Origin of the sequence: Mesorhizobium sp. M1169 (genome assembly GCF_040318345.1) — a bacterium.
In the GTDB taxonomy this organism is placed as follows: domain Bacteria; phylum Pseudomonadota; class Alphaproteobacteria; order Rhizobiales; family Rhizobiaceae; genus Mesorhizobium.
The window spans coordinates 1-54,421 of sequence record NZ_JAMYME010000002.1 but is presented as its reverse complement, the minus strand read 5'-3'; the positions used below and the strand labels follow the sequence as shown (position 1 = coordinate 54,421).

General features: G+C 63.4%; 58 protein-coding genes, 1 tRNA gene and 1 pseudogene (1 of these 60 cut by a window edge). 33 read left to right on the top strand and 27 right to left on the bottom strand.

Annotated elements, in window-relative coordinates; translation table 11 throughout:
• The 3 genes in view from NKH41_RS02160 to NKH41_RS02150 are tightly spaced (at most 8 nt apart) and all read right to left on the bottom strand, a layout consistent with a single transcriptional unit that may run on beyond the window.
• On the bottom strand, positions 1 to 60 hold the start of the coding sequence (locus tag NKH41_RS02160) for an HAD family hydrolase (RefSeq protein WP_352767326.1). 591 nt of this gene lie to the left of the window's left edge; only the first 60 of its 651 coding nucleotides appear in the window; it begins with the start codon at positions 58 to 60; its stop codon lies off the left edge, out of view.
• 8 nt (positions 61 to 68) lie between these two features.
• Complete coding sequence (locus NKH41_RS02155) at positions 69 to 1,364, bottom strand: Tm-1-like ATP-binding domain-containing protein (protein WP_352685375.1); 1,296 nt, start codon at positions 1,362 to 1,364, stop codon at positions 69 to 71.
• On the bottom strand, positions 1,361 to 2,131 hold the full coding sequence (locus tag NKH41_RS02150; protein ID WP_352932001.1) for an IclR family transcriptional regulator: 771 nt from the start codon (positions 2,129 to 2,131) through the stop codon (positions 1,361 to 1,363). The genes NKH41_RS02155 and NKH41_RS02150 overlap by 4 nt, the downstream gene beginning before the upstream one ends.
• Before the next feature lie 177 nt (positions 2,132 to 2,308).
• Between NKH41_RS02150 and NKH41_RS02145 the strand changes: the two genes are divergently transcribed.
• The 3 genes from NKH41_RS02145 to NKH41_RS02135 are packed head-to-tail and all read left to right on the top strand — an operon-like array spanning position 2,309 to position 6,493.
• Complete coding sequence (locus NKH41_RS02145) at positions 2,309 to 3,754, top strand: APC family permease (protein WP_352469646.1); 1,446 nt, start codon at positions 2,309 to 2,311, stop codon at positions 3,752 to 3,754.
• Positions 3,755 to 3,812: 58 nt separating this feature from the next.
• Positions 3,813 to 5,006: a cytochrome P450 gene (locus NKH41_RS02140; RefSeq protein ID WP_352469647.1), complete on the top strand. Its 1,194-nt coding sequence runs from the start codon at positions 3,813 to 3,815 to the stop codon at positions 5,004 to 5,006.
• Positions 5,003 to 6,493, top strand: a complete 1,491-nt coding sequence (locus NKH41_RS02135; protein ID WP_352767253.1) for an aldehyde dehydrogenase — start codon at positions 5,003 to 5,005, stop codon at positions 6,491 to 6,493. Before NKH41_RS02140 ends, NKH41_RS02135 begins: the two co-directional genes overlap by 4 nt.
• Positions 6,494 to 6,503: 10 nt before the next feature.
• On the opposite strand, the gene NKH41_RS02130 is transcribed toward NKH41_RS02135, so the two are convergent.
• Both NKH41_RS02130 and NKH41_RS02125 read right to left on the bottom strand, forming a co-directional pair.
• Positions 6,504 to 8,093 carry a GMC family oxidoreductase gene (locus NKH41_RS02130; protein WP_352469649.1) on the bottom strand — a complete coding sequence of 530 codons (1,590 nt, stop codon included), beginning with the start codon at positions 8,091 to 8,093 and terminating at the stop codon, positions 6,504 to 6,506.
• A gap of 4 nt (positions 8,094 to 8,097) precedes the next feature.
• Positions 8,098 to 9,600 (bottom strand): aldehyde dehydrogenase family protein, encoded by a 1,503-nt coding sequence (locus NKH41_RS02125; protein WP_352767255.1) that lies wholly within the window; start codon positions 9,598 to 9,600, stop codon positions 8,098 to 8,100.
• Between the two features lie 209 nt (positions 9,601 to 9,809).
• Between NKH41_RS02125 and NKH41_RS02120 the strand changes: the two genes are divergently transcribed.
• The 11 genes from NKH41_RS02120 (at position 9,810) to NKH41_RS02070 (ending at position 18,237) form a co-directional block, all read left to right on the top strand.
• Positions 9,810 to 10,703 (top strand): hypothetical protein, encoded by an 894-nt coding sequence (locus tag NKH41_RS02120; RefSeq protein WP_352469651.1) that lies wholly within the window; start codon positions 9,810 to 9,812, stop codon positions 10,701 to 10,703.
• 41 nt (positions 10,704 to 10,744) lie between these two features.
• On the top strand, positions 10,745 to 11,326 hold the full coding sequence (locus NKH41_RS02115) for a YceI family protein (RefSeq protein WP_352767328.1): 582 nt from the start codon (positions 10,745 to 10,747) through the stop codon (positions 11,324 to 11,326).
• A gap of 175 nt (positions 11,327 to 11,501) precedes the next feature.
• On the top strand, positions 11,502 to 12,290 hold the full coding sequence (locus NKH41_RS02110; protein WP_352469653.1) for an SDR family NAD(P)-dependent oxidoreductase: 789 nt from the start codon (positions 11,502 to 11,504) through the stop codon (positions 12,288 to 12,290).
• A 13-nt stretch (positions 12,291 to 12,303) separates the two neighbouring features.
• Entirely contained in the window at positions 12,304 to 13,098 is a 795-nt protein-coding gene (locus NKH41_RS02105) for a MoaF C-terminal domain-containing protein (protein WP_352767257.1), read from the top strand.
• Between the two features lie 17 nt (positions 13,099 to 13,115).
• Positions 13,116 to 13,505: a nuclear transport factor 2 family protein gene (locus tag NKH41_RS02100; RefSeq protein ID WP_352469655.1), complete on the top strand. Its 390-nt coding sequence runs from the start codon at positions 13,116 to 13,118 to the stop codon at positions 13,503 to 13,505.
• A 55-nt stretch (positions 13,506 to 13,560) separates the two neighbouring features.
• Positions 13,561 to 14,769: an amino acid ABC transporter substrate-binding protein gene (locus tag NKH41_RS02095; RefSeq protein WP_352539272.1), complete on the top strand. Its 1,209-nt coding sequence runs from the start codon at positions 13,561 to 13,563 to the stop codon at positions 14,767 to 14,769.
• Between the two features lie 140 nt (positions 14,770 to 14,909).
• Entirely contained in the window at positions 14,910 to 15,647 is a 738-nt protein-coding gene (locus NKH41_RS02090) for an ABC transporter ATP-binding protein (RefSeq protein WP_027027454.1), read from the top strand.
• A complete protein-coding gene (locus tag NKH41_RS02085; RefSeq protein ID WP_502893727.1) occupies positions 15,628 to 16,356 on the top strand; it encodes an ABC transporter ATP-binding protein in 729 nt (242 codons plus the stop codon). Before NKH41_RS02090 ends, NKH41_RS02085 begins: the two co-directional genes overlap by 20 nt.
• Positions 16,353 to 17,249 carry a branched-chain amino acid ABC transporter permease gene (locus NKH41_RS02080; protein ID WP_352469658.1) on the top strand — a complete coding sequence of 299 codons (897 nt, stop codon included), beginning with the start codon at positions 16,353 to 16,355 and terminating at the stop codon, positions 17,247 to 17,249. Before NKH41_RS02085 ends, NKH41_RS02080 begins: the two co-directional genes overlap by 4 nt.
• A gap of 5 nt (positions 17,250 to 17,254) precedes the next feature.
• The gene (locus NKH41_RS02075) at positions 17,255 to 17,830 is read left to right on the top strand and encodes a branched-chain amino acid ABC transporter permease (RefSeq protein ID WP_352931996.1); all 576 of its coding nucleotides are present in this window, start codon (positions 17,255 to 17,257) and stop codon (positions 17,828 to 17,830) included.
• Positions 17,800 to 18,237 (top strand): branched-chain amino acid ABC transporter permease, encoded by a 438-nt coding sequence (locus tag NKH41_RS02070; protein ID WP_352931993.1) that lies wholly within the window; start codon positions 17,800 to 17,802, stop codon positions 18,235 to 18,237. The genes NKH41_RS02075 and NKH41_RS02070 overlap by 31 nt, the downstream gene beginning before the upstream one ends.
• Before the next feature lie 148 nt (positions 18,238 to 18,385).
• Here the strand turns inward: NKH41_RS02070 and NKH41_RS02065 are convergent, their stop codons facing one another.
• Both NKH41_RS02065 and NKH41_RS02060 read right to left on the bottom strand, forming a co-directional pair.
• Positions 18,386 to 19,333, bottom strand: a complete 948-nt coding sequence (locus NKH41_RS02065) for a helix-turn-helix domain-containing protein (RefSeq protein ID WP_352539270.1) — start codon at positions 19,331 to 19,333, stop codon at positions 18,386 to 18,388.
• A 426-nt stretch (positions 19,334 to 19,759) separates the two neighbouring features.
• A complete protein-coding gene (locus NKH41_RS02060) occupies positions 19,760 to 20,659 on the bottom strand; it encodes an MBL fold metallo-hydrolase (RefSeq protein ID WP_352685383.1) in 900 nt (299 codons plus the stop codon).
• A 498-nt stretch (positions 20,660 to 21,157) separates the two neighbouring features.
• Between NKH41_RS02060 and NKH41_RS02055 the strand changes: the two genes are divergently transcribed.
• On the top strand, positions 21,158 to 22,075 hold the full coding sequence (locus tag NKH41_RS02055; RefSeq protein ID WP_352776991.1) for a LysR family transcriptional regulator: 918 nt from the start codon (positions 21,158 to 21,160) through the stop codon (positions 22,073 to 22,075).
• 293 nt (positions 22,076 to 22,368) lie between these two features.
• On the opposite strand, the gene NKH41_RS02050 is transcribed toward NKH41_RS02055, so the two are convergent.
• Entirely contained in the window at positions 22,369 to 23,115 is a 747-nt protein-coding gene (locus NKH41_RS02050) for an IclR family transcriptional regulator (protein ID WP_352767263.1), read from the bottom strand.
• A 158-nt stretch (positions 23,116 to 23,273) separates the two neighbouring features.
• Here NKH41_RS02050 and NKH41_RS02045 point away from each other — a divergent pair, with 158 nt between their 5' ends.
• From NKH41_RS02045 to NKH41_RS02035, 3 genes are read left to right on the top strand one after another with little or no spacing between them, the layout of a single operon-like run.
• The gene (locus tag NKH41_RS02045; protein WP_352767265.1) at positions 23,274 to 24,665 is read left to right on the top strand and encodes a transaminase; all 1,392 of its coding nucleotides are present in this window, start codon (positions 23,274 to 23,276) and stop codon (positions 24,663 to 24,665) included.
• A 3-nt stretch (positions 24,666 to 24,668) separates the two neighbouring features.
• Entirely contained in the window at positions 24,669 to 25,466 is a 798-nt protein-coding gene (locus tag NKH41_RS02040) for an SDR family oxidoreductase (RefSeq protein ID WP_352767266.1), read from the top strand.
• Complete coding sequence (locus NKH41_RS02035) at positions 25,463 to 26,236, top strand: SDR family NAD(P)-dependent oxidoreductase (RefSeq protein WP_352767268.1); 774 nt, start codon at positions 25,463 to 25,465, stop codon at positions 26,234 to 26,236. The genes NKH41_RS02040 and NKH41_RS02035 overlap by 4 nt, the downstream gene beginning before the upstream one ends.
• Before the next feature lie 150 nt (positions 26,237 to 26,386).
• Here NKH41_RS02035 and NKH41_RS02030 read toward each other — a convergent pair whose 3' ends face one another.
• From NKH41_RS02030 to NKH41_RS02020, 3 genes are all read right to left on the bottom strand, one after another.
• Positions 26,387 to 26,629 (bottom strand): hypothetical protein, encoded by a 243-nt coding sequence (locus tag NKH41_RS02030; RefSeq protein WP_352469668.1) that lies wholly within the window; start codon positions 26,627 to 26,629, stop codon positions 26,387 to 26,389.
• Positions 26,630 to 26,729: 100 nt separating this feature from the next.
• A complete protein-coding gene (locus NKH41_RS02025) occupies positions 26,730 to 27,104 on the bottom strand; it encodes a glutathione S-transferase N-terminal domain-containing protein (RefSeq protein WP_352767270.1) in 375 nt (124 codons plus the stop codon).
• Between the two features lie 138 nt (positions 27,105 to 27,242).
• Positions 27,243 to 28,112: an NmrA/HSCARG family protein gene (locus tag NKH41_RS02020; protein WP_352931988.1), complete on the bottom strand. Its 870-nt coding sequence runs from the start codon at positions 28,110 to 28,112 to the stop codon at positions 27,243 to 27,245.
• A 101-nt stretch (positions 28,113 to 28,213) separates the two neighbouring features.
• Here NKH41_RS02020 and NKH41_RS02015 point away from each other — a divergent pair, with 101 nt between their 5' ends.
• On the top strand, positions 28,214 to 29,107 hold the full coding sequence (locus NKH41_RS02015; RefSeq protein WP_352767274.1) for a LysR family transcriptional regulator: 894 nt from the start codon (positions 28,214 to 28,216) through the stop codon (positions 29,105 to 29,107).
• 128 nt (positions 29,108 to 29,235) lie between these two features.
• Here the strand turns inward: NKH41_RS02015 and NKH41_RS02010 are convergent, their stop codons facing one another.
• From NKH41_RS02010 to NKH41_RS02000, 3 genes are all read right to left on the bottom strand, one after another.
• The gene (locus tag NKH41_RS02010) at positions 29,236 to 30,297 is read right to left on the bottom strand and encodes an alkene reductase (RefSeq protein ID WP_352469672.1); all 1,062 of its coding nucleotides are present in this window, start codon (positions 30,295 to 30,297) and stop codon (positions 29,236 to 29,238) included.
• Between the two features lie 32 nt (positions 30,298 to 30,329).
• Entirely contained in the window at positions 30,330 to 31,310 is a 981-nt protein-coding gene (locus NKH41_RS02005) for an NADP-dependent oxidoreductase (RefSeq protein WP_352767276.1), read from the bottom strand.
• A gap of 417 nt (positions 31,311 to 31,727) precedes the next feature.
• Positions 31,728 to 32,594, bottom strand: a complete 867-nt coding sequence (locus NKH41_RS02000; protein ID WP_352539260.1) for a LysR family transcriptional regulator — start codon at positions 32,592 to 32,594, stop codon at positions 31,728 to 31,730.
• 126 nt (positions 32,595 to 32,720) lie between these two features.
• Between NKH41_RS02000 and NKH41_RS01995 the strand changes: the two genes are divergently transcribed.
• The 4 genes from NKH41_RS01995 (at position 32,721) to NKH41_RS01980 (ending at position 35,995) form a co-directional block, all read left to right on the top strand.
• Positions 32,721 to 33,341, top strand: a complete 621-nt coding sequence (locus NKH41_RS01995) for an isochorismatase family protein (RefSeq protein ID WP_352767278.1) — start codon at positions 32,721 to 32,723, stop codon at positions 33,339 to 33,341.
• Between the two features lie 145 nt (positions 33,342 to 33,486).
• Entirely contained in the window at positions 33,487 to 33,912 is a 426-nt protein-coding gene (locus tag NKH41_RS01990; protein ID WP_352767280.1) for a DoxX family protein, read from the top strand.
• Positions 33,913 to 34,010: 98 nt separating this feature from the next.
• A complete protein-coding gene (locus NKH41_RS01985; protein ID WP_352767282.1) occupies positions 34,011 to 35,237 on the top strand; it encodes a CE1758 family FMN-dependent luciferase-like monooxygenase in 1,227 nt (408 codons plus the stop codon).
• Positions 35,238 to 35,272: 35 nt separating this feature from the next.
• Positions 35,273 to 35,995, top strand: a complete 723-nt coding sequence (locus NKH41_RS01980) for a CE1759 family FMN reductase (RefSeq protein WP_352767284.1) — start codon at positions 35,273 to 35,275, stop codon at positions 35,993 to 35,995.
• Positions 35,996 to 36,222: 227 nt separating this feature from the next.
• Here NKH41_RS01980 and nadA read toward each other — a convergent pair.
• Positions 36,223 to 36,365, bottom strand: a pseudogene (gene nadA, locus NKH41_RS01975) (quinolinate synthase NadA); the annotation flags it as partial.
• A 107-nt stretch (positions 36,366 to 36,472) separates the two neighbouring features.
• Positions 36,473 to 36,549 (bottom strand) — tRNA-Met (locus NKH41_RS01970).
• Between the two features lie 236 nt (positions 36,550 to 36,785).
• On the opposite strand from NKH41_RS01970, the gene NKH41_RS01965 reads away from it, so the two are divergent.
• Entirely contained in the window at positions 36,786 to 37,745 is a 960-nt protein-coding gene (locus NKH41_RS01965; protein ID WP_352466761.1) for a Gfo/Idh/MocA family protein, read from the top strand.
• 13 nt (positions 37,746 to 37,758) lie between these two features.
• Here the strand turns inward: NKH41_RS01965 and mnmA are convergent, their stop codons facing one another.
• Entirely contained in the window at positions 37,759 to 38,949 is a 1,191-nt protein-coding gene (gene mnmA, locus NKH41_RS01960; RefSeq protein ID WP_352767286.1) for a tRNA 2-thiouridine(34) synthase MnmA, read from the bottom strand.
• A 261-nt stretch (positions 38,950 to 39,210) separates the two neighbouring features.
• Here mnmA and sciP point away from each other — a divergent pair, with 261 nt between their 5' ends.
• A complete protein-coding gene (gene sciP / locus NKH41_RS01955) occupies positions 39,211 to 39,486 on the top strand; it encodes a CtrA inhibitor SciP (RefSeq protein ID WP_023679563.1) in 276 nt (91 codons plus the stop codon).
• A 57-nt stretch (positions 39,487 to 39,543) separates the two neighbouring features.
• On the opposite strand, the gene NKH41_RS01950 is transcribed toward sciP, so the two are convergent.
• The gene (locus tag NKH41_RS01950; RefSeq protein WP_352767288.1) at positions 39,544 to 40,470 is read right to left on the bottom strand and encodes an NADP-dependent oxidoreductase; all 927 of its coding nucleotides are present in this window, start codon (positions 40,468 to 40,470) and stop codon (positions 39,544 to 39,546) included.
• A 93-nt stretch (positions 40,471 to 40,563) separates the two neighbouring features.
• Here NKH41_RS01950 and NKH41_RS01945 point away from each other — a divergent pair, with 93 nt between their 5' ends.
• Positions 40,564 to 40,959, top strand: a complete 396-nt coding sequence (locus NKH41_RS01945; protein ID WP_352469683.1) for a winged helix-turn-helix transcriptional regulator — start codon at positions 40,564 to 40,566, stop codon at positions 40,957 to 40,959.
• A gap of 62 nt (positions 40,960 to 41,021) precedes the next feature.
• Here NKH41_RS01945 and NKH41_RS01940 read toward each other — a convergent pair whose 3' ends face one another.
• Entirely contained in the window at positions 41,022 to 41,399 is a 378-nt protein-coding gene (locus tag NKH41_RS01940; RefSeq protein WP_023719275.1) for a flagellar export protein FliJ, read from the bottom strand.
• A 450-nt stretch (positions 41,400 to 41,849) separates the two neighbouring features.
• Between NKH41_RS01940 and ctrA the strand changes: the two genes are divergently transcribed.
• The gene (ctrA, locus tag NKH41_RS01935) at positions 41,850 to 42,545 is read left to right on the top strand and encodes a response regulator transcription factor CtrA (protein WP_006203583.1); all 696 of its coding nucleotides are present in this window, start codon (positions 41,850 to 41,852) and stop codon (positions 42,543 to 42,545) included.
• A gap of 105 nt (positions 42,546 to 42,650) precedes the next feature.
• Here ctrA and NKH41_RS01930 read toward each other — a convergent pair whose 3' ends face one another.
• Entirely contained in the window at positions 42,651 to 43,019 is a 369-nt protein-coding gene (locus NKH41_RS01930) for a response regulator (RefSeq protein ID WP_352452918.1), read from the bottom strand.
• A 238-nt stretch (positions 43,020 to 43,257) separates the two neighbouring features.
• Positions 43,258 to 43,887: a histidine phosphotransferase ChpT gene (chpT, locus tag NKH41_RS01925; protein ID WP_352452917.1), complete on the bottom strand. Its 630-nt coding sequence runs from the start codon at positions 43,885 to 43,887 to the stop codon at positions 43,258 to 43,260.
• Between the two features lie 340 nt (positions 43,888 to 44,227).
• On the opposite strand from chpT, the gene NKH41_RS01920 reads away from it, so the two are divergent.
• Positions 44,228 to 44,809, top strand: coding sequence for a DUF1134 domain-containing protein (locus NKH41_RS01920; RefSeq protein ID WP_023679557.1), 582 nt, complete (start codon positions 44,228 to 44,230; stop codon positions 44,807 to 44,809).
• A 149-nt stretch (positions 44,810 to 44,958) separates the two neighbouring features.
• Entirely contained in the window at positions 44,959 to 46,122 is a 1,164-nt protein-coding gene (locus NKH41_RS01915) for a coiled-coil domain-containing protein (RefSeq protein ID WP_352767289.1), read from the top strand.
• Positions 46,123 to 46,159: 37 nt separating this feature from the next.
• On the opposite strand, the gene NKH41_RS01910 is transcribed toward NKH41_RS01915, so the two are convergent.
• A complete protein-coding gene (locus tag NKH41_RS01910) occupies positions 46,160 to 46,957 on the bottom strand; it encodes a TrmH family RNA methyltransferase (RefSeq protein WP_352502237.1) in 798 nt (265 codons plus the stop codon).
• 312 nt (positions 46,958 to 47,269) lie between these two features.
• Here NKH41_RS01910 and NKH41_RS01905 point away from each other — a divergent pair, with 312 nt between their 5' ends.
• On the top strand, positions 47,270 to 48,274 hold the full coding sequence (locus tag NKH41_RS01905; RefSeq protein ID WP_352767291.1) for a L,D-transpeptidase: 1,005 nt from the start codon (positions 47,270 to 47,272) through the stop codon (positions 48,272 to 48,274).
• Positions 48,275 to 48,346: 72 nt separating this feature from the next.
• Here the strand turns inward: NKH41_RS01905 and NKH41_RS01900 are convergent, their stop codons facing one another.
• From NKH41_RS01900 to NKH41_RS01885, 4 genes are all read right to left on the bottom strand, one after another.
• On the bottom strand, positions 48,347 to 48,685 hold the full coding sequence (locus tag NKH41_RS01900) for an ArsR/SmtB family transcription factor (protein WP_023679553.1): 339 nt from the start codon (positions 48,683 to 48,685) through the stop codon (positions 48,347 to 48,349).
• Between the two features lie 173 nt (positions 48,686 to 48,858).
• Positions 48,859 to 49,620 (bottom strand): HugZ family pyridoxamine 5'-phosphate oxidase, encoded by a 762-nt coding sequence (locus tag NKH41_RS01895; RefSeq protein ID WP_352767293.1) that lies wholly within the window; start codon positions 49,618 to 49,620, stop codon positions 48,859 to 48,861.
• Positions 49,621 to 49,636: 16 nt separating this feature from the next.
• Positions 49,637 to 50,398, bottom strand: a complete 762-nt coding sequence (locus NKH41_RS01890) for an SDR family NAD(P)-dependent oxidoreductase (protein ID WP_352767294.1) — start codon at positions 50,396 to 50,398, stop codon at positions 49,637 to 49,639.
• A gap of 63 nt (positions 50,399 to 50,461) precedes the next feature.
• Positions 50,462 to 51,016, bottom strand: a complete 555-nt coding sequence (locus NKH41_RS01885) for a GNAT family N-acetyltransferase (protein WP_352767296.1) — start codon at positions 51,014 to 51,016, stop codon at positions 50,462 to 50,464.
• 280 nt (positions 51,017 to 51,296) lie between these two features.
• Between NKH41_RS01885 and NKH41_RS01880 the strand changes: the two genes are divergently transcribed.
• Complete coding sequence (locus NKH41_RS01880; RefSeq protein ID WP_352767298.1) at positions 51,297 to 52,286, top strand: glutathione S-transferase family protein; 990 nt, start codon at positions 51,297 to 51,299, stop codon at positions 52,284 to 52,286.
• Between the two features lie 119 nt (positions 52,287 to 52,405).
• Complete coding sequence (locus NKH41_RS01875) at positions 52,406 to 52,555, top strand: hypothetical protein (RefSeq protein WP_352469691.1); 150 nt, start codon at positions 52,406 to 52,408, stop codon at positions 52,553 to 52,555.
• Positions 52,556 to 52,861: 306 nt separating this feature from the next.
• Here NKH41_RS01875 and NKH41_RS01870 read toward each other — a convergent pair whose 3' ends face one another.
• The gene (locus NKH41_RS01870; protein ID WP_352767300.1) at positions 52,862 to 53,362 is read right to left on the bottom strand and encodes an NUDIX domain-containing protein; all 501 of its coding nucleotides are present in this window, start codon (positions 53,360 to 53,362) and stop codon (positions 52,862 to 52,864) included.
• 53 nt (positions 53,363 to 53,415) lie between these two features.
• Here NKH41_RS01870 and NKH41_RS01865 point away from each other — a divergent pair, with 53 nt between their 5' ends.
• Positions 53,416 to 54,390: a metallophosphoesterase family protein gene (locus NKH41_RS01865; RefSeq protein WP_352767330.1), complete on the top strand. Its 975-nt coding sequence runs from the start codon at positions 53,416 to 53,418 to the stop codon at positions 54,388 to 54,390.
• Positions 54,391 to 54,421: the final 31 nt, after the last annotated feature.

The following is a 54,421-nucleotide window of genomic DNA, read 5'->3' as shown; positions in this document are numbered from 1 at the left end:
CGTCTCGAACAGCGTGCGGGTGACGACGCCGCCGAAGTCAAGCACCAGCGCCTTTGGCAATGGCCCGCTCATGCAGCTTGTGTTCCTTCCGGCGCGCCCAGCGGCACAATGCCTTCGGCGACCCAGCGGTCGAAGATCTCCAGCGCCTTGGCGCTGAAGGCGGCGTCGTTGATGTGCCCTGATATCTCGTGCAACTCGGCATTGCCGGGCACGCTCGAGCGCATCTCCTCGACAAAGGCCGACAGCGCCTCCGGTTCGTGCAGCGGCTCGCCCTCCTGGTCCCATTGCTGGATGCCGCCTGCCGGCAGGATGAAGGCGGTCGGCCCGGTTGCGGCGGCGAGCTTCTCGCCGATGGCGCGCGCGATCTCCTTGCGGGTTTCGCCGTCTGATGTCACCGAGGCGAGCAGGCGGTTGTGCGCATGGTACGGCCGTTCGAAGAAACGGGCAGGCACTGCTTGCCAGGTCGGAAAATCCACCATGTCGACGGCGCCAGGTGCCACGATCTGAGGGATGCCTTGCCGACCGGCATTTTCCAGCCGGTCGGAGCCCGAATTCACCACCGAGCCGGTCAGCTGGTTGGCGAGTTCCTGCAGGCTGAAATCCATCACCGCGACGAAGCCGCGCTGCGCGGCGATCGCCTCCAGCGCCCGGCCGCCCATGCCGGTGGTGTGGAAGACGATGACTTCATAGCCGCGCTTCTCCAGCTCCGGCTTCAGCGTCACCATATAGTGCAGGCAGCTTTTTCCCAGCGAACTCATGCCTATCCTGGGCCGCGTCGCGTCCGGCTTAACGACGGCGCGCGCGGCACCCACCACCGCTCCGCAGGCCTGCGACAGCACCGCCTTGCAGGCACTGTTGAGGCCATAGAGACCGCCCGCCCACAGGATCATCATCAGGTCTGTGGCGATCCGTTCTGGTGGCAGCAGATGTGAATAGGCAATGGTCGAGATGACGAATTTCGGCACGCCGAGCGGCAGCGCCAGCGCGACGTCAAGCGCAAGGTCGGTGCCCATCGAGCCACCGAGCGCGATGAAACCGTGGATTTCGCCCTTGTCGCAGAGTGCGCGGGCAAGCCGCGAGGCGCCGAGCGCCATCAGCGTCATCGCCGAATTCTCGTCGCCGCTGGCGATGATCGCCTCGATGGTCGTGTCGGCAGCTTGAGCCACCGCATGCTTGTCATGCGCCGGCTGGTAGGGCGGATCGCCGAGCACGCTCACATCCATCATCACGGCGACACCGCCGACCGCCTCGATGCGCTCGCGCATGAAGAGCAATTCGTCGGCCTTGGTGTCACCGGTGCCTATAACCAGGATTCGGCGTGTCTCCTCCACAGTCAATCTCCTTGCAGGGGTATTTGTTGTCATGCTCGCTTGCGGCCCGGCTGGCCCTGCCGTCCGAAAAGCCGCTCGCTGATAACGCGCGCAGCCGCCGCCACACTGGCGCCATAGCGCTCGATCTCGCCCTTCTGGACCCGCACCTTGGGCGCCGCGACGGCGATGATGCCAATGGCAAAACCGTCGGCGCCGAGGATCGGCGCCGCGACGCTGAGCACGCCCTCCTCGAAGCCTTGCGAGCCGGTCGAGTGCCCGCGCGCGCGGGCGGCGGCGACATGCTCGGCAAGTGTTTTCGCGTGGCCTATTGTGTGGGGCGTGAAGGCCGGCAACGGTCCGGCCAGAACAGCGTCTCGGATACGCTCTTCCGTGAACGCCAGGAACGCAATGCCAGAAGCCGTCGCATGCATCGGCAGCACCTCGCCGAGTTGCACGCTGACGCGATTGGCCCTGGTCGATTCGACGACATGGACTGTGATCAGGCCGCGCTTCGAATATTCCGACAGGTGCACTGTCTCATCGGTTTCCGCCGCCAGCGCCTCGACCACCGGCACCGCCATGCGCAGGAAGGGGAACTGGGCTTCGCGCATCAGCGCCAGCCGCGCGACACCGGCGCCCAGCCGGTAAAGACGCGTGGCTTCATCCTGCTCGACCAGCCCATGCGCGATCAGGGAGACCAGCAGCCGGCGCGTTGTTGCCTTGTCATAGCCGGCGCGCCGGGCGAGGTCAGCCAACGCCGTCTCGGGCTCGCCGCGACCGAGCATTTCCAGCAGCGTGATGGCCTTGCTCACCGTACCCATGCGTATCTGATCCTCCATCTGATACTTAACGTGCGAATTAACTTGACAGGAAGCCGGTTCCTTTGCAAGTCTATATTCGAAATGTCGTTGCAAATAATGAAACGACAAGGCGGCCCGAAACAGGGCCTCGACATTTCAGGGACACTTGGCTTCCGCAGCGCGGAATTGGAGGGAAAGATGACGACAATTGAAGCCGGCGAAGCGAACCGGCTGAGGAAGAACAGCCTTGGCGTTGGCGCCATCACCTTCATGGTGATCTCGGCAGCGGCGCCTCTGACGGCCGTGGCTGGCGGCACGCCGCTCGGCATGCTGATGGGCAATGGCGCGGGCTTTGCCGGCACCTATCTGATCGTGACGCTGCTGCTGCTGTTGTTCGCGGTCGGCTATGTCGCCATGTCGCGCCATGTCGGCAATGCAGGCGCCTTCTATGCGTATGCGGCGCGCGGGCTCGGCGGTCTCGCCGGCGGCGCCACGGCGCTGATCGCAATCCTGTCCTACAATGCCATGCAGATCGGCGTCATGGGCCTTCTCGGTGCCGCGACCGCCGGGCTGTTCGCCGGCTGGGGCATCAACTTGCCCTGGTGGGCGTGGAGTTTCGTCGCCATCGCCATCGTCGCCGTGCTCGGCTACAGGCAGGTCGACCTGTCGGCCAAGATCCTGACCGTTCTGGTGCTTGCCGAATACGTCGTGGTGCTGATCCTCGACATGGCGATCGTCAAGACCGGAGGCGATAGTGGACTGTCAGCGGCGCCGTTCAGTTGGAGCCAGATCACCAGCGGCGCGCCGGCGATCGCCATCCTGTTCTGCTTTGCCGCGTTCATCGGCTTCGAGGCAACGACGATCTATGCCGAGGAGGCGCGCGACCCCAAGGTCACCATTCCGCGGGCGACATATTTCTCCGTCATCCTGATCGGCGTCTTCTACATGGTCACCGCATGGCTGATGGCGGTCGGTGCCGGCGTTGACAAGCTGCTGCCGGCGCTGCAGGGGCTTCAGGATCCGACCACGTTCTTGTTCGGCCTGTCCGACCGCTACGCCGGAACGATGCTCTCGCACGCCATGAGCATCCTGTTCGTGTCGAGCCTGTTTGCCGGCGTACTGGCGTTCCACAATGCGGTCGCCCGCTACATCTATGTTTCCGGCCGCGAGAAGCTCCTGCCGCGGACCATCGGCGTGACCCATTCGACGCACCAGAGCCCGCATGTCGCCTCGGTCATCCAGAGCGTGCTTGCCGCTGTCGTCGTCGGGCTCTTCGCCGTGCTTGGCCTTGACCCGGTGCTGGCGCTGTTTTCGTGGCTGACCAACGTTGCCACTCTCGGCGTCATCGTGATGATGGCGGTGGCCTCGCTCGCCGTCGTGATGTTCTTCCGTGCCAACCCGTCCAGTCAGGAGAACGCGGTGAAGACCACAATCCTGCCGGGGCTGACCTTCATCGCCTTCGTCATCATCATCTACCTGATCGTCATCAATTTCGGCGGCCTGTCCGGTGCTGGCGGGTTCCTCGGCGTGTTCCTGCCGGCGCTGGTGCTGATCGCGGCCGTGGTTGGCCTTGTGCTGGCGAGCGCGTTGAAGAGCCGGGATCCGGTGGCCTTCGCCGAGCTTGGACAGCCTTTGAAGGACTGAGATAAAGAGGGGCGGCGCATGACGCCGCCCCCTTCTTCACCCTAGGGGAGTAGCGGCGTTGAGCTTTGCCGAGAGCATCACCGTTGAGGCGCTGGAAGCCGATCCGTATCCGATCTATGCTGAACTGAGGCGCAACGCGCCGGTCGCTTTCGTGCCGGCGGTCAACCTCTGGTTCGTCACCCGCTGGAAGGATGTCGAAACGGTCGCGAAGTCGCCCGACATCTTCTCCGCGGTTGTCGGGACATCCCCGGTCGAACGCTCCTTCGGCAAGCCGACCATCCTGACCACCGACGGAGACGTCCACAAGGATCTGCGCCAGGGCGTCGACCCGAAATACCGGCCGCGCACCGTCGCTTCCTATGCCGGGGATCTCGTGCGCTCGATCGCCGGACCCTATCTCGACCGGATCGCCGAGCAGGGTGCGGCGGAACTGATGGCCGAGTATTTCGAGCCGGTGTCGACGCTCAGCCTGGCGCGCTCGCTCGGGCTGGCCGACATCGACATGCCGACCTTGCGGCGCTGGTTCTATGGCCTTGCCCAGGGCGCCATCAATTTCGAGAACGATCCGAAGCGCCAGGAAATCGCCGATGCGATCAGCGCCGAGGTTGGCGCCGCCATCCTGCCGACGCTGGAGAGGCTTGTCCACGCGCCTGACGACTCCGCCCTGTCGCACATACTGCATGACGGCATGCCGCAGGGTGCGACCCGCGCCATCGACTTCGTGATGCCGAGCATCAAGGTCATCCTGCTCGGTGGCATGCAGGAGCCCGGCCATGGCGCCGGCTCCATACTTGCCGGCCTGCTTTCGCATCCCGAGCAGATGCGGCAGGTGCTGGACGATCTGGAAACCTTGGTGCCGAAGGCGGTCGACGAGGGTCTGCGATGGGTCGCGCCGATCGGCACGCAGACGCGCCAGACGACGCGCGCGGTCGAGCTCGGCGGCGTGACCATCCCGGCGGGCGCGCCAGTCGCCGCGCTCGTCTCCTCGGCCAGCCGCGACGAAATCCGGTTCTCCGATCCCGACCGTTTCGACATCCTTCGTGATGAAGGCAACCACGCTGCCTTCGGCTTTGGCCATCACTTCTGTTCGGGTCGGTTTTTTGCGCGCGAGCAGATGTGCCTCGCGGTAAGGCTTCTGCTGGAACGGTTTCCGGATCTGCGGCTGGTGCCAGGCAAGGAACCGGTGTTCCGGGGCTGGGAATTTCGCGCGCCAACCACCCTGCATGTCGCCTTCGGAGCCGGTACCCAATGATCAACCAGAACACCATCGATATGCTGCGCAAGGCCGAGGTCGGCGTGCGAAACCTCTTCATCGATGGTGCGCAGACCGCAGGTGCAAGTGGCGCCACGCTGCCCGTGATCTCGCCGATCGATGGCCGCCCGTTCGCCAGCATCGCCGACGGCAACGCCGTCGATGTCGATCGCGCCGTGGCGTCTACGCGCAAGGCGTTTGAGAAGGGCTCGTGGTCGCGCGCCGCCCCCGCCTTCCGCAAGAAGATTCTGACGAAGTTAGCCGAGCTGGTCGAAAAGCATGTCGATGAACTGGCGGTGCTTGGCGTCCGCGACAACGGCACCGAGATCGGCATGGCCTACAAGGCCGAGCCGTTATCGGCCGCGGGCACCATCCGCTACTACGCGGAGGCTATCGACAAGGTCTATGGCGAGATCGCGCCGACGGCCGAGAATGTGCTCGGGCTGATCCACAAGGAGCCGCTCGGCGTTGTCGGCGTCATCGTACCCTGGAATTTCCCATTGATGATCGGCGCCTGGAAGATCGCGCCGGCGCTGGCTGCCGGCAATTCCATCGTCGTCAAGCCGCCCGAGGTCGCTTCGCTGACGCTTCTGCGGCTGGCTGAGCTCGCTGCCGAAGCCGGGCTTCCCGCCGGTGTGTTTAACGTCGTTACCGGCCGTGGCGCGGTTGCCGGCGAGGCGCTCGGCCTGCACATGGATGTCGACGCCATAGCCTTCACCGGCTCGGGGCCGGTCGGCCGGCATCTGCTTGAGTATGCGGCGCGTTCCAATCTGAAGCGCGTCTTCCTCGAACTCGGCGGCAAGTCGCCCAACATCGTCTTTGCCGACGCCCCGGACCTGAAACAGGCCGCAATCGTCTCGGCCAACGGCATTTTTCGCAATTCCGGCCAGGTCTGCGTTGCCGGCTCGCGCCTGCTCGTCCAGGCGTCGGTCTACGACCGCTTCATGGACGAGCTCCTCGCAGCGACCACGCGGCTGAAGGTCGGCGATCCGCTCAATCTGACGAGCGACGTCGGTGCGGTATCAAGCGCCGAGCAGCTGGACAAGAATCTCGGCTTCGTCGAACGGGCGACAGCTGAAGGCGCCCATCTGGTCACCGGCGGCGGACGGATCCTGGCCGAAACCGGCGGCAGCTACATGGCGCCGACGATCTTCGAGAACGTGACGCAAGAGATGCAACTCGCCCGCGAGGAGGTGTTTGGGCCGGTGCTCGGCGTGATGCGCTTCGAGACCGAGGAAGAGGCGGTGCGGCTTGCCAATTCGACGGTCTATGGCCTTGCCTCGGCGGTGTGGACCGCCAACCTCTCCACGGCGCATCGTATGGTGCGCAACATCAATGCCGGCGTCGTCCACGTCAACACCTATGGCGGCGCCGACATCACCGTGCCGCTCGGCGGCGTCAAGCAGTCCGGCTTCGGTCGCGACAAGTCGATGCATGCGCTGGACAAATACACCGATCTCAAAACAGCCTGGATTTCTCTCGGCTGACCGTTTCTCGCTAAGCGCTGCCGAGGATGAAATCGGCACAGCGGTCGGCGATCATGATCACCGGCGCGTTGGTGTTGCCACTGATGAGCCTGGGCATGACCGAGGCATCGCAAATCCGCAGGCGCGGCACGCCGCGGACGCGCAACCGCGGATCGACCACGGCACTGTCGTCATTGCCCATCCGGCAGGTTCCTGATGGGTGGTAGACCGTCTTGGCGTGTTCGAGGATGTGGCCGACGATCGCCTGGTCAGGAAGATCCGCGGCCGCGCCCGGCGAAAGCTCCTCCGCCACCATGGCCTGCAGCGCCGGCTGGCGCAGGATGGTGCGGGCGATCTTCATGCCGGCCAGCAGCAAGGCGAGATCGTCCGGATCGGACAGGAAGCCGGTGGTGAAGCGGATCGGATCGGCAGCATCGCGCGAGCGCAGCCTGACCGTGCCGCGCGACTTCGGCCTGAGCACACAAGGATTGATCTCCATGCCGTGCCGCTCGATCGAGCCGTGTTCGGCGCTCTCGATCATCACCGGCAGGACGTGGAACTGGATATCGGGACGGCCATCGCCATCGGCGTCGAAGAAGCCGCCGCTCTCGACCACATTCGAGGTGAGCAGGCCGGTGCGGAACATGAGGTACTGCAGGCCGTGGCGCAGCGCCCGCAGGCCACGGTCCTCACCAAGCAGCGAGATCGGCTGGCGCGTCAGCGCATAGACGGGAGCCGCGACGTGATCCTGCAGGTCGCGGCCGACCGCGGGCATGTCGCGGATGACGGGAATGCCCAGCGCGGTCAGATGTTCGGCTGGCCCCAGTCCCGACAGCATCATCAGCTTCGGCGTCGCCAGCGCGCCTGATGTGAGGATCACTTCGGCTTCCGCCGTCGCTGTATGGGTCTGTCCGTCCGATGTGGTGTAGGCGAGGCCGCTTGCCGCACCGTTTTCCAATGTCACGCCGGTGACAAGCGCATCGGTGACGACGGTGAGGTTGGCATTGCCTGCCAACGGCTTCAGGAACACCTTTGCCGCCGATTGTCTTTCGCCATTCGCGGTCGTCGTCTGGTAAAAGCCGACGCCTTCCTGCCTGTCCCCGTTGAAGTCGTCATTGAAGGGATAGCCGGCCTGTTGCGCGGCCCTGACATAGGCCAGAGACAGCGGATGGCGATGGCGGGGATCGGAGACGGGCAGCGGTCCGGTGGTGCCGTGGCGATCGCCGGCCAGCCGCTCGTTGCGCTCCAGCCGCCTGAACACCGGCAGCACCTCGTCCCAGCCCCAGCCGGGACAGCCAAGGTCGCGCCAGTCATCATAGTCCTGCGGCTGGCCCCTGACATAGAGCATGGCATTGATCGACGACCCGCCGCCCAGCGTGCGGCCCTGCGGCACCGGTAGCCGGCGGCCGCCGACGCTGGGTTCGGGATCGGATTCGTAGATCCAGCTGCGCGCCGTGCCGATCACCTTGGCGAAGGTGGCGGGCATGTCGATGAAGCGCGAATTGTCGGCCGGCCCGGCTTCGACGATCAACACGCGCTGGCCGGTATTGACCAAGCGGTTGGCCAGCGTGCAGCCGGCCGAGCCGGCGCCGGCGATGATGTAGTCGTACGCAGCGTTCATGGCGTCAGGCGTAGCGCATGATGACGGTCTTGGTCTCGAGATAGCCGTCGATCGCCGCGCGGCCGTGTTCGCGGCCGATGCCGGACTGCTTGAAGCCGCCGAAGGGTGCCGCAGGGTCCAGCGTGTTATGCGAATTGACCCACACCGTGCCGGCCTTGAGGCCGTGGACGGCGGTCATCGCCTTGCCCATGTCGCGGGTCCAGATCGAGGCCGACAGGCCATAGCGCGTGTCGTTGGCGATATGGATCGCCTCGTCGAGATCGGCGACCGGCATCGCCGCTACCACCGGACCGAACACCTCCTCACGCGCGATCTCCATATCGGGCCTGATATTGTGCAGGATGGTCGGCACGACATAATGGCCCCTGGCCGGTACCGACCGCGCGCCGCTGACGCGTTCGCCGCCGGCCGCCAGGCTGCGCTCGACAAAGCCCTCGACGCTCCTTCGATGCTTGGCCGAGACCAGTGGGTTGATCTGGGCTTCGGCATCGCGGCCGGCGCCCAGTGTCATGCCATCGGCGATCTCGGCCAGCCGCGCCAGCGTGCGGTCATAGATAGACTTTTCGATCAGCAGCCGCGAGGCCGAGGTGCAGACCTGGCCCTGGTTGAAAAACATGCCGAGCCCGGCGACCAGGGGCTCAATGCCCTCTTCCATGTCGGCAAGCAGGATCATCGGCGATTTCGACCCGAGCTCCAGCGTGAAGCGGGCGACATGGTCGACGGCCGCGTGGCCGACGCGTTTTCCCACTTCCGTCGAACCGGTGAAGGTCAATTTGTCGATGCCGGGATGACGGATCAGCGCCTCGCCGGTGACGCTGCCGCTGCCGGTCACGATGTTGATGACGCCGGGCGGGAAGCCTGACGCCTTGATCAGTTCTGCGAGCCTGAGCAGGCCGAGCGGCGTCTCCTGCGGCGGCTTCAACACCACGGTGCAGCCGCAGGCGAGCGCCGGCGCGATCTTCCACATGCCGATCAGCAACGGGAAATTCCACGGCACGATGGCGCCGACGACGCCGACCGGTTCCATTATGGTCATCGCTTGATGCCTGGCGCCAGGCGGCACCGGAATGGACACCTGGAAGGTCGAGCCCTCGATCTTGGTCGCCCACCCGGCATAATAGCGCAGCCAGTCGACGCTGCCGCCGGCGCTAAGCATGCGGGCGACACCTAGCGACTTGCCGTTCTCGATGCTTTCGATCTCGGCCAAGAGATCGGCATCGGCCTCGATGGCGTCGGCGAGCTTCAGCATCAGGTTCTGGCGGTCGACCGGCCGCATTGAGGCCCACGGGCCTTCAAGGGCTGCACGCGCAGCACGCACCGCCTGGTCGACCAGTTCGGGACCGCTCTCGGGCACATGCGCGACGATCTCGCCGGAGGCGGAATCATCGACAGCGAGGCCATTTCCCGCCAAGCCGTCAACAAAGCGTCCATTGATGAAGGGCCGGTGCGGACGCGCCAGGAAAGCGGCGGCAGCAGTGCTGATCGGCGGCACGGTTCTCTCGTTCACGCCATCCTCCTCGATTGCTGGTGAACACGTTGCATCAGGGTTATGGAGCGTGTCGGCTGGCTTCAAGCGGCTGATGGTGCCAGTGCACGCTCAGTCAAAACAAAGTTCCCGCTTGGACAAGACGCCCCGCAGTCGACTGGCCTAGACCAAAGTCGCATCGAGCAGCGTGTTTTGCGCAGGCTTCCCGGTTGTCAAAGAGGTGTCGACGATTGAGTGCGTTGCTGGGCAATCCGATGGTCACCACTGCTGCGCTGCCACTCGCGCTCGGCACGGTGATGGCGCTGTTGGCAAGGGTCGCACTGCCGGGATCAGTGCTTTCTCTGCTGTGGGCCGCTTTGATTTTGTTCTTCTATTGGGACACGCTCGGGCCGCCTGTGGTGCCGCCGGTCGCCGCCAGCCAGAAGCTGATCTATCTCGCCTCTGGCGGCATCGTCGTGGGCCTGTTGCCCGAACGCCTGTTGAGCGCTGCCGTTGCGGGCAAGCTTGTCGCCGCCGCGCTTGCGGTAGCCTTGCTGTGGCTTGGCTGGCGCCGCCTGGCCGGCGGTTCACTCGACCTGCAGATGGTCGCCGCCCTCATCGCCGGCCTGTTGGCGATCGTCGGCGCCGCGATGCTGCTGTCGGCGCGGTCCTCGCCATCGTCGTCCGCCGAAGCGCCGTTCCTGGTGCCGGCGGCGATGCTCGCTTTTTGCCTGGCCGGCGCCATCATCTCGGTGCTTGGCGCCTCGATCGTCACCGGGCAATTGCTGGGATCGCTTGCCGCGCTCGCCGGCGGCTGGTGTCTTGTCCAGTACATCACAGTGCTGCGCGGAGGCTCCGCCGTTGCCTGGAGCAAGGGCACTGAACTGCTGCTTATCTACGCCGCAGCCACCGTGCAGATCCAGGTCGCGCTGCTGGCGCCGAAGGCTAATCCGGTCGCGCTGGTGCTTTCATCCTTGCCGCTGATCGTGGCCATGCTGATGCCCGGTCCGCTGCGGGGCCTTGTTCCCGGCGTCCGGCCGTTGCGGCCGCCGATTGCCGGTCTGCTGATCGCCACACCGGCGATATTGGCCATCCTGACGGCGATCCTATGGGCGCCGCATGGAGCCGCCCTCGGCTTTTCCTGAGCCAAAGAACGACAACCAACAATGGGGAGAGTTACGTGACGATGAGAAAACTGACGGCCGCGTTGGCCTTTGCCTCGGTGTGCGCATTCGCATCGGCAGCACATGCCGACACTTACGAGATCGACGGCCAGCACGCCTGGATCACCTTCACCATTAAGCACGGCATCTACGGCATCGTGCATGGCCAGTTCGATGCGGTGAAGGGCGCCATCGTGATGGACAAGGCCGATCCATCGAAAAGCAGCGTCAAGGCCGAGATCGATGTCGGCTCGGTGCACACCGCCTATGACCAGCGCGACAGCGATTTGAAAGGCCCCGACTTCTTCAACGCCGCCGAATTCCCGGCGATCTCCTTCGAAAGCACCAAGGTAGAGAAGGTCAGCGACAAGACCGGCAAGGTCACCGGCAATCTCACCATCAGCGGTGTGTCCAAAGAGATCACCCTCGACGTGACGCTGATCAACGAGGCGCCGGCGCCGTGGGATGCGACGCTGACCAAGGCGGCGTTCAGCGCCACAGGCAAGGTCAGTACGGCCGACTTCCCGATGGCCAAGGCCGCGGCCGGCTTCGGCCTTGGACCGGATGTCGACGTCGTCATGGATTTGGAAGCGGTGAAAAAGTAATCCGGCGAGCGAGTGCCGCGCGCAAGGTCGCGCGGCACTTCATCGGACAGGGCGCAAAGTGCGCACTCAGTCAAAACAAAGTTCTCGCTCGGACAAGACGCAGATTGGCCGGTGCCGCATTATTCCCAGCGAAGATCGGCACATAGCCGGCGCGCTTACCAATCGGGATGGAACAATGCGATTTTCGGGAAAGACGGCTTTCATTACCGGCGGCGGCACCGGGATCGGCGCGGCGGTGGCCAGGCGCATGGCGGCCGACGGCGCCAAGGTGGTCCTGATGGGCCGGCGGCGCGAGCCGCTGGAAGCTGTGACCAAGGATATTGGCGGTCTGGTGGTGCAGGGCGATGCCGCTGATCCGAAGGCGGTGCGTGCGGCGCTTGCCGAAGTGCATGAAAAAATCGGACCTGTCGACATCCTCGTCGCCAATGCCGGCGGCCATGGTGTCGGCCCGACGATTTCGATGAGCGACGAAACCTGGAGCCTGGCGACGCGCACCAATCTCGACACCGCTTTCGTCTGCGCCCGCGAATGCCTGCCGGACCTGATCGCGCGGAAGGGCAACATCGTCGTCGTTGCCTCGATCGCCGGCCTGTTTGCCGGCCCGGACGCCGCCGGCTACGTCACCATGAAGCATGCCTGTATCGGCTTCGGCAAATCGCTGGCGCGCGACTATGGCCGCAAGGGCGTGCGCACCAACATCATCTGCCCGGGTTGGGTCTCGACCGACATGGCCGACGAACAGATGGCGGTGATCGTCGAGAAGCACGGACTTGGCTCGATCGACGATGCCTACCGGCTGGTGACCAGGGACGTGCCGCTCGGCCGGCCGGCGACACCGGAAGAGGTTTCCAACGTCGTCTGCTTCGTCGCTTCGAGCGAGGCGGCCATGATGAACGGTTCGATCCTGACCGTCGATGGCGGCGCCACCGTCGTCGACCTGCCGACATTAGCTTTTGTCGATTGATTGGGAGAGTGCGATGAACGACCAGAACAGGCCGGCGGACTGGAAGCATTTCGACGATTTCGCCGCCGGCATCGCCACCAACCGGCTGGCGACGACATCAGCGTTGCGCGGCCAGACCTTCAAGATCACGCTCGACACGGGGCGCACAATCGACCTTGCCTTCACGTCGCCCGACACGGTGGCGTGGAGCGAGGGCAGCGAGGCCGGCGCGGACTGGTACGAGGCGCTCGAAGTCGCCGCCAACGTGTTCTTCATCAACATGACTTTCGCCGCCCGGCCGACCGAGGATGAGGCCTACATCGTCAACACCAGCACGCGCCGCGTGCTGTCGGTGCGCGAACGGGTGCGTGAAGCAGGCGAAGCGCCCGGCGAGCCGCGCGTCGCGCAGACCTGGTCGGCCGGCGTGCTCGGCGACCTCAGCGTGGCGCCGACCGGCATCAAGCCGGCGCCGACCCGGGACCTGATCGGGCTCACCGCGCACTACACATACAGCCCCAACCACGTCTACGAGCACATCTATCTGAGCTCCGAGCGCTATGCCTGGCAGAACCTCGTCGGCATCCAGCGTGGCCATGGCGACGTCGACCTGGCGACCACCTGGAAGTTTGCCGACAACCAATATGTGTTCGGCTTCCGCGAGTTCATCATCCCGGTCGCCTCGCTGTTCTTCTACAATTGGGACGTCATGCGCTCGACCGGGAAATTCCTCGGCGTGACCAGCCTGGGCAAGGTCGAGAACAAGCCGGCCGGCGCTCACATCGAGAAGAAATCCAGAACCGTCTACGACGAAGGCAAGGCGCCGGTCTGACCGCGCGGGAGAACGCGATGAACAAGAACTACGAAGCGATCAAGGCCCATTACGCCGGTTCCGATGCCAAGGACCTATCTGCGATGATGGCGCCAATCACCAGCCGCACCGCCTGGACCGAAATGGCGGGCTTCCCCTATGCCGGCACCTATGTCGGCCCCGACGCCATCATAGCGGGGGTCTTCAAGCGCATCGGCGAGGAGTGGGACGGCTACACGCTGAAGCTCGAAAGACTGGTCGACGGCGGCGCCACCATCGTCGGCATCGGCACCTATTCGGGCACCTACAGGAAGACCGGCAAGCAAATGTCGGCGCGCGTCGTCCATGTCTGGGAGATGGACGACGGTAAAGCCGTGAGTTTCGAGCAGTTCACCGATACCAGGCTGGTCGCGGCAGCGACGGTCTGAGGCATGCGGGCGGGCGCCGATGCGTCCGGCCGATGAAACAACCTGGGAGGATGCAATGGGAAACAATCTGAAGGCAATGCTGGCGGGCCTGGTGCTGTCGACCGCACTTGCGGCCGGCGGCACAGGGGTCGCGAATGCCGCCGGCGACGAGATCGTCATCGGCGCTCCGATCTCCTTGACCGGGCCGCTGGCCGGCGACGGCAAGGAGCAGAAATGGGCCTATGAGCAAGCGGTGGCCGACATCAACAAGGCCGGCGGCATCATGCTCAAGTCGGCCGGCAAGAAGCTGCCGGTGCGCCTCGTCGTCGCCGACGACGAAAGCTCGGAAGGCAAGGTCGCCTCGGCGCTGGAAAACCTCATCAAGGTGCAGAAGGTCGACGCGCTGCTATCGACCCATTCCGGGCCGATGAACATCGCCGGTGCCATCGTCGCCGAGAAATACAAGAAGTTCTACATGATCACGACGGCGTTCCCGTTCGAGTGGCAGCCGTTGAAGCTCAAATACTCGGCCCTCTTCTTCTTCCACCCGGGGCCGGGCGCCGAGGTGCCATTCGAGATCTGGAACAAGCTGCCGGCCAATGAGAAGCCGAAGAACCCGGCACTTGTCACCGAGGATTCGCCCGACGGCAAGGGCTTTGGCGGCGCCTTCGAGGCGGCGGCCAAGAAATATGGCTACACTTTCGCGGTCGACGATCCCTGGGCGATCGGGGCCACCGACTATTCGGCGCTGATCACCAAGCTCAAGGCCGCCAATGTCGACGCCATGCTGGTGTTCGGCTCGCCGGCCGACACGGTGACGCTGCTGCGCCAGATGAAGGAGCTCGGCTTCTCCGTGCCTTATCTGCATGGCTGGAAGGGCACCTGGACGGGCGAGTTCCACGAAGCGCTCGGAGCGGATTCGGACTACATCATGACCGACGGTTTCTGGTCGTCGAGCTATCCCTATCGCGGCGCCAAGGAACTCGGCGATCGCTACGAGGCCGAATTCAAGAAGGACTCCGTCACAGTCGGCGCCTTCTACGCTAATGCGCAGGTGCTGGCGCAGGCGATCGAAAAGGCGGGAACCACCGATGCCGCCGCGCTGCATGACGCGGTCTTCAACCAGGAATTCAAGGACACCGTCGTCGGCGATCTCAAATTCGACCAGACCGGCTTTGCGCTGATCCCCAGCGTTGCCACGCAATGGTGGCAAGGCAAGCACCAGCTGATCTTCCCGAATGGCAACTGGACCTACAAGCCGGCGCCGGCCTGGGACAAGCGCTGAGCGGCGAGGGCACGGGCTCCGACGTTGCCGCCTGCCCTTCTCCCCGTCCTACTCGGGGAGAAGGCCGGCAGCGCGATGAGGGCGGCGCTGACCTCGATAGATTGCGCGGATAGCTTCCCCTCGAGAAACGGAAACACACGATGCAGCCTGACGAAACCTTGCTTCGCCTCGAGGCGATCCAGAAGCGGTTCGGCGGGCTTGTCGTGCTCAACAACATCGACATCGCCGTCGGAGCCAATGAGCTGATCGGGCTGATCGGTCCCAACGGCGCCGGCAAGTCGACACTGTTCAACGTAATTACCGCGCTCTACACCCCAACCCAGGGCCGTATCCGCTTCCGTGGCGAGGACATCACCGGCACGGCCCCGCATCGCATCTGCCGGCTCGGCATTGCCCGCACCTTCCAGCTGGTGCGCACGTTCCTGACCATGACGGCCTTCGAGAACATCATGGTAGGTGCCGTCTATGGCTCGGGCGGCCGCGTCAAGCATGCGACGGCAGCCGCCGAGGAGGCACTTGAACTGGTCGGGTTGACCGCCAAGCGCGATGTCCGCACCGCGCATATGACGTTGTCCGACCGGCGGCTGCTGGAGATCGCGCGAGCCGTTGCCTCCAGCCCGGGGCTGCTGTTGCTGGACGAACCGATGGCGGGGCTGAACCCGACCGAGATCCAGCGCACGGTCGATGTCATCCGCCGCGTGCGCACAGACAAGGGGGTCTCGATCCTGTGGGTAGAGCACAAGGTCGATGCCATCATGAAGGTATGCAGCCGGGTGATCGTGCTGGACCATGGCGAGAAGATCGCCGACGGCACGCCGCGCGAGATCGTCGCCAACCGCAAAGTGATAGAGGCCTATCTTGGCGAACCGGCTGCTTGACGTCACCAATCTGGAAGTCGCCTATGGCGACGTCGGAGCGCTGTGGGGCGTGTCGATCCACGTCGACGCCGGCAGCATCGTCGCCATTGTCGGCGCCAACGGCGCGGGCAAGACGACGCTGCTGAAGACCATCTCCGGTCTGCTGAAGCCGAAGCGCGGCGAGATCTTCCTCTCCGGCGCGCCGCTGGCCGGCAAGGCGCCGGAGGAGATCGCGGCGATGGGCATCGCGCATGTACCGGAAGGGCGCGGCCTGTTCCGGCAGATGACCGTGCTGGAAAACCTCGAGCTCGGCGCCTTCCAACCCAAGGTGCGGAAGCGCTTCAAGCAGTCGCTGGAGAAAGCCTACACGCTGTTTCCGCGGCTAAAGGAGCGGGCAGGGCAGAAGGCCGGTTCGCTCTCCGGCGGCGAGCAGCAGATGCTGGCGATCGCGCGCGCCACCATGTCGGACCCGTCGCTGCTCATCCTCGATGAGCCGTCGCTGGGGCTCAGCCCGATCGTGGTGCAGCAGATGTTCGCGCTGATCGAGACCTTGCACAAGCAGGGCGTCACCATCCTCCTGGTCGAGCAGAACATCCATCAGGCACTGAAGGTCGCCGACTATGCCTTCGTGCTGAAAACCGGCGAGCTTGCCATGCAAGGCACTGGTGCCGAGCTCATCGCCGATCCCGAAATCCAGAAGGCCTATATGGGCGTCTTGGAGGTGCAATGATGCAGAACATTCCGCCTCCCGAAATCCTGCTGCAGCTGTCGCTCAACGGCGCGCTGGGCGGCGCCATGTACGGCGTTGCGGCGGTGGGCCTCAGCCTCATCTTCGGCACCATGCGGCTGATCTTTCTGGCGCAGGGCGCGATGATCATCCTGTCCGCCTATTTCGTACGGGCGCTGTTCTACGGCGTCGGCATCGACCCTTTCGCGTCGCTGCTGATCGTCGTGCCCGTCGGGCTCGTCGTCGGCTGGCTGGTCTACCAAGGCCTGTTTCGCCGCGCGGCGGCAGCGGAGGACCGCAACATCTCACTCTTGATCGCGGTCGGTCTGATGTTCCTGATCCAGAACCTGATGACGGTTATCTGGGGCGGCAACACCGCGGCCATCGTCACCTCCTACACGGCGAGCGGCATCGAGATTTTGGGCGTGCGCACCTCCTTCACCCGCTCGATGGGCTTCGTGATTGCGCTCGCCGGTACCGGCCTGGTGGTGCTATTCCTGCGCAAGACATTGGTTGGTAAGGCGGTGCGCGCGGCCTCCGAGGACATGGAGGCGGCGACGCTGATGGGCATCAGCCCGCACCGCGTCAACGCCGTCGCCTTCGCGATCGGCATCGGACTCGCCGGAGCGGCCGGCGTCGCGGTGGCGACGACTTTCCCGTTCAACCCGTTCGCCGGCTTCATCTTCAGCCTCAAGGCGCTGGTGGCGCTGGCGCTGGGCGGGATCGGCAATGTCGCGGGCGCACTTGCCGGCGGCATCATCCTCGGCCTGATCGAAGCCTATGTGCAGTATTTCATCTCGGGCGGCTGGACCAACGCCATCGCCTACGGCGTGTTCCTGGCGGTGCTGATGTTCAAGCCGGAAGGCCTGTTCAGCCGGCCCTACAAGAAGGCTTGAGCGTCATGATGAAGAAAGCCTTGCCGGAACAATTCTGGATTGGGATCGCAATTGCCCTGGTCGCTGCCCTCGCGCTGGCGCCGCTCCTGCCCGGCGCGATCGATTCTTATGCCTTCTCGTTCCTGTTCTTCGTTTTCATCTACGCCACTATGGCGCAAGGCTGGAACCTCGTTGCCGGCTTCGGCGGCCAGATCAGCCTCGGCAACCATGCCTTCTTCGGGCTCGGCGCCTACACCACCGCCATTCTGTGGAGCGGCAATTATCTCTGGGGCACGTTCTATGACGCCTATCCGCGGATCTACTATTTCGACCCGGTGACGATGATGCTGGGTGGGCTGGTCGCGGCCGTCGCCGCCATCATCATCGGCCTGCCGCTGCTGTCAAAGCTGCGCGGCGACTATTTCGCGCTCGGCACGCTCGGCTTCGGCGAGATCATCAAGGTGATGTTCATCAATGGCGGTGATTTCACCGGCGGCGCCTTCGGCGTCGTGGCGCCCGCCGGCACCTTCGATACGCTCTTGCCGCACTATCTGGTCGGGCTCGGCCTGATGTGGGCACGGCGCTTGCCATCCGCTTGCTGATGCGCTCGCGCTACGGCCTGGCGCTGATCGCCGTGCGCGACGACGAGATGGCGGCTTCGGCCAACGGCATCGACACGCTGAGGGTCAAGGTCGCCGCCTTTGCTGGCAGCGCCTTCATCGCCGGCGTCGCCGGCAGCCTCTACACCTACTACATCTTCCATGTCGGCCCTGACTCCGTCTTCGACCTCGACTGGATGCTTTTGCCGCTGATGATGACGGTGGTCGGCGGCACCGGCACCCTGCTCGGCCCGATCCTCGGCGCCTTCGTCATGTACGCGGTGTTCGACCTGGCGCGCATCGTGGTGCCGGATTACCACCCGGTGATTTCGGGGCTGACCATCATCTTGGCGATGCTGTTCTTGCCGAAGGGGCTGATGCGGAGTTTGCGGGCAGGGCGGACGGCTTGAGGTCTGGGTACAGCCCTGTTGAAGCGTCAGCGCTGCAAGTCGGGAGTGAGAGCCCTCGAAAAATTATGGAAGGTGAGGATACAATGTGCCTCATATGGGCGCAAAACAATTTGCTGTATCTGATAAAGGTACGGCTAACAGCACCTTCCTAATGCACCACCATACGCACTCGCTCCCGCAAATCTCTCGGCGCCACGTCATACTTGCTTCTGAACGCCCGCGAAAAATGTGCGCTCGAATTGAACCCGCAGGCAAACGCGATTTCCGAGATGGAGGCTGAGGCGCGGGCGGGCGACAGCAGCTCCTGCTTGCTGCGCTCCAGCCGCCTATCCCACACGAACCGCTCCAGTGTGGTGCCTTCGCCTTCGAAGGCGCGGTGCAGATAGCGGCGGGAGCAGCCCATGTGGCGGGCTATGTCCTCGGCCGACAGGTTTGAGCGCGCCAGGTTGGCGTCGATATAGGCGACGATGCGTTCGCGCAGCGCTTCCAGCGGCGAGCGGCGGAAGTCCGGCGCCGTCGGCTTTGCCTGGATCAGTCCGTTGACGAGTTGTATCAAGCTTTCTCCGACACGGCGGCAGCCGGCCTCGTCGAGCTTGTGAGCGGTGCCGATCGCCATCTGCATCAGACCGGAAACGATATGGGTGAGGCTGTCGTCGTTGCCGGGCAACGGCACCGGCGCCGAGAGCCGCGCCAGCGTCCCGTCGCCGAAGGTCGAGCGCGGCACCTGCAGGATGAGCTGGTCAACATCCGACAGGTTTTGCAGCGAATAGCTGCGCATTGGATCATAGATGATCGCAGCGCGTGGGCCGAGATCGACCGCGACCTCCTGCTGCTCGAAGCGGCTGTGACCGCTGAGCTGCATCAGGATCTTGATCGCGTCGGGATCGAAGCTGCGCCAGAAGGTACGGTCGCTGACGACCAGATGCGACTTGGCCTTGATCTCGGAGAGCCGGCAGGAGCCGAGATGCACGGAAACGAGCTTCGGCAGCGACGGCGCCTCGCCGCGTGAGAAACGCTGGGTGATCGGGCCGAACAGCATCCGCGACGCAGATAGGAAAGCCTCGCCGTCGGCGACGCTCACGTGGTGGGCGATCATAGTCTCCTCCACATTCTCGTTGTTCCCGTCTTGTCGCGGGATTGTGACGCAGCGGCAGCGCCACGTCATCCTTAACATGATAAGCATCTTTGCCGCAACGACGGAGGTGCTTCACGCCGCGCCGGCCGAAGTCGGCCGGCATCCTGGTGTCCGCGTTACTGAAGGGCCCCATGCCGCTGCCGGAAAGGCCCGATCTTGCGGTCGAGCCGTTTCAAAGGCCGGTACCCGGTCGCCGTCGGGGTGATAGCCGTGCACGCCAGCGCGGTAGCCGGTCCATTCGGCGGCCAAGCGCTGGAAGACGTCTTTCATAGGCGTTCCGCCTCGGTCTATTCGACTTCGGACGCGCGAGCACGGCGAGCAGATCGCCGCCGTTCTCCTCGGAGGACCTTCATAGGTCCTCCGGATCAGATCGAATTGGCGCTCATCTCAGCCCCACTTCATCTCGCCCTTCGCGACCTTCGAGCCGATGTCGAGGGCGACGCCCATGCCGAGGCCTGGGAAGCGGGCCTCCATCGCGCTCTTCAGCGCCGCGGCGTCCGCGGCCTTGGCGAGTTCCTGCTCGAAGGCCAGAAGATAGGTCTTGGTGTATTCGACAGCGGAGATGTCGACCGGCGACTCAGGCGTCATGTGCCCCGGCACGACGACGGTCGGCTTGCGCGCTGCGATCTTGTCGAGATTGGCAATCCAGGCCGCGCGTGATTCCCTGGTCGGGGTGTCGGCGGTCCAAACATGAACGCCGGCGAAGACCAGGACGCCGCCAAACACCGCGTTCAGCGAGGGCGCCCAGAGATAGCGGCGATTAGCGAGGCCCTCGGCGGCGACGAACTCCACCGTCTCACCATCCACAGTCAGTGACGGACCGTCAAACGCATCGGGCAGGACGATGTCGGCCAGCGTCTGCGGACCGTTCTCCTTCAGTTGGGGTCCCCATACATCGAGCTTCTTCTTGACCGACGCCTTGATCGCGGCAACCGTGTCCGAGGCGGCGACGACCTTGGCCTCGGGGAATGCCTCACGCACCGGCTTCAGGCCGAAATAGTAGTCCGGGTCCGACTGGCTGACATAGATCGTGGTCAGTTTCTTGCCGCTGGCCTTGATCTCTTCGGCCAGCGCGCGGCCGTCCGGATAGGTGAAGCCGCCGTCGATCAGCAGCGCCTCGGTGGCGCCGGAAAGCAGGACGGGGGCGCGGAAAAAACCGTTTGGGCCGGCCGGGAAATGCTTCCAGGCAAGTCCGGTTCCAGCCGCACGGCCGATATCGGCAGGGGCGAAGACGGCAGCGGCGCTGATGGCAAATGTGGTTTTCATGACTTGTCTCCTCGTAAGCATGTGGGTGTCCTCTCGGATTGGATGGCGCTGAAGCCGGGCTGCGCGCGAAATTGAGATTAGGTCGGCCGGGTCCAGCCGCCGGATAAATTCAGGAAGCTCAGATCGGGCCGAGTGATCGTGGTGTGGACGATACCGTTCTCGCAGTCCCCGACATAGGCCCACGGTCGTCCCTGCAGCCTCGGTCCAGACCATGAACACCCCCGGCCGAACTCCCAGCGCCCGGTTGCGGGCGGCCTCCGCCTTGGCGAACTTGGCCGCCTCCGGAGGCAAGCGCATGAAGGTGCCTCGGCATCGAACTGCAGCTGGAAGGCGAGGTCGTCGAAGTGAGCCTCGTAGACGTGGCCCATTGCGGGAAAGGCCTCGATCGTCACTCTGCTTTTCCTCCTGCGCGGACCCGGTTGCCCGACGCACAGAAGGATGGACCGTTTCGATTGGACGATAAATATCGATGAATTTGATTCAATGTGAGGTATAAGCGCACAATCGGAGCAGGCGAGCATGGAAGCGATCAACCTCAACAGACTGGCGTACTTCGCGGCCGTGGTGGACATGGGCTCGTTCACTCGCGCGGCCGATCGGCTAGGCGTCAACAAGACAGTCGTCAGCCAACAGGTTGCGCGGCTTGAAGCGGAATTGAAGACAAGCCTGCTGCTGCGCACGACGCGCAGGGTCGAGCCGACCGAGGCAGGCCGGCAGCTTCACGCGCGATGCGTGATGATCCTGAGCGAGGCAGAAGAGGCCTTCGCCGAACTTGCCCAGACCAATGCTCAGCCGTTGGGCGTACTGCGGATCACCGCGTCCAACGATTACGGCGCGATCACCGTCGCGCCACTGGCAGCCGAGTTCTGTCGAATCTATCCGGCATGCCGGGTCGATCTCATCCTCTCGGACGCCAGGATGGATCTGGTCGCCAACCAGATCGACCTTTCGATTCGCGTAGGTTGGCTCACCGACTCCAGCCTGCAGGCGCGCCGGATCAGCTCATTCCGGCAATTTCTGGTCGCCGCGCCCGACATAGCCGGAGACTTGTCCCCGAGCCAGCCCGAGGAACTGTCCGGCCTCCCCTTTGTCGCGAATGTCGCGCTGAAGGAGCCGCTGGTGTGGCGGTTTACCCGGGGGGATCATGAACTGCGGACAGTCCGCATGAAGCCCGGCATGACGATCAACAGCACCCCGGCCGTGCTGGAGGCAACCCTAGCGGGCGCCGGTATGTCGATCCTTCCCGATTTTCTTGTCGGCGATCATGTGGCGGCTGGCCGGCTGGTGCCGATTCTACCTGCCTGGACGCTGCCTACCGGCGGCATCCACGCCGTGTATCCGGCCGGCCGGTTCCGCCCGCCCAAGGTTGCACGGTTCGTCGAGATGCTTTCTCAGAACGGCGGGCAGCGGCCTCGAAACCTCTTCCGCAACGGCTGATGTCTGCTCGCGGGCGTCGTCTCGCCACCGTGTACAGCGAAGTCGCCCCGAGTTCCTCTTTCGAGAAAGTCCGTCCAACGCCCTGAGCGTGTTCCGACCAGCCGGTCGAACCGATCGGAAACTGATCTTTGGGCAGCAGAAATCTGACCGCCGGCTATATCAGCCGCTCGCGGCATTGCCCGAGCGTCTTCGCTCTGCGGATATCCGGGCGGAGGGCAGCCGCTCGTTCCGCCCGATTTTGCGAGATTATGGCGCAAGGGCATGCCCGATGCATCCGTCGCGGAGATGCAAGGCTAAGGTTCGCCGGTGAGACGCGCCGTGATCAACCGTGCTGCCTTGATTGCTGCCCTGCCCTGTGTGGCTGCGGTCGCGTCGTCGACGCGTGAGACGGGCGAAGCCACCGCCAAGGTGCCGATCGGCTGGCCGTCAGCGCCGAGGATCGCCGCGGCGATGCTGTGCACGCCTTCCTCATAGCCCTGTGCGCTGCGAGAGTAACCGCGCGTGGCGGCAAGCCGTATCGCCTCCACAACCTTGTCCGGCCGCGTCACCGTATGCCGGGTGAACACCTGCAGCGGCTTTTTGAAATAGGCGCCGACCACATCCGGGCTTGAAGCGGCCAGGAAGGCGACGCCGGACGCTGTGCCGTGCAGCGGCAGCACCTGGCCAACATCGACATTGACGCGGTTGGCCTTGGTGGAAAGCTCAACATGGACGGTCAGCAGCGCCCCGGCGCTGAATTCCGACAGATGCACGGTCTCGCCGGTTTCGAGCGAAAGCTCTCGCGCCACAGGCGCCGCGACGCGGACGAAGGGGAAATGTGCGTCGCGAATGCGGGCCAGCCGCGACAGGCCGGCGCCCAGCCGGTAGCGGCGACTCTTCGGCTCCTGCTCGATCAGCCGGTGGTTGGAAAGCGCTAGCAGCAGGCGCCTTGCGGTGGCTTTGTCGAGACCGGCCTTGCGGGCGAGGTCGGAGAGGCCGATCTCCGGTTCGCCGAGCGTGAACAGCTCCAGCAACGAAACCGCCTTGCCGACTGTGCTCATTATCGATTCTCCGAGATACTTCGCATGTGAATTAACTTGACAGCAGCCGACCCGCCTTGCAGTCTATAACATACAAAATGCTGGTTCAAATAGTGAACCAGATTGGAACGCGCGCGCGCCCCAAAATAATCGCGCGGCAGGGAGAGTTAAGCGCTGTGATGGCTGCCAGCAGAAGCGATTCGCATTCAACGACCATTGGTGAGCTGCTCGACCGCGAGCAGGCGCGCTTCAGTGACACGCATCCGCGCTCAGCGGCGGCCTGGGAAGAGGGCAAGCAGCGTTTCCTCTATGGCGGACCCTCGCACTGGATGCGGCGCTGGGCCGGCGGCTTCCCGGTTTATGCCGCGTCGGCCAGCGGCGCCCATATAAGAGACATCGACGGTCACGACTATGTCGACTTCGCCCTTGGCGACACTGGCGGCATGTGCGGCCACGCGCTGGAGGCGGTGACTTGCGCCGCACTGCGCCAGTTGCAGAACGGCACAACGATGATGCTGCCCACGGAGGACAGCCTGTGGGTTGGCACTGAGCTGCATCGTCGCTTCGGACTGCCCTACTGGACGCTGACCACCTCGGCCACCGACGCCAATCGCGGCGCCATCCGCATCGCCCGCATGATCACCGGCCGCGACAAGGTGCTGGTTTTTTCCGGCTGCTATCACGGCAGCGTCGAGGAAGCGCATGTCGAGATCCGCGACGGCCGTGTCGGCCTGCGCAACATGATCCATCCCAACGGTGTCGACCATTCGGCCGTATCGAGGGTGGTCGAGTTCAACGATGTCGCTGCGCTCGAAACGGCACTCTCGGCTGGCGACGTCGCCTGCGTGCTGACCGAGCCGCTGATGACCAATTTCGGCATGATCCCGGTCGCCGACGGCTTTCATGACGCCCTGCGCGAGATCACCCGCCGCACCGGCACGGTCTTGATCATTGACGAGACGCATACGATCTCCAGCGGACCCGGCGGTTATTCGTCCGAGCATGGGCTGGAGCCGGACATTCTGGTCGCCGGGAAGGCCATCGCCGGCGGCATTCCGGCCGGCATCTTCGGCGTCTCGCAGGCGATCGCCGAGCGGTTGTGGGCCATCGTGCCGATGGTCAATCCGCGCGTGCGCCAGTCGGCGCATCTCGGCATCGGCGGCACGCTGGCCGGCAACGCACTCACCGTAGCCACGATGCGCGCTGTGCTGGAAGAGGTGCTCACGCCCGCCAACTTCGAAATCATGATCGGCAGAGCCTCGCGGCTGGCGGAGATGGCACGTGGCATCATAAACGCCAATAAGCTGCCGTGGCATGTGACGCAGATCGGCGCCCGCGCCGAGATCATGTTCATGCCCGATCCGCCGCGGAACGGCGCCGACGTCATCGCCGGCCGGCGCGGCGATCTCGAGACGCTGCTGCACGCCTTCTACATGAACGAGGGCATATTGGTGACGCCCTTCCACACCATGTTCCTGATGTGTCCGGCGACGACCGAGGCCGATGTCGACCGCCACGCCGAGGTCTTCACCCGTTTCATTGATCTCGTGCGTGGCGCCGGAGTCGTCTGAGCGATGGCGAAACCATTCGATCTCAGCGGCAAGGTGGCGCTGGTGACCGGCGGCGGACGCGGCATCGGTGCTGCGATCGTCACCCGCTTCGCCGAGGCCGGTGCTAGTGTCGTCATCGCCAATCGAACGTTCGATATGGCAAAAGCGCTGGCCGCCGAATTGTCCGCCCGCAAGCTTGATGTGCGTGCGGTTCCGCTTGCTGGGCTCGACCGCGCCAGGCTGCACGCACTGGTCGGCGACATTGTACGTCAGGCGAGCCGGCTCGACATCGTCGTCCACAATGCCGGCGGCTGTCCCTGGGCCTCGATTGAGGATCTTGACGAGGACAAGCTCGATGAAGCGCTGGCGCTTAACCTCAAGCCTTGCTTCTGGCTGGCGCAGGCAGCAGTTCCGGTGATGCGCAAGAACGGCTTCGGCCGCATCCTTGTCACCTCTTCAGTGTCGGCGCGCTTGGCGATGGCCGGCGGCGCGCATTACTCGGCCGCCAAGGCCGGCGTCAACGCCTTCATTCGGGGTGCCGCCTTCGAATTCGCGCGCGACGGCATTACCGTCAACGGTGTCGAGCCGGGCTTCATAGCCAAGCCGGGTAGGGGCACGATGAGCGCGCCGGAAGTCGCCGGGCGCCTCGGCCAACACATACCCATTGGCCATCTCGGCGAGGCGGACGACATTGCCTATGCCATGCTCTACCTCGCCTCGGAGCAGGCCAAATACACCACCGGCCAGACGATCGTCGTCGACGGCGGCTCAACGCTGCCGGAAACCGGCTTCGCCGTCGAGCGCCATTGGGGGCTGACATGAGCCGATGCCTCGAAGGCCGCAAGGCGCTGATCACCGGTGCTGCCACCGGAATGGGCCGCGCCACTGCCGAATTGTTCGGCCGGCACGGCGCCGAAGTCATCGCCTTCGGCCTCGGCGGTGAGGGACTGGACGGCGCCGTCAAGGCGAGCGGCGGTGCCGCCGTGCTCGGCGACATCACCAGCGCAGACGATGTCGCACGTGCTATCGACGCCTGCGGCGGGTGTCTTGATATCGTCGTTAACGCTGCCGGAGTGATGATCCTCGACGAGCCGGAGAGCCTGAGCGATGAGACCTGGGCGCGCAGCTTTGCGGTCAATGTGACGGGCGCCATGATGGTCTGCCGCGCCGCACTGCCGCTCATGAAAAAGCGCGGCGGCGCGATCGTCAACATCGCCTCCGTCGGCGCCTTCAACGCCAGCGGCCAAAATGCCGCCTATTCGGCCAGCAAGGCGGCACTCGTCTCCTACACCCGCTCGCTCGCCTTTGCACATGGCCCCGACGGCATCCGCGCCAACGCGTTGGCGCCTGGCTGGGTGCGCACGCCGATGAGCGTCTACGAAATGGAAGTGGCGGCAGCGGCCAACGGCTCGACGCCCGACGAGGAGTTCACCGCGCTCACCGGCCGTATTGCGCTCAGGCGTGTCGCCGAACCGTCTGAGATCGCCAACTGCTGTCTGTTCCTGGCTTCCGATGCCGCCTCCTTCGTCACCGGTGCTGTGCTCGTCGCCGACGGCGGCGGCCGTGCACCAACGCAAAACAGGGCAGTGTGATGCGACCTGACCAGTGAGGCTTGTCACAGGCGAATGGCCAGGATACCGGCGCTCTGATAAGCGGCGCCACTTGTCTCACGCTGCTGCCTCTACCGACATTCAGATAGGGAAGACCGCGTTGATTTGCCCCGCCGCGCTTTTGGCTGCAATTCAGGCAGCCACGATGGCGCCAACGGTCGAACAGGCCAGGACTTGCTTTACACCCGCGTTCATAAACACCCAGAACGCGCGGCGATGGCAGGAATGGTCGATATGGTCGCGCGGATTGCCGTGCGAATACATGCACAACGCGCGTTTCGCTTTGCCTTCCGCGGTAATCGAGGCATCTGAACAGAAAGCATATCCGACAATATTGCCGCGGACTGCCTTCCGGACGCCCACATAGGTGAACAAGTACGCTCCCGTGGTGAACCCGACCCAAAGCGCTTCTCCCACTGGCGAAGAGACTGCACCATCAAGGTCCGGTGTCAAACACCCAGTTTCGAACCGGCTCTCAGACCGCCTGCTGCTGGAGCCGCATGTTCTCGCGGTACAGGCTGATGTGGTCCTTGAAAATACCGCCGACACAATCCTGGAAGGTCGGCAGCGTCGCGATGTCGATGGCGACGCCCTTGGCAAACCAGGCGATGATCTCGTCGGATTCCGTCATATACTGTCCCGGCGTTAGCTCGACAGTTGGAAAGCCGACCTTGGGCAGGTGCGCGGCGAGCTTCTCTGTGATCTGGCACTTCTCTTTGCTGCCCTGTTCGACCAGCCGGATGTCGACCTGGTCGAGCAGTCTCGCCTCAAGCAGGAACACGCGAACCTTCATGCAGAACGGGCAGCCATGGAGCAGGTAGACGATGGGCTTGAACACGGTATTGGTCATGGCAAATGCCTTTTGCCGGATGCACTGCGGGTTGGCCGTGGGGCGGCTATGCGCGCTCGAATATGCCGCCGCATGACCCCGTTCGGCCGCCGGCGTTGCAAGCGCACCGGCAGGCCGATATTCAGACATGCGGAATGATCAAGCCAAAACAGCGATTTCCGCTGCGAAGTCGCGATAGGAGCGCAGCGGGCGACCCAGCATGCCGGTCAATCGATCAACATCCCCTGCCTCAGGGACCATGCCAACCACAAGGAAGCGCTCGGCCATGAGACGCATGTCGAACGCCATCCAGCTCGGTGCGTAATTTCGGAGGTTTTGCTCGAACCCAGCGGTATCGTCGCCGCCATAGTGGATCGTCCGGCCAAGAACATTCGACCAGATGGCGGCGACATCGGCACCGGTCAGCGTGTCGGGACCAACGACATTGATCCGCTTGAGAGGAAGCGGCTCGCTTGCCTGCTCACGGCGAACCAGCTCGATGGCTGCGATCTCACCGAGATCGCGCGCGTCGACCATCGCGATGCCTTTGTCACCGATCGGCATCGGATAGACACCGTGACCGAGCACCACGTTCTTCACCGAATAGTCGTTGTTGATGAAGTATGCAGGCCGCAGGATGGTGGCGTTGAAGCCCAGCTGCTCCAGCATGCGTTCGACACTGAACTTACCGGCGAAATGCGGCACGTTCACGTAGATGTCGCTGTGAAGCACGGACAGATAGACGATCCGCTTGATCCCGGCCTCATGGGCCAGATTGAGGGCGATCAGCGCCTGGGTAAACTCGTCGGGCACCACGGCGTTGAGCAAGAACAGGGTGGACACGCCCGAGAAGGCCGTGCGCAGCGCATCGACGTCAAGCAGATCGCCTTCGGCGAGGGCAACGGCGGCTGGTAAATTGGCCTTCGAGGGATCGCGGACGAGCGCGCGCACATTAGCGCCGCGCTTGATGAGCTGATCGACGACATTGCGGCCGACGGTTCCGGTTGCACCGGTGACGAGGATAGTCATGTGGTCACTCCTGCTTTTATCAGATCGTTAGCGCTATTTAGGAGTCCACAAACGCACCGGAAGCTGCCATTTGTAGACACCCTGTCTCACTGGTGGAACACATGGACCTGCTCGCCCTAGCCGACTTCAATCTGGTTGCACGTCATGGTGGATTCGGGCGAGCCGCGCGCGCCACAGGGCGCCCCAAGGCGACGCTCTCGCGGCGCGCCGCAGAACTGGAGAATAGCTTGGGCCTACGCTTGTTCGAGCGCGGGGCGCGTGCCCTGAAGCTCACGCAGGAGGGAAAGGACCTGCATGAGCGAACCAGTCGCTTGCTGACGGAAGTGGAGGAGACGGCCGCAGCGATTGCGTCGGGAGACCGGGAACCGCGTGGAAATTTGCGGATCAGTGCACCGTTGCTCTTCTCTCAACTTGCGATGGGTAAGCTGGCGGCAGGCTTCTCGCTCAAATATCCCGACGTTATCCTTGAAGTCACGACCGAAGACCGTGCAGTCGACATGGTCGAAGAAGGGTATGACCTGGCCATTCGCGTCAATCCGCGTTCCGATGAAAGCCTGGTGGGACGGGTCTTCATGCGTGATCGGCTTGTGATCGTGGCGAGCCCGCAAGTGGCGAGACCGCGAGACGGAGACGCCGCTCCCGCTGTCGTGCGGAGCTCGGACAGAGGACTCTCGTTGTGGAATATCAAACCGGACACGGGGCCGACGACGATCGCGTTCACCCCGGTGCTCAGCCTGTCGTCGCTCATCATGGTTCGCGATGCGGTCGTCATGGGCGTGGGTGCGGCACGGTTGCCGGTATCGCTCGTGAGTCATGATCTGGCCGCCGGCACGTTGGTGCATTGGGGGGACGTGGATGGTCCGGATACGGCCCTGTGGACGCTCTACCCGTCGCGGCGCCTGTTGAATGCCCGCGTCTCCGCCTTTCTCGACCATCTGAGAGGAGCGTTCCCAAAAGGAACTCCCGACGAATTGGCAGCGTTCATTCGGATTTGAAGCCGCCACGGTTACCTTCTGTCGGCCAACGCCATCACCCACGTCGCGGGCCAGCTTGATCCAATAACGCAAGCGACGACCGCCAGAAGGTGGCTGCTGCAGTCCGATGAACTACAGCAGCCGACGCATCAGCCCGCAAGCCGCGGATAGTCCGTGTAGCCGGCCGCGCCACCGCCATAGAAGGTGGATGGATCGGGCTCGTTGACGGGCGCGCCCAATCGTAGACGCTCGACGAAGTCGGGATTGGCCAAAGCCCAACGGCCGATCGAGGTCATGTCTGCCTGGCCCGAGACGATGTCCTGGTCCAGGGCTTCGCGTGTGCGGCCAAGCCGCAGCACCATCAGGGTCGTGGGCCACGCACGGCGGATGTCGGCGAGGAACTCGTCGCCCCCGCCATACATCAGATGGAGATAGGCCAGTTTCAGTGGTGCCAGCGCGGCGACCAGTTCGCGATAGAGCGCAGGACTCTCCGGACCTTCATCAAGCCCGCCCAAAGGCAGGCCTGGCGAAAGGCGGATAGCGGTGCGATCGGCGCCGATCTCATCGGCGACAGCCTGCGCCACTTCGACAGCGAACCGAATGCGGTTAGCGATCGGCCCGCCATAGGCGTCGGTCCGGTGATTGGCGTTCGGCGCAAAGAACTGATGGACGATATAGCCGTTGGCGCCGTGAATCTCGACGCCGTCGGCGCCGGCATCGATAGCCAGCCGCGCGGCCCGCCGGAAGTCCTGCACCGTGGCGGCGACTTCCTCGGTCGTCAGCGCGCGCGGCTCGGGGATGGGCTGCATGCCGCTCGCAGTGAACATCTGCTCACCGGGCGCGACGGCCGATGGGGCGACGGGCTGACGGTGATGCGGCGTGTTGTCCGGGTGCGACATGCGGCCGACATGCATGAGCTGCAGGAAGATCTTCGCGCCTTTTGCGTGAACCGCATCGGTGACCTTGCGCCAGCCAGCGACATGTTCGGGTGCGTGGATCCCCGGCGTCGCGAAATAGCCCTGGCCATCGGCCGAGGGTTGCACACCCTCGGTTATCAGCAGGCCAAGGGAGGCGCGCTGGGCGTAGTATTCAGCGGCGTGCTCGCCCGGTACGCCGTTGAACTCGGCACGGCTGCGAGTCATCGGGGCCAAGGCCAGGCGGTGGGGCAGGTCCATTTGGCCCACGCGGACCGGACTCCAGATAGTCGTCATGATAAACTCCTTGAAAGTTGAAAAATTGGTGATCAGCGGGTGAAATCAGCGACGATCTTGCCGGGTGCGTGGCCGGTGCGATTGCGCTCGATTGCGGAAGCCAAATCATCGAAGCCCACCACGTCGGCGATCGTCGATCGCAGGGCGCCGACGGCGACCTGCTGGGCGATCGCGATCAGGCGCGCGGTATCAGGTTTGTTCGACAAAAAGACGCCGCGGCGGCCTGGCGGCGTACGTGATGCGAGGTCCGTGGCGGCGATGCTTACGAGAAGGCCATCGGGCGACAGGACTGCCCAGGAGCGGTTCACGACCTCACCGCCGACGAGGTCGACGACGAAATCGATGTCGCGCGCAAGCAGCTCGAAGTTCTGCTGCCGATAGTCGATCACCTCGTCCGCGCCGAGCGCCCGGACATGTGGCAGGCTATTGGTCGAGGCCGTGGCAAAGACCGTCGCTCCGGCCGCCTTGGCGAACTGGACGGCAAAGCCGCCCACGCCGCCGGCTGCGCCATGGATCAGCACCCGCCGTTCGGAGAGGTCGAAATCCGCCGCCTGAATGACATGCCAGGCTGTCATCGCCGCGACCGGAATGGCCGCCGCCTCAACGTCCGACAGGGCTGACGGAGTCAGGACGAGCTTCTCGGCGTTGATGACCAGATGGTCGGCGTAGGCTCCGACGCCACCGAGGGCGGCCATAACCCGATCCCCGGGCTTCACGCCTGTGACGCCGGGGCCGGTCCGAAGCACGACGCCGGCCATTTCGATGCCAAGCGTCGCGGGCAGGGTCAGCTTGAAGCGCTCGCGGAGGTAGCCTTCACGGATTTTCCAGTCGATACCGTTTACCGCGGCGGCCTTGACCGACACCAAGACCTCGCCCGGACCCGGCTCGGGCGCGGATACGCTATCGACTGTCAGGGATTCGGGGCCGCCATAGGCTTGAAGACGTAAGGCTCGGCCGGGGGCAAGCGGTTCGGATGTGGAGGCCCCGCGCTTGAGATCAGCGGATTGGATCATGTAGGTTCTCCTTCTTGGCAGAAGGTATGCGTCCGAAATCCGCGCCATAAGTCATCGAAATAAGACAGTCTGTCTCGCTGGAGAGACACCTAATGGGCTTCCGGCGTCTCCAATTTCGTATTTGTGGCCTTATCCGTACGGTGCTTTTCGGCCGGGCGAAAAAGCGGTCGGCCGACGGCGACCTTGTAGCGGCGCGTGATCGGGCTCGTCGATCATCAGCGCCAGGATCAGATGGGCCATGAGCCAGCTTCGGACGAGCCGCTCATCGCGTGCAGGAAGCTTATGGGTGCCCATGCCGCTCTTGAGCCGCTTGAAGGCGAGTTCTGCCAGTGTCTCGATCGAATACTAACCATAGCCTTCGGCCGGGTCCGCAGAGTGCACAGCCGCCGATCTCCATTGGCCGTCGGGCGCCCGTCCTCAGCCGGCGTGATATTCGAGCATGATGTCGATCAGCGCTCTGACTTTGCGTGGCGGGAAGTCGCCGGGAGGACGCACCACATAAAGCCCTGCCGCGACCACCGTGTGGTCGGCAAGCAGGGGGATGAGCGCACCGGAGGCGATGTGGGGCTCGATCAGGAAATCCGGCAGGGCCGCCACGCCGAGTCCGGCCAGCGCCGCCGAAAGCAGCGCTTCGCCGTTATCCGCCTTGAAACGACCGTGAGGATGGACCGCGATCGTTTTGCCTCCCTCGACGAACCGCCATGCTTCGGTCCCCTGCAACAGGCACTCGTGATCCGCGAGTTGGCCAAGCGTTTGCGGTGCCCCATGCCCGGCGACATAGGCGGGGCTGGCGACAAGCATGCCGGATATGGGCCGAATGCGTCTGGCGATCAGGCTCGAGTCAGGCAGAAATCCCGCCCTGATTCCCGCGTCGAAGCCCTCGGAAATCAGATCCACGAAACGATCGCTGTAGGCTGCATGAACATGCAGCAAGGGATGGCGTCGAGCGAGTTCGGCAAGAACCGGGGCGACAAGCCTCGGCCCGCCAGACAGGGGCGCGGCGATACGCAGCAGCCCGCGCACCGCGCCATCGGGTGCTATTGCATCCTGTGCCGCCTCGAACTCGCCGAGGATGCGAGTGGCGTGGTCGCGGAACGTCGCGCCGGCCTCCGTCAAGGCGGCGCCGCGAGTCGTGCGAGAGAGCAACTGGCTTCCGAGCGTTTCCTCCAGCCGAGCCAGTCGGCGGCTGACGACGGATTTTGCGACGCCCAGCCGCCGCGCGGCAGGCGATATGCCTCGCCCCTCCGCGATCTCCACGAAAGTCCTGACGTCCTCAATCTCCATAGCGTTCCGCTTTCAGCAACAATCAATCGCAAAACCGGAGGCTATCTTAAGCCGACAAGGAACGCCATCCTTTGTGGGTCAGTTCATCCGGCATAGCCGCGCCGGACCAACCCCATGGAGAAATAGATGAGCGTGCAAGACGTGTGGAAATACGAAGAATCTGCGCTGGTGCTGATCGACTACCAGCCGGAAATGTTCAGCCAGATCCGATCCGAAACGCCGGCCAACCTGGTCGAGCTCAACGTGCGGCTACTGATCAGGGCTGCACGGGCTTTCGACATGCCCATTATTCTCTCGACGGTCGGTGCAAACATGGGTGTCAACGGCCCCACGGTTCCGGCGATCCTCGCCGAACTGCCCGGCATCGAGGTGATCGATCGCTCGACAATGAACTCGTGGGAAGATCCGGCCTTTCGCGCCGCGGTCGAGAAGACCGGCCGCAAACGGCTGATCATCGGCGCCCTCTGGACCGAGATCTGCCTTGCCTTCCCGGTCATCGATGCGCTCAAGGACGGCCATGACGTGGCTTTCCCGGTCGACGCCGTCGGCGGTCGGTCGCAGCTTGCCCACAGCACGGCGATCCAGCGGCTCACTCATGCCGGGGCGGTCCCCAGTACGGCCTTGGCTGTCGTTACCGAACTCTTCCGCGACTGGGCGGGGCCGGTGGCCGACAAGGCCCGCACGCTGGTGTACTGGTATTACGAGGAGCTTGCGAAGCTGCAGGGTCCGGCCGCAAAGGCCGCCTGAAGCGCCAGGCCGAGCACGGTTGGAGCGGCGGGGAAGCCTCTGACAGGGCCGATTTTTCCCGCCTGTTCTACCGGCAGCACCGGCGAGCCCCGCATAGTCGGCTCTCCCGCCGCCAATTTCCCTATTTTCGAAAAGGACGATCAAAATGAAAACTCAAACCGGCGCCGTTCGCGGCCCCATCAATCGTTGGAGCCTGGCGCTGTGGATCGCACAGGCGCTCCTGGCTCTCCTCTATCTGGCAGCCGGTGGCGCGAAACTGACACAGCCCATCGACGCGCTCGCCGCGAGCATGAGCTTCGTCACCCATGTACCGGAAGCCGTCACACGGCTGATCGGCACTCTCGAAGTGCTGGGCGCTGTCGGTCTCATCCTGCCGGCCGCGACGCGGATCAAGCCCTGGCTGACGCCGCTGGCGGCTGTCGGGCTTTCACTCATACAGGTGGGGGCGATCATCACGCATGCGCTGCTCGGCGAGACGGCCAAGATGCTGCCCATCAACCTGACGCTGCTCGCCTTGTCCTTGTTCATTGCCTGGGCCCGGCTGCGGAAAGCCAAGATCCCGGCTCGCTGAGCATGGCGAGTCACGAAGAGGGTAGGCCGGCCCGCCACTCGCGGATCACGACCCGTTGACGCAGACATCTACCGACATCGAGCCCCTGGAGCTTCAAAATGCAATTCGGAATCTTCTCTGTCAGCGACGTAACGCGCAACCCGATCACAGGCGTCACGCCGAGCGAGGCGCAGCGGATCGATGCGATCGTCAAGATCGCGAAGCGGGCGGACGAGGTCGGGCTCGATGTCTTCGCCATCGGCGAGCACCACAACCCACCCTTTTTCTCGTCCTCGCCGACGACTCTGCTCGCCCATATCGCCGCGCAGACGCAGCGCATCATCCTCAGCACCGCCGTGACGCTCATCACGACCAATGACCCGGTGAAGATCGCGGAAGACTACGCGATGCTGCAGCATCTCTCGAAGGGGCGGACGGACCTGATGCTCGGCCGCGGGAATACAGTGCCGGTCTATCCCTGGTTTGGGAAGGATATGCGTGACGGCGTCGCACTGGCGCTCGAGAACTACAATCTGCTCCACAAGCTGTGGCGCGAGGACGTTGTCGATTGGCAAGGCAAATTCCGGACCCCGCTGCAAGGCTTCACGTCGATCCCGCGTCCGCTCGACGACGTTCCTCCCTTTGTCTGGCACGGCTCGATCCGCACTCCGGAGATCGCCGAGCAGGCGGCTTTTTACGGGAACGGCTATTTCGCCAACAACATCCTTGCGCCCAACCTGCACTTCCTGCCGCTGGTGAACTTCTACCGCGAGCGGTTCGAGCATTACGGACATGGCACCAAGGAGCAGGCCGTCGTCGGGCTTGGTGGCTATGCCTTCATCGCGAAGCGCTCGCAGGACGCATACGACCGATTCCGGCCCTATTTCGAAGGCAGCCCCATCTACGGAAAGACCTATCGGCTGGAAGAATATTCGCGCGATACGCCGCTCAGTGTTGGTAGCCCGCAGGAGGTCATCGACAGGACGCTGAGCTTCCGGGAAGCCTTCGGCGACTACCAGCGGCAGCTGTGGGTTCTCGACGCCATGGGGCTGCCGCTGGAGATGGCTCTCGAGCAGGTCGAGCTGCTGGGCACTGAGGTGGTGCCCGTGCTCCGCAAGGAGATGGCGGCGCGACGCTCGCCGGGCGCCGCCCTAGCCCCGACGCACCGGAGCCTGGTGGAGGTCAAGTATGGAGACCAGCCGCCGCGCCAGCCGCGCCCAAATGCCAATCGCGGAGACAACCTGACGGACGTCCAGCCGTATCGCGATACTGACGAAAACGTTACAGCGCGCGCCCCGCTGGTCGCGGGGCAGGCTGCGCGGTCCGGCAATGTCGCGAAGCGATAGGCCCCGGTGGTGTCTTCAGGGAAAGGATTAGAGAGATGACGAAGACCATCGAGAACAGGGGGAAGCCCATGCGGCTCGTCGTCGTGAACGCAGGCGTAAACGATCCCTCGACAACGCGGATGCTGGCCGACCGCATCGCACAGAAGAGTATCGAACGCATCACAGATACGGGAAAGACCGCCGTCCTTAGCGTCATCGACCTGGCTCCGCTTGCAGTCGATATTGCGCGTGCCGTGGTGGCCGGATTTCCCGAGGCCAAGGTGCAGTCCGTAATCGAAACGCTTGCCGGCGCGGATGCCGTCGTTGCCGCCACGCCAGTCTACAAGGCCGGTGTCAGCGGGCTGTTCAAGTCGTTCATCGATATCCTCGACAACGACTTGCTCATTGCCAAACCGGTGATCCTCGCCGCGACGGCCGGCACCGCCCGCCATGCGATGGTCGCGGACGCGCAGATGCGCCCGCTTTTCGCGTTTCTGCGCACTTTTCCCGTGCCAACATCGATCTTTGCTGCCCCGGAAGATTGGGGGTCGCCGGAGCTCGGCGGTCGCATCGATCGAGCTGCTACCGAGCTCACCCAGTTCCTGTTGAGTGGCACCAGCCGATCCATCGCGGACGCGGCATGGAAAGGCTATCAACACCAGTTCGCAGGCAATGCGGCGCGCGCGGAGCGCAGCGCTGCCGATGTCAATTTCGACACCGATCTGATGAAGCTGGCCGCAGGAGGGACGGCTGTAGAGCGGATGATCGTCAGAGGCTGAGGGAGCTGAATTTCCTTGCCCAATCCTTTGGCCTGGCAATCCACCACCATATGGAAATGCTGTTCATGCAGCCGTGCTCTATTGGTTCCTCTCGATTGGGCTAGAGCTCATCCAGCATCGGCTTGAAGTGAAACTCGGCCGTGGTTACCGGGCCGCCTAACGTCTCGATCACAGATGCTCAACGGACCTTGAACCATGACTGACGGCGGGATGGGCCGTCTCCTCGATCGGGGAACACTGAGAGTCTCGACGACGGCTTTGGCATTGCCCGAGGTGCAGCAGATGTCGGACTCAGCCGTCACGGCGGCGGAAATGTTGACGTAGGTGACAATTGGAATGCCGGATACCGCTGTCGCAGCAGGCGGATGTTGGCACCACCAGATAGCAGGCTCGGCCCCTGAAATCATTGAAGCTTTTTGGACAGGGCGCTACCAAAGTTTCAGTTTTTGTTGTTATTTCAACAGCTTATCCGTAGGGTGGTAGCGGGAGAGGGACTTGAACCCCCGACCCCAGGATTATGATTCCCGTGCTCTAACCAACTGAGCTACCCCGCCAGGGCGGCGAAGGCCCGAAATCCAGCTTAAATCGGCAGGCATATCGGCGCGTTCGCCAAGGTCGCGCGGATATAAGGTTGCGAGGCCAAGCCTGTCAAGCATCGAAGTGGCTGCCGCGCCGGCATATTGCTGGCGCCGAAAGCTTTGCCGGGCAGACATTTGAGCGCACAGGCCGGGGTTGAGTTCAGCGAGGCACGTCGCTATGTCTCGGCCACGAAAGTCATGGTCATGAATTGATGAAACCGCGCATTGCAGTCCTCGGTTGCGGATACTGGGGCAGCAACCATATCCGCACCCTAAAGGCGCTCGGCGCGCTGCATGCGGTTTCGGACGTCAACCCCGCGCGCGCGGAGGGTTTTGCCAGCGAGCAGGATTGCCTGGCGATAGAGCCGGAGGCGCTGTTTGCCCGCGACGATGTCGACGCCATCGTCATGGCGCTGCCGCCGCAGTTCCATGCCGACATGGCGGTGCGCGCCGTGCTCGGCGGCAAGGACGTGCTGGTGGAGAAGCCGATCGCGCTGACGGTGGCCGATGCCGAACGCTCGGTGCAGGCGGCCGCCGATAATGGCCGTGTCTTCATGGTCGGCCACGTGCTGCGCTTTCATCCCGCCTTCGAGACGCTGAAGGCGCTGATCGACAATGGCGAACTCGGCGAAGTCCGCTACATCCATTCGCATCGGCTCGGCCTCGGCAAGTTCCACACCGAAAACGACGCGCTATGGGATCTGGCGCCGCACGATCTGTCGATGATCCTGGCCATCACCGGCACCGAACCGGTCGAAGTGCGCGGCGAAGGCGCTGCTCTTCTCGACAATCTCAGCGACTTTGCGCATCTGCACATGCGCTTTCCCAACGGCCTGCGCGGCCATCTGTTCGCCTCGCGGCTCAACCCTTACCGCGAACGGCGGCTGACCGTTGTCGGCACCAAGGCGATGGCGGTGTTCGACGATGTCGAGCCGTGGGAGCGCAAGCTTGCCGTCTATCGCCACGCGGTGTGGCAGGACAGCGGCCAATGGGCGTTCACCGCCAACGAGCCGTCCTATGTCGCGGTCGGTGAGGGCATGCCGCTGACGCGCGAGTTGGAGCATTTCATCCACTGCATCGAGACGCGGGCCGAACCGCGCACCAGCGGCGAGGAGGCCATCCGCGTGCTGCGCATCCTGACCGCCGGCACCGTCGCCCATACAAGGCCCTAAGAGAAAACGCCGTCTATTCGGCGGGAACCCGCGCCGGCTGGACGGCAAGCCGCGTCAGCATCGCCTCGGCCTCGGCGCCGCGCTCGGAGCGCTCGATGAAGCCGCCGCCGAACACGCGCGCCTCGTTGCCATCGTCGGAATAGAGCACGCAAGCCTGACCGGGCGCGATGCCGGATTCGCCGTCGACCAGTTCCACCGAAGTGACACCGACGCGGTGATGCAGCACGGCCGGGCGCGGCGGCCGCGTCGAGCGCACCTTGGCGAAAAGCTCAAGCCCGGCCGCCGGGATAGCGGTCAGCGGGCCATCGCCCAGCCAGTTCATGTTGCGCAAGAAGATCTTGTGGGTCTCCAGCGCCTCGCGCGGGCCGACGACGACGCGGGCCCGGTCGGCGTCGAGATGAACGACGTAGAGCGGCTCGCCCGAGGCGATGCCGATGCCGCGGCGCTGACCGACGGTGTAGCGCAAAATGCCCTCGTGGCGGCCAAGCACGCGCCCGTCTATATGGACGATGTCGCCCGGATTGGCGGCAGCCGGCTTCAGCTTGGCGATGATGTCGGAATACTTGCCCTGCGGCACGAAGCAGATGTCCTGGCTGTCCTGCTTGGCCGCAACCGTCAGTCCCATCTCCTCGGCGATGGCGCGAACCTCAGGCTTCGACAGGCCGCCGAGCGGAAAACGCAGATAGTCGATCTGCGCCTGGGTGGTGGCGAACAGGAAGTAGCTCTGGTCGCGGTCGGCGTCGACCGGCCGGTAAAGCGCGCGGTGGGCGCCATTGGCGCCGGAACGGATGTAGTGGCCGGTCGCCAGCGCGTCGGCGCCGAGTTCCTTGGCGGTCGCAAGAAGGTCGGCGAATTTCACCGTCTGATTGCAGGAAACGCAAGGGATCGGCGTTTCGCCGGCGACATAGCTCTCGGCGAACGGGTCGATCACCGCCTTGCGGAAGCGCTCCTCGTAATCGAGGACGTAATGCGGGATGCCGAGCGTCTCGGAGACGCGGCGGGCATCGTCGATGTCCTGGCCGGCGCAGCATGAGCCGGCCCGGTGCGTTGCCGCGCCGTGGTCATAAAGCTGCAGCGTGACACCGACGACGTCGTAGCCCTCGCGCTTCAGGAGGCCGGCAACGACCGACGAATCGACACCGCCCGACATGGCGACGACGACGCGGGTGTTTTCGGGGCGTCCGGGAAGATCGAGGCTGTTCATGGTTCTTTCGTTCTGCGCGGCGCTTCAATGCCAATGGCCGGAATATAGGTCAAGCGTCTCGGCTGCGCCAGCTTTGCCGGGCCGGCTCATTTTTCCTGCCGGGTTCAATGCGCTTGCCGGCAGATGTTTCAAATGCCGATGAAAAGGCTAACGCCGCGTTCATGATCCTTACCTAACCATTAGGGTCTGCTTAGGCAAATTTTAAAGCTGTGGCGGTAATGTGGTGGGGATTGGGTCTTTGAGTTTTTTGTAGAGAGTACGATGACCGATCTAATTAGACCGCGAGTCAAATATGTTATCGGGCCGGACGGCAGCCCACTTACCATCGCCGATCTGCCGCCGACGAACACACGTCGCTGGGTTATCCGGCGCAAGGCGGAAGTGGTGGCGGCGGTGCGTGGCGGGCTTTTGAGCCTCGAAGAGGCATGCCAGCGCTACAAGCTCACCACCGAGGAATTCCTGTCCTGGCAAGCGTCGATCGACGAATACGGCCTTGCCGGCCTGCGCACCACGCGCATCCAGCAATACCGGCATTAGGCCGATAAGGGCGCTGATCAGCGCCCTTACGTCTGCGAGGGTCGACGATCTGCAATTTCAGACCGTCAGCACCACCTTGCCGATCGGCCTGGTTGCGAGAAAGGCATGGGCGGCACCGGCCTGTTCGAGGGGAAACGCCTTTGCCACGTGGACGGCCAGCTTTTTCGCGTCGATCAATTTGCCGAGCTCCACCAGAGCGGCACGGTCGGGCACTACGGACATGCGCTCGACGTGGATGCCTCGCGTCCTGGCCTTTGCCTTGGTGGCATCGCTGACATCGAGCAGCGACACCAGAACGCCGCCGGCAGTGAGCACTTTCAGTGATTGCTCCGCATGCACGCCGCCGAACGGGTCCAGAACCAGATCGATGTCGCGGGCCTTCGCGGCGAAATCGTCCCTTGTGTAGTCGATCACCTCGTCGGCGCCGAGCGAGCGGACGAAATCGAGCTTTTCCGGGCTGGCGGTCGCGACGACGTAAGCGCCGTGCGCCTTGGCGATCTGCACCGCCAGGTGGCCGACGCCGCCGGCTCCGGCGTGGATCAGCACGCGCTTGGCAGAATCGAGCCGGCCATGGCGGACAAGGCCTTGCCAGGCCGTCAGGCCGGCCAGCGGCAGCGCGGCGGCTTGCGCGTGATCTATGCCTTCAGGTTTCGGCGCAAGCTCATCAGCCGGGACAGCGGCGAGTTCGGCGTAGGCTGCCGCCTGTTTGGGAAAGCGCGGCATGCCGAACACGGCATCGCCGACCTTGAGGCCGGAGACGCCGGAGCCCAGCGCCTCGACAGTCCCCGAAACGTCCCAGCCAAGGACAAAAGGCGGCTCGCCAAGCAGCGGATAGTGGCCGCCGCGCACTGCGCCATCGACCGGATTGATGCCGGCCGCTTCGATGCGGACGAGCACTTCGCCGGCTTCGGGTGATGGCGCGGGGCGATCGGCAATGACGAGGACATCGGGTCCGCCGAAGGAATTCTGGATAATGGCACGCATGGAAGGCTCTCCTGCTGGTTTTGATGTGCCACTATCATTTGGATAGTTATTTTCTCTTGTCTAGTATGTACCTTTTTGATATATATGCACCCCATGGATAGTGAAGATGTTTCCCCTTTTGGCTATGACGCCTTTCGGCGGTCGTGCCCGTCACACGCCGTGCTCGAGACGCTCGCCAGCAAATGGGTCTACCTGGTGATCTGTGCGCTGCGCCGGGGCCGGCTCCGCAACGGCGAATTGGCGCGCAAGCTCGAAGGCATCACGCCGAAAATGCTGACGCAGACGCTGCGTATCCTGGAACGCGACGGGCTTGTGCGGCGCGAGGTTTTCCCGGTCATTCCGCCGCGGGTCGAATATGAGTTGACCGAACTTGGCCAGAACCTGGCAGGGCTGCTCAATCAGATCAGAGCCTGGTCGGAGCAGCATGTGCCCGACATCAAAAATGCGCGCGCACGGGCGGCGGAACAGCAAGAAGATCTGGATGCCTGAGGCGGGCACAGTTCGGTGCGCAGCAATAGCGCGCAAGCGCGACGCGCGTTAAAGTCTTGTTTTCACCCGATCATGGCGCTGCGGCCGCCGGCTTCTGTGTCGCGCGCCTTGGTGTCGCGCGATTCCAGCATCTCGGCCTTGGAAAGCTCCGCTTCGGCTTCGCTCAGCAATGATTCGGCGACATTTCGCTGCTGGGCGAGGTCGCTTTGCGAATTTCTAAGGTTGTCGCGGCGCAGACGTGCCGCCTTGGCGAAGGTCGGATAAGCAAAGTGATTGATGTCGGTGATGCCGGCCTTCTTCTCTTCGGCAGCAATCTGAAGTTCCAGCTCGACGGCCATGCGCTCGAATTCGGCGATCATCATGTCGAGCTGCAGCAGCTGCCGCCGCTTCTCGCTCACCTGAAATTGCTTCAGCCGAACGAGGTTTTCACGTGACTTCATGATTCGGTACTCCCGGAAACGCACACCTGCACATATCGTCCAATTCACCCGGCAAGGCCCAGGCTTGACCCGTTTCCACCGGCTTTCCCCGAACTATGGGAAACAAACTCCTAAAGTTTTTTGCCGGCGGTAACCATTCGTTTACGGGCATTGTTAATCATACGGCTCAGGACTTAAGGGCGGGTAAAAATTCTGCTTCTCGTCGGGAAACCCGGCCAACGAGTCCGAAGAGTCACTTAGTCTGGCTTATTAATGTGCTGCGTTAACGGTTTGGGTCTGTGATTCGTTATTGGATTCAACAAGGTGTAGAAAGGGGTTAAAAAATCTGATACCGTCATGGACGGGGAATTAGGTTTTATTAACCATTCGATGGCAGCCTCTGCTCAGGCAATCACTGCTCCGGTCCTGGACGGGTCGTGAAATGGTCCGGCAGCAGAAAAGGGGAATGAAATGCGCGTTCTGCTGATAGAAGACGACAGTGCAACCGCACAAAGCATCGAGCTGATGCTGAAATCGGAAAGTTTCAATGTCTATACGACTGACCTTGGTGAAGAGGGCGTCGATCTAGGCAAGCTTTACGATTACGACATCATTCTCCTCGACCTCAATCTCCCCGACATGTCGGGCTATGAAGTTTTGAGAACACTTCGCCTGTCCAAGGTGAAGACGCCGATCCTCATCCTCTCCGGCATGGCCGGCATCGAGGACAAGGTGCGCGGCCTCGGCTTCGGCGCCGACGATTACATGACCAAGCCCTTTCACAAGGACGAACTGGTCGCCCGCATCCATGCCATCGTGCGGCGTTCCAAGGGCCACGCCCAGTCGGTCATCACCACCGGCGACCTAGTGGTCAATCTCGATGCCAAGACCGTTGAGGTCGGTGGCCAGCGCGTGCATCTGACCGGCAAGGAATATCAGATGCTGGAACTGCTCTCGCTGCGCAAGGGCACCACGCTGACCAAGGAAATGTTCCTTAACCATCTCTATGGCGGCATGGATGAGCCAGAACTGAAGATCATCGACGTCTTCATCTGCAAGCTGCGCAAGAAGCTTGACGCCGCGTCTGGCGGGCAGAATTACATCGAGACCGTCTGGGGCCGCGGCTATGTGCTGCGTGAGCCCGAAGATATCCGCGTCAGCGCCTGAACTAGGGGCGTGATCCCAAGGTGGGCGCCGATTTTTTCGGAAAAGAACCCGGCAAAACAACAAGATAGAGCCGATCCGATTTTCGTCGGAATGGAACAGCTCTGATCAGGCGGCAATCTTCAAGGCGCGGAAGCACTCGAGCAGTTGCGGCCGGTTGAACGGCTTCAGCAGGTAGCCCTGGGCGCCGGCTCGTTTTGCCCGCATGATCGCCCCGACATCGACCTCGACCAGCGAAATCAAAACCTGCGGCAATACCGGGCTTTCCATGGCGCGCAGGCGGCGGATGAGGTCCTGCGCCTGCATGTCCGGCAAGGCGCCGTCGACGACGATGATATCAGGCATGTCGGCCGCGCACATCTCGATCGCCTCGTGGCCGCTGGCGGCTTCGATCACCATCATGCCGGAACCGCCCAGGATACGCCTTGCGACCTTCCTGATGACGCTCGAATTGTCGACGAACATGCAGCGTTTCATTCCGGGACCCTCTTTGCCATGCGGCGAACCGGCAGCGTCGTGGCATCTGCCGGGGAACATAGGCCGATCTGGTAAAGAAGCCGAAAAGCCGTTAGGTAAAATTTTCCTGAAGGTGTTTTAAGTGAAATCTTCTTTCGCAATGCTTCACGCAATCAATCCGCAAGCCCGCCCACAGATGTTAGGACAACGCCGCAAATATGACTTGAGAAAAATACTTTCCCCGCTCTTTAGGAGAACTTCAGGCTGCGGAAAGGACGATCTCGTCGGCGGTCGCATGGATCGAAATCGTCATGTTGGCTTCGCGGGCTAGGAGCAGCGTGTAATAGGGCTGCACCGAATGCGCGTCGATCGGCTCTTCCGGCCTGTGGCCGGAATGCAATTCCAGGAATTTGGGCGGCACGCGCAGCATCGGGCCGCTCGCCGCGAGCGCAAAGCGCGGCTCGGTCTCGAGGTTCTCCAGCGTGACCACCAGCCTGCCGCCGCGCGGAATGGCGGCGTTAGCGACGAGGATGAGATTGAGCAGCAGCTTGACCTTGTTCTTGGGCAACAGTGCGCGGGTTCCGTTCCAGATCAGTTCCGGCTTCTCGTTCTTCAGGAAGGCGATGGCCACGGCCTCGGCGTCCCCGGTGTCGATCAGCATGCCGGCGGAACCGGCGGCACCGAAGGCGATGCGGGCGAATTGCAGGCGGGCGGAGGCGTTTTTGGCGCTTTGGCGGATCAGCTTCATGGCGTCTTCGTCGGCGCCGCCTTCGTCGAGCAGCTCAAGCCCGTTGTTTATGGCACCGACCGGCGAAATGATGTCGTGGCAGACCCGGCTGCACAGCAGCGCTGCCAGATCGGGTGCGGAAAGGGTGAAAAGCTCGGCCATCGGCAAAAATCCCTGCAAATTTCACAACACAATGACCGGGCGATCATGATCACGCCTGTCCACACGAATCACGCTCTCTCCCAAGCATTCTGAATACACAGCGCTTGTGCGTGCAGCAACAAATCCGAAATCATGATTGTCGAAAATGGCGTGTTCACGCAGCAGGGTGCTGCGCGGGCGATGTGAAAACAGCCTTCGAACCGCCATCTTCATGTGGGAGTTTAATGGTTGAAAAAGGATTACGGCATAGTTTGCCCCTAACAGTCATCCTTAACGGCCGCCAAAGAGCCGTACGGGTGCGAGGCGTCGGCGAAAGTGCTCCCTGACGGAGATTGGAAGCATGGTTTCCCGATTCTACGACCGGACTTTTTTCCGTGTCATCTCAATGACGATCGCGCTCATCGGCCTTGTCGCCTTTTCGGCATCGGCCGCGCGGGCGCAGGAATACACCGCGCAGGAGATCGTCGATTCCGGTCATAAATTCTTCGGCGCGACGTCGGGCGGGCTCGCCACCGTCGTCGAGAAGATTTTCGCCACCTATGGCCTGCCGAACGGCTATCTGCTCGGCGAAGAGGGGTCCGGGGCGCTGATCGGTGGCCTGACCTATGGCGAAGGCACGCTCTACACCAAGAATGCCGGCGACCACAAAGTGTTCTGGCAAGGCCCTTCGCTCGGCTGGGATTTCGGCGGCGAGGGCTCGCGCGTCATGATGCTGGTCTACAATCTCGACGATGTGAGCAGCCTCTATAATCGTTTTGGCGGCGTCGCCGGCTCCGCCTATGTCGTCGCCGGCGTCGGCTTCAACGTGCTGAAGAACAACAATGTGCTGCTCGTGCCGATCCGTACCGGCGTCGGCGCCCGTCTCGGCGTCAATCTCGGCTACCTCAAGCTCACCCAGCGCGCGACCTGGAATCCGTTCTGACACCTGCATGATGGCGCCACTGCGATTGGAGCTGTGATCCCACGGTCTGAGCTTTGCCGCGGCATACTCTTGCCGTGGCGCCGGATTTCCGTCATGCGAAGATGGCAAAGTCGACCTTTGGCGGTTGCCATGCACAACGGATAGTCATCTTGGTCCAGTCGATCCTGTTCTTTGTTCTCGGCTTTCTCTGCGCCGGCTTCCTGGCGCTGATGATTGCTCCGGCCGTGTGGCGGCGGGCGGTGGCGCTGACGCGCAAGCGCGTCGAGGGCTCGATGCCGTTGACGCTGGCCGAGATCCAGGCGGACAAGGATCGCATTCGCGCCGAGTTCGCGGTTTCGGTGCGCCGGCTTGAAATGACCGTCAAGTCATTGCGCGAGAAAGCCGCCGAACAGCTGGTCGAGATCGGCCGCGACCGCGAAGCCCTGAAGGAATTGGCGGCCGAGCGACAGGACAAGAACCGGGTCGTCGCCGATCTTACAGCCAGCGGCGAGGAGCTTCGCAAGCGCGATGAGCAACTGCAGCAGCTGTCGGAACGGCTTGCGGAGACCGAGCGCGCCCTCGAAAAGCGCGGGCTCGAACTGCGGAAACTGGAGCACATGTATGACGACGCCAGTTTTTCATCCAGCAGCAGGCAGATCGAGCTGGTGGCGCGCGAATCCGAGCTGCAGAAGTTGGCAAGCGACATTTCGCTGCTGCGCGGCCAGCGCAAGGAGGCGGACAGGCGCAGCCAGGAATTGGCAGCCGAAAGCAAGGTTTTGCGGGACGCGCTGAAGGCCGAGAAGAAAAGAACCGGCGACCTGGAAAAGAAGGTCGAACGCCTGCTCGCCTCGCTGGCCGATCGCGAGGACAGGCTCGAGCGCCGCGAGAAGGAACTGGTGCGCCTTCGCGAAAAGCCGAAAGGCGCTGAAAGGGCGCCTGCGGTGGGTCTTGCCGGCGTGCCAGGCACCCAGGTCAATGTGGCCGCCAACGGCGACATCGAACAGACAACCGCCAAGCTCGACGCCGACCGCGAGCGGCTGGAGGCCAGGCTGACGTCGCTGGCACGCGAGAACAGGCGGCTGAAGACAGATCTTGCTGCCGTCGAAACGTCGAAATCGCGGACCGGAGACGATACCGGCAGCGCCAGCGCGGCATTGCGCGAAGAGATGAACGATCTGGCGGCGCAAGTCGTGGCCTTGACGGCAAAGCTCGACGGGCCGGATTCGCCGATCGCCCGGGCGCTTGCAGCGCCTGAGGATACGCGGCCGGGGAGCGGCGGACGCAGCCTTGCCGATCGGGTGCGGGCGCTGCAGAAGGCCGCTTCGACCGACTAAGATTCCACAAGCGCGAGCGGGACGCCCCGGCTCTAAATTAGGCTCCGGAAAAATGATGCAGCGCGATGGCTGATGCGGCGGCGACGTTCAGGCTGTCGAAGCCCTGCGCCATACCGATCCGCAGAGTCTGCAGGCGGGCAAGCAGGCTTTCCGGCAGGCCTTCGCCCTCGGTGCCGAGATAGAGCGCCAGCCGCTCGTTTCTCTTGGCATCGCGAATGTCGATCTGCCCGCGCGGCGACAAGGCGAATTGGCTGAAGCCTTGCCGGTCGAGCATTGCGGTGCAGCCGGCGGTATCGGCAAAGCAGGCGAAGGGGACTTTCAAGGCCGCGCCCACCGAGACGCGGATTGCCTTGCGGTACAACGGATCGCAGCAGGTCGGATCGAGAAGCGCGGCATCCGCGCCAAAGGCGGCGGCATTGCGGAAGATCGATCCCATATTGTCATGATTGGCGATGCCGACCAGCACCACGATCAGCGCGCGGGCGGGCAGTGCGCCGAGCAAAGCTTCAGCGGAGACGGCCGCGCCCTTGCGGCCGATCGCCAATATGCCGCGATGCATGTGGAATCCGGCAATCCTGTCCATGACTTCGCCGGATGCGACATAGATCGGAAGCCCGGCAGGCGCCTTGCGCAGGACGTCATCGAGGCCGGCCAGCCGGTTCTCGAGCACCAGCACCGATTCTGCCTCGAAGCGACGGGCGGCAAGCAGCGTGTCGAGCACCACCTTGCCTTCGGCGACGAAACGGCCCTGCCGGCCGGCAAGATCGCGTTCCCGGATGTCGAGATAGGCGGCGACGCGAGGATCCTGCGGGTCGTCTATGCGGATCGGATTCATGGCTTCCTCGGCGGATCTTGGCGTCGGCCGCGAATCGGGATTCGGCTTCGGAAGGCATGATGCCGGATCCGAAGCTCTGACCGTATCTCAGCGTCCAAATGGATGCACGCCGTTCTAACGGTCAAATCCAATCACAAGGCGCCGGGCCGAGACGCCTTGCCTGGCCTCCTGGCGGCATGGAGATATTGATTCCCGCGGCACGGCACTTCGGCCAAGCCGCTTCAATGCAGAATTTCGATGGGGCGAAGGAACCCCACGGGGCCATGCCGCGTCATAGAGGCGGGCTCCTGCTGCGGTCCTGGGACGACATCGATGATCAGGCTCCTCCTCGTCTTTGCCGCCACACTTGCCCTCGCATGCGGCGTGGCCCGCGCGGCCAAGCTCGATCCAGCCACCGTCAATCAGTCCCAATTCACTATCGGCGAACCGAAGGGTGTCGATCCGATGCTGCTGAAGGCGCAGATCCTTCTGGATCGCGCCCGCTTCTCGCCGGGCCTCATCGACGGTCGCCTTTCCCGGAACTTCGCCAAAGCCGTCGCCGCGTTTCAGGCGGCAAACGGACTTCCGCCCGATGGCAAGCTCAGTCCACAAACCTGGAGCAAACTCATCGCAACCTCCGCCAAGCCGGTGCTGGTGACCTATGAGGTGATGCGCAAGGATGTGCGCGGACCGTTCACCAGGCGTATTCCGGCTCGCTTGGAGAGGATGGCCCGCTTGCGGCGGCTCGGCTACCGCAATGCGGTGGAGAGGTTGGCCGAGCGCTTCCACGTCAGCGACCAATTGCTGCGAATGCTCAATCCGGGCACCAGCCTCAGGAAACCAGGCAGGACCTTGGTGGTGCCTGATGTCGGCAGAGGCGACCCTCCCGCCGGCGTCGCCACCGTCGAGGTCGACAAGGGCGCTCGCCTGGTGCGTGTGCTCGACCGTGCCGGCAAATGGCTGGCGGTCTACCCGGCCTCGATTGGGAGCGAGGAGAAGCCGGCGCCAAGCGGCATGGCGGAGGTCAGGCGCGTGGTGCACAACCCTACCTATCATTACGATCCGGACTTCGCTTTCAAGGGGGTCAAGACCAAGCGGCCCTTCACCATCGCTGCCGGGCCGAACAATCCCGTGGGATCGGTCTGGATCGACCTCTCCATCGAAAGCTACGGCATCCACGGCACGCCCGAACCAGGCAAGATCGGCACGACCTTTTCGCATGGCTGCATCCGGTTGACCAATTGGGATGCCGAAGACCTTGCCTCCATGGTGCAGCCGGGCACGAATGTCGAGTTCAAGGACGAGATTGCGCAGGCCGCCGACGAGCGTGTTCAGTAGCAAGGCTGACTTGGCAGGAGGGCGGACTTGGCAGCAAGGCGGATTTGGCGGGGCATTCTCCGCCTCGGCCGCTCAGGTCCCGGCGCGACGCAGCCGGTGAGCCATCTGCGACAGTTCACCTTCGCCGAAAATGCCGTCCAGCATGTGCAGCAATTCGCGCACCGCCGCGGACTTGCAGGAATAATAGATCATTTGCCGGTCGCGGCGGGTCTCGACAAGGTCGGAAGCCCTGAGCTTGGCCAGATGCTGTGACAGGGCGGATTGGCTGAGCGATACCTTCTCGGCTATGGCGCCGACCGACATCTCGCCCTCGGCCAGATAGCTCATGATCAACAAACGTTTTTCGTTGCCCATCAGCGTCAGAAACGCAGCCGCGGTTCCGGCGTTGGCGACTAGTTTGTTCGAGACCATAGATCCCCCATGCCTTCTTGCTCATCCGCCGCTATGGGGGCAATAGCGTCGGATTCCATAGACTTTCCCTATAGATGCACGCCAGCGATTCAGCGTCACTCGCAAAGGTAGAACATTTCGCTCAAATCTCAAGGCTTGCTTTCCACGCAAGCCGATTAACTGTGCGGCTGTGATTAATTTGCCGATCGGGCAGCCTTGGCCATGTCAACCAGGACAGGCCTGAGGTCGCGCGCCGCCCTCAGCGGCTCGGGGAAGAAAACCCGACAGACATTGTCGCCCGATATGAGATCCATGCCGTCGGCGTCGAACCCGGTGACGATCCAGCCGTCACTCTCGGCCCCGCCGAAATGACTTGCGTAGAGGGCAATCGCATCGAGATGGTCGGCGTTCATGTGGTCGAGCGCCGATTGCTCGCCGGCGGCAAGCTCTTCGACGATCGTTCCCGTCGCGACCAGATCGGTGCGGTCGAGCAGATAGGCCTTGCCGAAGCCGCCGTTCAGGCTGGCGCGCTCCGGTTCGAGCCGGAAGATCGAGAAGTCGCCGAGCCCGGCATACAGTTTTGCCTTGGGGTTGCGGTTGAGGTAGCGCCGCTCGGCGCGGGCGTGTTCGTTCGAGCCGCGCTCCAGCCGCACGGCGCGGCAGACGAGCGTCAATCGCGGATGCGCCAGCGGATCGCCCTTGCCGGGTTCGCCGACCAGCAACGAGCAGCGCGGGTCGGCAAGGATGGCGCCGGTATGAGCGGACAGCATCGACACCAGGATCAATGGCGTGCCGTCGATGTCTGTGGCGACGCCGACCCGGCTGGCCAGCGGCGAACCGGTTCCTGGTTCGAGGACTGCCAACGCGCCGAAACGGGCGCTGCGGATCAGCGTCTTTGCCAGCCTGATCGCCTCGGTATCGGTCGCGCGGATCACGTCTTTCCTGGGTTCGTCCAAGGCATCACCGTCGCATTTATTTCGGCGCCATGCGGATGGCGCCGTCGAGGCGAATTGTCTCGCCGTTGAGCATCTGGTTCTCGATGATGTGCAAGGCAAGTGCCGCGTATTCCGAAGGCTCGCCCAAACGGGAAGGGAAGGGCACAGCGGCGCCGAGCGAATCCTGCACCTCCTGCGGCATGCCGGCCATCATCGGCGTCCTGAAGATGCCGGGTGCGATGGTGCAGACGCGAATGCCGGAGCGGGCGAGATCGCGCGCCACCGGCAGCGTCATGCCGACGACGCCGGCCTTGGACGCGGAATAGGCGGCCTGGCCGATCTGGCCGTCATAGGCCGCGACCGACGCGGTGTTGACGATGACACCGCGCTCGCCGCCCTGCAGCGGCTCGAGCCTGGCGGTCCGGTCGGCGACCAGGCGGATCATGTTGAAGGTGCCGATCAGATTGACCTCGATCAACTTGCGGTATTGATCGAGCGGATGCGGTCCGTCCTTGCCGATCGTCTTCATGCCGACAATGATGCCGGCGCAATTGACCAGGATGCGCGGTGCGCCGAGCGTCTCTGCCGCTTCCGCGACTGCGGCGGCACCGCTCTCGGCGTCGCTCACATCACATCGGACGGCGATGCCGCCGATGTCGGCCGCCACCTTGGCCGCACGCTCGATACCGAGATCGAGGACGGCAACCCTGGCGCCGCCGGCGGCAAGAGCGCGCGCCGTCGCCTCGCCAAGGCCGGAGCCGCCACCGGTGACGATCGCAATCTGGCCGTTCGGGTTCATCTCGACGTCCTCCTCCGTGTCCAGACTATGCCGCCAAGCCACCGTGCGACAGCACCGGCACGGTCATGCCATCGCGGCGATGTGCGCGGCAATCCTTGCCTGGTCGGCGTGGCAAACCTCGCCCGCCAGCCTCGCCAACGCGCCCGGCACGATCTCGTGCGCCAAAAGCCGGTCGGGGTCGACCGGACGCGGCATCGAGATCTGCCCGCGCGGCAGCCTCCTGAAGCCGAGCGGGCCGTAGTAGGGTTCGTCGCCGACCAGCATCACCGCCGGCGCGCCGGCGTTGGCGGCGGCTTCCAGCGCGATTGTCACCAGCTTGCGGCCGATGCCGAGATTTTTGAAGGCCGGCCGCACAGCGAGCGGCCCGAGCATCAGCGCGCGGCCAGCGCCGGCGGCGATGCGCGTCATCCGTACCGAGGCGACGACGATTGTGCCATCGACGGCCACGAAGGACAAAGCCCGTTCATGCGGGCCACCTTGGCGGATCTTGTAGGCGGCGAGCACGAAGCGACCTGGCCCGAAGGCCTCGTCATTGATGGCTTCGATTTCAGGATCGTGCGCCGGAGTTTCCGGCAGGTATTTCACGTCGGCCAGGTATTTCAAGTCGGCAAGGCTCATGGTCTTTGCGTTCCGGTATGCGAGGAAAGGTTTGCTGCAAGCGGCAGCGTTCGCCAGTCAGCGCTTCATCAAGCGCGGGCGCTCTTTCGTCGTCGGTCGAACCGGATCACGGCAAAGTCGAACATGCGGATGTCCGCTAGCACCAATTTTCAGCCGCCGCAATTGGCCCGCGCAGCCGACCGCACTCGACGACGCAGCCGTTGACGATCTGTTCAGCATCGGGGATTTCCGCGGCGCCGCTTGGTGCCCTACATCGCGTAGGAACGCGAAAGGATATTGCATGGGATTGCTAGTCGAAGGCCAATGGCAGGACCGCTGGCACGATAGCGGGGAGAGCGGCGGCAGGTTCGTGCGGGCGCAGTCGCAGTGGCGCGACTGGGTGACCCGCGACGGCACGCCGGCCGAAGGGCGAAAACGCGGCTTCAAGGCCGAGCCCGGCCGCTATCACCTCTATGTCTCGCTCGCCTGCCCGTGGGCGCATCGGACGCTGATCTTTCGCGTGCTCAAAAAACTCGAGGACGTGATTTCCGTCTCGGTCGTCCATCATTTCATGGGCGCCGACGGCTGGACGTTCCTGGCCGAGGACGGCGCCACCGGCGACACGCTCTACGGCCTCGATTTCCTGCACCAGATCTACACCAGGGCCGATCCCGGCTATTCGGGCCGAGTCACCGTTCCGGTGCTGTGGGACAAACGCGAGCAGACCATCGTTTCCAACGAATCCTCCGAGATCATCCGCATGCTCAATTCGGCCTTCGACGAATGGGGCGATGCCAGGCTCGATTTTTATCCGCAACCGTTGTGCGGCGAGATCGATGCGATCAATGCGCTGGTCTATCCCGCGGTCAACAACGGCGTCTACCGTGCCGGCTTCGCCACCACGCAGGCAGCCTACGAGGAGGCATTCGGCGAATTGTTCTCGGCGCTCGACATGCTGGAGGACCGTCTGTCAAGGCAGCGCTATCTCGTCGGCAGCCGCATCACCGAGGCGGACTGGCGGCTGTTCACGACACTGGTCCGCTTCGACCCGGTCTATGTCGGCCATTTCAAGTGCAATCTGCGCCGCATCGCCGACTATCCGAACCTGTCGAATTACCTGCGCGATCTCTACCAGGTGCCGGGCGTCGCCGGCACGGTGAATTTGCACCACATCAAGGCGCATTATTACGGCAGCCACGAGACCATCAACCCGACGCGCATCGTGCCGGTCGGGCCGGAGCTGGACTACGGCGCGCCGCATGACCGGGACAGGTTCAGGAATGCGGCGTGAAATCAGCGATCTAGCGGAAGGTCTCGGAGTCCATCTTTGCCCTTCTAACGAGTTCAGCTTTCAATATGGTATTTCCAAATCGATTGGAGTAGCCGAGCGACGTTGCAAGGAACGCAACGATGCCGCTGATCATGACGATCACGACCGACATCTGGGGCGGGATTGCGCGTAACAATCCCGACGGCAGAAGCACAGCCATTCCCAAAATCATTTCTATCAGGGTTGAGAAGCCGACCATTTTCCAGAATTCAGTGCGAGTAAAAAGCTGAGCATGTCGCTTTATAAAAACGAAATATGTCACGAATGCCGCAACTAATTGTATTGTGAATTGGATGAATCTTCCAACTTTTGCTAACATGTATGGATCTATCCCAAGAACTATTGTCGAAATTAACGCTATAACGGAAAATGTTATCACATTAATTCCCGTGTAAAGTGATACATAGAGCGCGATTCTAAATCTATCGTTTTGGCTGTGTTGCATTTTTTCTCCTCATCGCTCAGCATTTATCTCTCTGAGAACAATGAATGCTGCTGGCCTATACCGACGCAGCCAAAGCTGTTGAAGAGATGATCTACCAGTAAGGCGATGCCGAATTCCCCCCAAAAACTTCGGCAATCCGCCGCAGCGTCGCCGGTGTCGTGCCCTGGGGCAAGCGGTCGAGCGGGAAGAAGCCGGCTTCGGCGATCTCGCGGTCGGGCAGCTTGGGCGCTGTCTGGTTGAACTCCTCGACCAGATAGAGGCCGACATGGTCGCGGCGGCTGGCGCGGCGGTTGAAATGCAGCGACTTCAGCACCGGCGGTCCGGTCAGCGCGATGTTGCCTTCCTCGAAGATTTCGCGTGTCAGCGCTTCGATCATCGTCTCGCCCAACTCGACGCCACCGCCCGGAAGGTGCCAGCCCGGGACATAGGTGTGGCGGATGAGGAAGACGGAATTGGAGGGGCGGTCGTGGATCAAGCCGCGCACGCCGAGCGTCATCGGCCGCCGCAGTACGAAATACAGGTGAAACAGCCTCGCCCTGAAGCCCGGCCAGCCGGTCTGACGCAGGGCTTGCTCCAGATCCGGCGTCGTCATCGTCCGCGAAACCGTGAGTGGAAAGCCGCGCGCGGCTCGCCTATGAAGAAAAGATGTTCAGGCTCGCGCATATTTCCGATGTCCATCTGGGGCCGCTTCCCGATGTAACCTATCGCGATCTCGCCTCCAAGCGCGTGGTCGGTTACGTCAATTGGCAGCGCAACCGCCGCCGCTACATGCATGATGCAGTCATCGACACCATCGTCGCCGACATGAAGGCCAGCGGGCCGGACCATCTCGCCATCACCGGCGACCTGGTCAATCTGGCGCTCGACGGCGAGGTCGAGATGGCCAAGCACTGGCTGGAGACGCTGGGCTCGCCCAATGACGTGTCGGTCGTGCCGGGAAACCATGACGCCTATGTGCCGGGCGCCTTCGACAAGACCTGCCGGTCCTGGGCGGCGTGGATGACCGGCGACGGCGTCAACACGCCGGTCGATCGCAACACTTTTCCCTATTTGCGCGTACGCGGCAATGTTGCGCTGGTCGGCGTCTCGACGGCGCGCGCCACGGCTCCGTTCATGGCCAACGGCTTCTTTCTGGAAGGCCAGGCGGAAAGGCTGCGCGGCATCCTCGACGCCACAGGCAAGCGCGGCCTGTTCCGGGTGATCATGATCCACCATCCGCCGGTGCGCGGCGCGGTTTCCCAGAACAAGCGGCTGTTCGGCATCTCGCGCTTCCACAAGGTTCTTCACCGGCACGGTGCCGAGCTTGTGCTGCACGGCCATTCGCATGTGCCGTCGCTGTTCTTCATCGGCGCCCGCAAGATCAAAATTCCGGTGGTCGGGGTCGCCGCCGCCGGGCAGGCGCCCGGCAGTTCGCATGCGCCGGCGCAATACAATCTGCTCGACATCGACGGTGAAAAGGACAATTGGCGGATCAGGCTGACGCGCCGCGGCCTGACCGGGCCGGCATTGCCGCCCAGCGACCTGCAGACGCTGGAGCTTGGCGTGGGGGCCGAGGCGTCGATGGCTAGAGTATCCGTGTTGGTCAAGGGAGAGATGGTGTCCAGGTCCGATTGTCCCTGAGTAGTGCGTTTGCGAGGATGATGAGCTTTCG

What these genes read in the sequence shown, in the direction of transcription:
- NKH41_RS02155 (WP_352685375.1), bottom strand. Translation starts at nt 1,364, where the DNA reads ATGACAACAAATACCCCTGCAAGGAGATTGACTGTGGAGGAGACACGC.
- NKH41_RS02150 (WP_352932001.1), bottom strand. Translation starts at nt 2,131, where the DNA reads ATGGGTACGGTGAGCAAGGCCATCACGCTGCTGGAAATGCTCGGTCGC.
- NKH41_RS02145 (WP_352469646.1), top strand. Translation starts at nt 2,309, where the DNA reads ATGACGACAATTGAAGCCGGCGAAGCGAACCGGCTGAGGAAGAACAGC.
- NKH41_RS02135 (WP_352767253.1), top strand. Translation starts at nt 5,003, where the DNA reads ATGATCAACCAGAACACCATCGATATGCTGCGCAAGGCCGAGGTCGGC.
- NKH41_RS02130 (WP_352469649.1), bottom strand. Translation starts at nt 8,093, where the DNA reads ATGAACGCTGCGTACGACTACATCATCGCCGGCGCCGGCTCGGCCGGC.
- NKH41_RS02115 (WP_352767328.1), top strand. Translation starts at nt 10,745, where the DNA reads ATGAGAAAACTGACGGCCGCGTTGGCCTTTGCCTCGGTGTGCGCATTC.
- NKH41_RS02110 (WP_352469653.1), top strand. Translation starts at nt 11,502, where the DNA reads ATGCGATTTTCGGGAAAGACGGCTTTCATTACCGGCGGCGGCACCGGG.
- NKH41_RS02105 (WP_352767257.1), top strand. Translation starts at nt 12,304, where the DNA reads ATGAACGACCAGAACAGGCCGGCGGACTGGAAGCATTTCGACGATTTC.
- NKH41_RS02100 (WP_352469655.1), top strand. Translation starts at nt 13,116, where the DNA reads ATGAACAAGAACTACGAAGCGATCAAGGCCCATTACGCCGGTTCCGAT.
- NKH41_RS02095 (WP_352539272.1), top strand. Translation starts at nt 13,561, where the DNA reads ATGGGAAACAATCTGAAGGCAATGCTGGCGGGCCTGGTGCTGTCGACC.
- NKH41_RS02090 (WP_027027454.1), top strand. Translation starts at nt 14,910, where the DNA reads ATGCAGCCTGACGAAACCTTGCTTCGCCTCGAGGCGATCCAGAAGCGG.
- NKH41_RS02080 (WP_352469658.1), top strand. Translation starts at nt 16,353, where the DNA reads ATGATGCAGAACATTCCGCCTCCCGAAATCCTGCTGCAGCTGTCGCTC.
- NKH41_RS02075 (WP_352931996.1), top strand. Translation starts at nt 17,255, where the DNA reads ATGATGAAGAAAGCCTTGCCGGAACAATTCTGGATTGGGATCGCAATT.
- NKH41_RS02065 (WP_352539270.1), bottom strand. Translation starts at nt 19,333, where the DNA reads ATGATCGCCCACCACGTGAGCGTCGCCGACGGCGAGGCTTTCCTATCT.
- NKH41_RS02060 (WP_352685383.1), bottom strand. Translation starts at nt 20,659, where the DNA reads ATGCTTACGAGGAGACAAGTCATGAAAACCACATTTGCCATCAGCGCC.
- NKH41_RS02055 (WP_352776991.1), top strand. Translation starts at nt 21,158, where the DNA reads ATGGAAGCGATCAACCTCAACAGACTGGCGTACTTCGCGGCCGTGGTG.
- NKH41_RS02050 (WP_352767263.1), bottom strand. Translation starts at nt 23,115, where the DNA reads ATGAGCACAGTCGGCAAGGCGGTTTCGTTGCTGGAGCTGTTCACGCTC.
- NKH41_RS02045 (WP_352767265.1), top strand. Translation starts at nt 23,274, where the DNA reads ATGGCTGCCAGCAGAAGCGATTCGCATTCAACGACCATTGGTGAGCTG.
- NKH41_RS02040 (WP_352767266.1), top strand. Translation starts at nt 24,669, where the DNA reads ATGGCGAAACCATTCGATCTCAGCGGCAAGGTGGCGCTGGTGACCGGC.
- NKH41_RS02035 (WP_352767268.1), top strand. Translation starts at nt 25,463, where the DNA reads ATGAGCCGATGCCTCGAAGGCCGCAAGGCGCTGATCACCGGTGCTGCC.
- NKH41_RS02025 (WP_352767270.1), bottom strand. Translation starts at nt 27,104, where the DNA reads ATGACCAATACCGTGTTCAAGCCCATCGTCTACCTGCTCCATGGCTGC.
- NKH41_RS02020 (WP_352931988.1), bottom strand. Translation starts at nt 28,112, where the DNA reads ATGACTATCCTCGTCACCGGTGCAACCGGAACCGTCGGCCGCAATGTC.
- NKH41_RS02015 (WP_352767274.1), top strand. Translation starts at nt 28,214, where the DNA reads ATGGACCTGCTCGCCCTAGCCGACTTCAATCTGGTTGCACGTCATGGT.
- NKH41_RS02010 (WP_352469672.1), bottom strand. Translation starts at nt 30,297, where the DNA reads ATGACGACTATCTGGAGTCCGGTCCGCGTGGGCCAAATGGACCTGCCC.
- NKH41_RS02005 (WP_352767276.1), bottom strand. Translation starts at nt 31,310, where the DNA reads ATGATCCAATCCGCTGATCTCAAGCGCGGGGCCTCCACATCCGAACCG.
- NKH41_RS02000 (WP_352539260.1), bottom strand. Translation starts at nt 32,594, where the DNA reads ATGGAGATTGAGGACGTCAGGACTTTCGTGGAGATCGCGGAGGGGCGA.
- NKH41_RS01995 (WP_352767278.1), top strand. Translation starts at nt 32,721, where the DNA reads ATGAGCGTGCAAGACGTGTGGAAATACGAAGAATCTGCGCTGGTGCTG.
- NKH41_RS01990 (WP_352767280.1), top strand. Translation starts at nt 33,487, where the DNA reads ATGAAAACTCAAACCGGCGCCGTTCGCGGCCCCATCAATCGTTGGAGC.
- NKH41_RS01985 (WP_352767282.1), top strand. Translation starts at nt 34,011, where the DNA reads ATGCAATTCGGAATCTTCTCTGTCAGCGACGTAACGCGCAACCCGATC.
- NKH41_RS01980 (WP_352767284.1), top strand. Translation starts at nt 35,273, where the DNA reads ATGACGAAGACCATCGAGAACAGGGGGAAGCCCATGCGGCTCGTCGTC.
- NKH41_RS01965 (WP_352466761.1), top strand. Translation starts at nt 36,786, where the DNA reads ATGAAACCGCGCATTGCAGTCCTCGGTTGCGGATACTGGGGCAGCAAC.
- mnmA (WP_352767286.1), bottom strand. Translation starts at nt 38,949, where the DNA reads ATGAACAGCCTCGATCTTCCCGGACGCCCCGAAAACACCCGCGTCGTC.
- sciP (WP_023679563.1), top strand. Translation starts at nt 39,211, where the DNA reads ATGACCGATCTAATTAGACCGCGAGTCAAATATGTTATCGGGCCGGAC.
- NKH41_RS01950 (WP_352767288.1), bottom strand. Translation starts at nt 40,470, where the DNA reads ATGCGTGCCATTATCCAGAATTCCTTCGGCGGACCCGATGTCCTCGTC.
- NKH41_RS01945 (WP_352469683.1), top strand. Translation starts at nt 40,564, where the DNA reads ATGGATAGTGAAGATGTTTCCCCTTTTGGCTATGACGCCTTTCGGCGG.
- NKH41_RS01940 (WP_023719275.1), bottom strand. Translation starts at nt 41,399, where the DNA reads ATGAAGTCACGTGAAAACCTCGTTCGGCTGAAGCAATTTCAGGTGAGC.
- ctrA (WP_006203583.1), top strand. Translation starts at nt 41,850, where the DNA reads ATGCGCGTTCTGCTGATAGAAGACGACAGTGCAACCGCACAAAGCATC.
- NKH41_RS01930 (WP_352452918.1), bottom strand. Translation starts at nt 43,019, where the DNA reads ATGAAACGCTGCATGTTCGTCGACAATTCGAGCGTCATCAGGAAGGTC.
- chpT (WP_352452917.1), bottom strand. Translation starts at nt 43,887, where the DNA reads ATGGCCGAGCTTTTCACCCTTTCCGCACCCGATCTGGCAGCGCTGCTG.
- NKH41_RS01920 (WP_023679557.1), top strand. Translation starts at nt 44,228, where the DNA reads ATGGTTTCCCGATTCTACGACCGGACTTTTTTCCGTGTCATCTCAATG.
- NKH41_RS01910 (WP_352502237.1), bottom strand. Translation starts at nt 46,957, where the DNA reads ATGAATCCGATCCGCATAGACGACCCGCAGGATCCTCGCGTCGCCGCC.
- NKH41_RS01905 (WP_352767291.1), top strand. Translation starts at nt 47,270, where the DNA reads ATGATCAGGCTCCTCCTCGTCTTTGCCGCCACACTTGCCCTCGCATGC.
- NKH41_RS01900 (WP_023679553.1), bottom strand. Translation starts at nt 48,685, where the DNA reads ATGGTCTCGAACAAACTAGTCGCCAACGCCGGAACCGCGGCTGCGTTT.
- NKH41_RS01890 (WP_352767294.1), bottom strand. Translation starts at nt 50,398, where the DNA reads ATGAACCCGAACGGCCAGATTGCGATCGTCACCGGTGGCGGCTCCGGC.
- NKH41_RS01885 (WP_352767296.1), bottom strand. Translation starts at nt 51,016, where the DNA reads ATGAGCCTTGCCGACTTGAAATACCTGGCCGACGTGAAATACCTGCCG.
- NKH41_RS01880 (WP_352767298.1), top strand. Translation starts at nt 51,297, where the DNA reads ATGGGATTGCTAGTCGAAGGCCAATGGCAGGACCGCTGGCACGATAGC.
- NKH41_RS01875 (WP_352469691.1), top strand. Translation starts at nt 52,406, where the DNA reads ATGCCGCTGATCATGACGATCACGACCGACATCTGGGGCGGGATTGCG.
- NKH41_RS01870 (WP_352767300.1), bottom strand. Translation starts at nt 53,362, where the DNA reads ATGACGACGCCGGATCTGGAGCAAGCCCTGCGTCAGACCGGCTGGCCG.
- NKH41_RS01865 (WP_352767330.1), top strand. Translation starts at nt 53,416, where the DNA reads ATGTTCAGGCTCGCGCATATTTCCGATGTCCATCTGGGGCCGCTTCCC.